Source organism: Myxococcus sp. CA039A, assembly GCF_013336645.1.
Lineage (GTDB): Bacteria > Myxococcota > Myxococcia > Myxococcales > Myxococcaceae > Myxococcus > Myxococcus llanfairpwllgwyngyllgogerychwyrndrobwllllantysiliogogogochensis.
This window is the reverse complement of the sequence record NZ_JABUMQ010000036.1, coordinates 1-48,012: the sequence shown is the minus strand read 5'-3', so window position 1 is coordinate 48,012 and position 48,012 is coordinate 1. Positions and strand designations below refer to the sequence as shown.

27 protein-coding genes are annotated in these 48,012 nt (G+C 68.8%); 17 read left to right on the top strand and 10 right to left on the bottom strand.

From position 1 onward, the window contains the following. Nucleotides 1-11: 11 nt before the first annotated feature. From HR086_RS08680 to cysI, 9 genes are all read left to right on the top strand, one after another. Complete coding sequence (locus HR086_RS08680; protein WP_217441728.1) at nucleotides 12-15,635, top strand: non-ribosomal peptide synthetase; 15,624 nt, start codon at nucleotides 12-14, stop codon at nucleotides 15,633-15,635. Nucleotides 15,636-15,738: 103 nt separating this feature from the next. After that, nucleotides 15,739-16,962 carry an alpha-hydroxy acid oxidase gene (locus HR086_RS08675; protein WP_174465340.1) on the top strand — a complete coding sequence of 408 codons (1,224 nt, stop codon included), beginning with the start codon at nucleotides 15,739-15,741 and terminating at the stop codon, nucleotides 16,960-16,962. A 482-nt stretch (nucleotides 16,963-17,444) separates the two neighbouring features. Further along, a complete protein-coding gene (locus tag HR086_RS08670) occupies nucleotides 17,445-18,194 on the top strand; it encodes a phosphoadenylyl-sulfate reductase (RefSeq protein WP_174458397.1) in 750 nt (249 codons plus the stop codon). A 14-nt stretch (nucleotides 18,195-18,208) separates the two neighbouring features. Next, nucleotides 18,209-18,865, top strand: a complete 657-nt coding sequence (locus HR086_RS08665) for a bifunctional precorrin-2 dehydrogenase/sirohydrochlorin ferrochelatase (protein WP_174465339.1) — start codon at nucleotides 18,209-18,211, stop codon at nucleotides 18,863-18,865. Further along, a complete protein-coding gene (gene cobA / locus HR086_RS08660; RefSeq protein WP_141644627.1) occupies nucleotides 18,862-19,662 on the top strand; it encodes a uroporphyrinogen-III C-methyltransferase in 801 nt (266 codons plus the stop codon). The genes HR086_RS08665 and cobA overlap by 4 nt, the downstream gene beginning before the upstream one ends. After that, nucleotides 19,655-20,572: a sulfate adenylyltransferase subunit CysD gene (gene cysD / locus HR086_RS08655; protein ID WP_174458398.1), complete on the top strand. Its 918-nt coding sequence runs from the start codon at nucleotides 19,655-19,657 to the stop codon at nucleotides 20,570-20,572. Before cobA ends, cysD begins: the two co-directional genes overlap by 8 nt. Beyond that, complete coding sequence (locus HR086_RS08650) at nucleotides 20,572-22,305, top strand: GTP-binding protein (RefSeq protein ID WP_141644625.1); 1,734 nt, start codon at nucleotides 20,572-20,574, stop codon at nucleotides 22,303-22,305. The genes cysD and HR086_RS08650 overlap by 1 nt, the downstream gene beginning before the upstream one ends. Continuing rightward, entirely contained in the window at nucleotides 22,302-24,143 is a 1,842-nt protein-coding gene (locus tag HR086_RS08645; protein WP_174465338.1) for an assimilatory sulfite reductase (NADPH) flavoprotein subunit, read from the top strand. Before HR086_RS08650 ends, HR086_RS08645 begins: the two co-directional genes overlap by 4 nt. A gap of 24 nt (nucleotides 24,144-24,167) precedes the next feature. After that, on the top strand, nucleotides 24,168-25,859 hold the full coding sequence (gene cysI, locus HR086_RS08640; RefSeq protein ID WP_174458401.1) for an assimilatory sulfite reductase (NADPH) hemoprotein subunit: 1,692 nt from the start codon (nucleotides 24,168-24,170) through the stop codon (nucleotides 25,857-25,859). 13 nt (nucleotides 25,860-25,872) lie between these two features. On the opposite strand, the gene HR086_RS08635 is transcribed toward cysI, so the two are convergent. The 3 genes from HR086_RS08635 to HR086_RS08625 are packed head-to-tail and all read right to left on the bottom strand — an operon-like array spanning nucleotide 25,873 to nucleotide 28,783. Then, complete coding sequence (locus tag HR086_RS08635) at nucleotides 25,873-26,469, bottom strand: HD family hydrolase (protein WP_217441726.1); 597 nt, start codon at nucleotides 26,467-26,469, stop codon at nucleotides 25,873-25,875. A 59-nt stretch (nucleotides 26,470-26,528) separates the two neighbouring features. Beyond that, nucleotides 26,529-27,587, bottom strand: a complete 1,059-nt coding sequence (locus HR086_RS08630) for an SDR family oxidoreductase (RefSeq protein WP_174465337.1) — start codon at nucleotides 27,585-27,587, stop codon at nucleotides 26,529-26,531. Next, complete coding sequence (locus HR086_RS08625) at nucleotides 27,584-28,783, bottom strand: MFS transporter (RefSeq protein ID WP_174458402.1); 1,200 nt, start codon at nucleotides 28,781-28,783, stop codon at nucleotides 27,584-27,586. The genes HR086_RS08630 and HR086_RS08625 overlap by 4 nt, the downstream gene beginning before the upstream one ends. A 106-nt stretch (nucleotides 28,784-28,889) precedes the next feature. On the opposite strand from HR086_RS08625, the gene HR086_RS08620 reads away from it, so the two are divergent. Continuing rightward, a complete protein-coding gene (locus HR086_RS08620; protein ID WP_141644619.1) occupies nucleotides 28,890-29,795 on the top strand; it encodes a LysR family transcriptional regulator in 906 nt (301 codons plus the stop codon). Between the two features lie 15 nt (nucleotides 29,796-29,810). Here HR086_RS08620 and HR086_RS08615 read toward each other — a convergent pair whose 3' ends face one another. Beyond that, complete coding sequence (locus HR086_RS08615) at nucleotides 29,811-30,674, bottom strand: NAD-dependent protein deacetylase (protein WP_174465336.1); 864 nt, start codon at nucleotides 30,672-30,674, stop codon at nucleotides 29,811-29,813. A gap of 153 nt (nucleotides 30,675-30,827) precedes the next feature. Between HR086_RS08615 and HR086_RS08610 the strand changes: the two genes are divergently transcribed. Together HR086_RS08610 and HR086_RS08605 are read left to right on the top strand one after the other, a co-directional pair. Next, complete coding sequence (locus HR086_RS08610) at nucleotides 30,828-33,089, top strand: tetratricopeptide repeat protein (RefSeq protein WP_174465335.1); 2,262 nt, start codon at nucleotides 30,828-30,830, stop codon at nucleotides 33,087-33,089. A gap of 41 nt (nucleotides 33,090-33,130) precedes the next feature. Further along, entirely contained in the window at nucleotides 33,131-33,598 is a 468-nt protein-coding gene (locus HR086_RS08605) for a GNAT family N-acetyltransferase (protein ID WP_174458492.1), read from the top strand. Between the two features lie 376 nt (nucleotides 33,599-33,974). Here the strand turns inward: HR086_RS08605 and coaA are convergent, their stop codons facing one another. Together coaA and HR086_RS08595 are read right to left on the bottom strand one after the other, a co-directional pair. After that, nucleotides 33,975-34,925 carry a type I pantothenate kinase gene (gene coaA / locus HR086_RS08600; RefSeq protein WP_141644616.1) on the bottom strand — a complete coding sequence of 317 codons (951 nt, stop codon included), beginning with the start codon at nucleotides 34,923-34,925 and terminating at the stop codon, nucleotides 33,975-33,977. A 64-nt stretch (nucleotides 34,926-34,989) separates the two neighbouring features. Next, a complete protein-coding gene (locus tag HR086_RS08595; protein WP_141644615.1) occupies nucleotides 34,990-35,721 on the bottom strand; it encodes a M90 family metallopeptidase in 732 nt (243 codons plus the stop codon). Nucleotides 35,722-35,892: 171 nt separating this feature from the next. Between HR086_RS08595 and HR086_RS08590 the strand changes: the two genes are divergently transcribed. The 4 genes from HR086_RS08590 to HR086_RS08575 all read left to right on the top strand — a co-directional run bounded on the left by HR086_RS08590 (nucleotide 35,893) and on the right by HR086_RS08575 (nucleotide 42,079). Next, a complete protein-coding gene (locus HR086_RS08590; protein WP_141644614.1) occupies nucleotides 35,893-37,257 on the top strand; it encodes a BamA/TamA family outer membrane protein in 1,365 nt (454 codons plus the stop codon). 116 nt (nucleotides 37,258-37,373) lie between these two features. Next, entirely contained in the window at nucleotides 37,374-40,493 is a 3,120-nt protein-coding gene (locus HR086_RS08585) for a poly(A) polymerase (protein ID WP_174461720.1), read from the top strand. Between the two features lie 100 nt (nucleotides 40,494-40,593). After that, nucleotides 40,594-41,049: a hypothetical protein gene (locus tag HR086_RS08580; protein WP_174458407.1), complete on the top strand. Its 456-nt coding sequence runs from the start codon at nucleotides 40,594-40,596 to the stop codon at nucleotides 41,047-41,049. A 109-nt stretch (nucleotides 41,050-41,158) separates the two neighbouring features. Beyond that, nucleotides 41,159-42,079: a hypothetical protein gene (locus tag HR086_RS08575; protein ID WP_174461719.1), complete on the top strand. Its 921-nt coding sequence runs from the start codon at nucleotides 41,159-41,161 to the stop codon at nucleotides 42,077-42,079. A 29-nt stretch (nucleotides 42,080-42,108) separates the two neighbouring features. Here the strand turns inward: HR086_RS08575 and HR086_RS08570 are convergent, their stop codons facing one another. The 4 genes from HR086_RS08570 to HR086_RS48410 form a co-directional block, all read right to left on the bottom strand. Further along, nucleotides 42,109-42,903, bottom strand: coding sequence for a DNA polymerase beta superfamily protein (locus HR086_RS08570; protein ID WP_174461718.1), 795 nt, complete (start codon nucleotides 42,901-42,903; stop codon nucleotides 42,109-42,111). Further along, nucleotides 42,900-44,195, bottom strand: a complete 1,296-nt coding sequence (locus tag HR086_RS08565; protein WP_174461717.1) for a DNA polymerase beta superfamily protein — start codon at nucleotides 44,193-44,195, stop codon at nucleotides 42,900-42,902. Before HR086_RS08565 ends, HR086_RS08570 begins: the two co-directional genes overlap by 4 nt. A gap of 73 nt (nucleotides 44,196-44,268) precedes the next feature. Beyond that, on the bottom strand, nucleotides 44,269-47,046 hold the full coding sequence (locus tag HR086_RS08560; protein ID WP_174465334.1) for a response regulator: 2,778 nt from the start codon (nucleotides 47,044-47,046) through the stop codon (nucleotides 44,269-44,271). Between the two features lie 225 nt (nucleotides 47,047-47,271). After that, nucleotides 47,272-47,547: an EF-hand domain-containing protein gene (locus tag HR086_RS48410; protein WP_246137354.1), complete on the bottom strand. Its 276-nt coding sequence runs from the start codon at nucleotides 47,545-47,547 to the stop codon at nucleotides 47,272-47,274. Between HR086_RS48410 and HR086_RS48405 the strand changes: the two genes are divergently transcribed. Continuing rightward, on the top strand, nucleotides 47,525-48,012 hold a 488-nt coding region (locus tag HR086_RS48405), incomplete at its 3' end, for a hypothetical protein (protein ID WP_254626251.1). The genes HR086_RS48410 and HR086_RS48405 overlap by 23 nt on opposite strands.

The window sequence follows — 48,012 nt, the reverse complement described above, 5'->3', positions numbered from 1 at the left end:
AGCCGATGCAGGTGGACAGCGGCACGGCCAAGTTCGACCTGTCCCTGCTCTGCGGTGACTTCGGCGACGACATCGGCGGCCTGCTCGAGTTCAACACCGACCTGTTCGACCGAAGCACCGCGGAGCGGATGGGCGCGCACCTGGTGCGCCTGCTGAAGTCCGCGGTGAACAACCCAGGCCAGTCGCTGTGGCGATTGCCCCTGCTCGATGAGCAGGAGCGTCACCAGTCCCTCGTCTCCTGGAATGACACGTCACGCGAGTCTCACGCCGTCACGACGATACACAGCCCCTTCGAGGCCCAGGCACTCCGCACTCCCGACGCCATCGCCATCTCCGATGGCTCGCGCTCGCTCACCTACGCCGCTCTAGATGCACGCGCCAATCAGCTTGCCCACCACCTCGCCTCTCGCGGCGTGACTCCTGGCGGCGCCGTCGGCATCTGCCTCGACAAGTCCCTCGACATGGCCATCGCCGTCCTCGCCACCCTCAAGGCCGGCGCCTTCTACGTCGCTCTCGACCCGAACTACCCCGCAGAGCGCCTCGCCTTCATGCTCGCGGACACTCGCGCCCCCGTCGTCCTCACCCACTCCCTGCTCGCCTCCGTCCTCCCCGCGAGCACCAGTGCGCGCTTCGTCCTCGTCGACTCCGAAGCCGACGTCATCTCCCGCCAGTCCTCCCTTTCCACGGGCGTCCTCGTCTCCACAGAGGACATCGCCTACGTCATCTACACCTCCGGCTCCACGGGCATCCCCAAGGGCATTGTCATGCCCCACCGTGCCCTCAGCTTCCTCCTCGACTGGCAGATTCGTCAGTCCCCCAATCCGCGCGCTGTCACCCTCCAGTTCGCCTCCCTCAACTTCGACGTCTCGGTTCAAGAGCTCTTCGCTTCCTGGTGGGTCGGCGCCCACGTCGTCCTGCCCACCGGAGGACTCCGCCAGGACATCCCCGCACTGCTCGACTTCATGCACCGCCAGCAGGTGGAGCGTCTCTTCCTCCCCTTCGTCGCCCTCCAGGCCATGGCGGACTCCGTCTCTCACGGCGCCACGCTTCCTTCCGCCCTTCGCGAAGTCGTCACCGCTGGCGAGCAACTCCAGGTCAACTCGACCCTCGCTTCCTTCTTCGAGAAGCTTCCGGGCAGCGTCCTCGAAAACCAGTACGGCCCCTCCGAGTCCCACGTCGTCTCCGCCTTCCGTCTCCAGGGGGCGCCTTCCTCCTGGCCTCGCCTGCCCTCCATCGGCTCGCCCGTCGCCCACACGCAGCTCTACGTCCTCGACACCCTCGGCCAGCCCGTCCCCATTGGCGTCTCGGGTGAGGTGTACGTCGGCGGCACCCACCTCGCTCACGGCTACCTCGCCCGCCCCGACATCACCGCTCAGGCCTTCGTCCCTAATCCCTTCTCCGGTGTGGAGGGCTCGCGCCTCTACCGCACAGGCGACGCGGCTCGCTGGAAGGCCGACGGCACCTTGGAGTTCCTCGGCCGCCTCGACTTCCAGGTGAAGGTCCGTGGCTTCCGCGTCGAGTTGGGCGAAGTCGAGTCCGTCCTCCGCACCGCGCCAGGAATGAGTGACGCCGCCGCAGTCGTCCGCGAGGATGTCCCCGGCGACAAGCGCCTCATCGGCTACGTCGTCCTCGCTCCCGACACCACCCTCGACTCCGAGGCCCTGCGCACCTTCCTCCTCAAGCGGCTGCCTGAGTACATGGTGCCCTCCGCCTTCCTCTCCCTGGCGGCTCTGCCCCTGACTCCCAGCGGAAAGCTTGCTCGCAAGCTGCTTCCCGCTCCTGACGCCGACACCCTGCGGGGCGACTCCTCCTTCGTCGCTCCTCGCAACCCCGACGAAGAGAAGCTCGCTTCCCTCTTCGCCACCGTCCTCCGCCTGGAGCGCGTCGGCGTCACCGACAACTTCTTCGCGCTCGGTGGCCACTCCCTCCTCGCCACCCAGGTCATCTCTCGCGTCCGCTCCTCCTTCGGCGTCGAGTTGCCCCTCCGTGCCCTCTTCGAGGCACCCACTGTCGCCTCCCTCACCGCTCGCATCCTCGCGGCCTCACAGGAGAGCAGCAGCGCGCAACCTCCCCCCATCCTCCCGGTGCCGCGCTCCGGCCCGCTGCCTCTCTCCTTCGCTCAGCAGCGTCTCTGGTTCATCGACCAGCTCCAGCCGGGCAGCTCCATCTACAACATGCCCTCCTTCGTCCGCTTGGACGGGCATCTCGACATCCACGCGCTCCAGCTCAGCCTCAATGAACTCGTTCGCCGCCACGAAGCGCTCCGCACGACCTTCATCCAGCGCGACGACCAGCCCTTGCAGGTCATCGCGCCGCATGCCGAGCTGCCCGTCACTCGCGTGGACCTCCGAGGCCGTGACGAGGAGAGCACCCGTGCGGAGGTAGAGCGCAGGCTCAAGGAGGAGTACCAGCAGCCCTTCAACCTCTCCACGGGCCCGCTCATCCGCGCTCAGGTCCTCGAGTTGAGCGACACCGAGCACGTACTCGCGCTCAACATGCACCACATCGTCTCCGACGGTTGGTCCATGGGCGTGCTCACCCAAGAAGTCGCCGCGCTCTACGACGCCTTCGCCCACGGCAAGCCGTCGCCCCTCGCACCGCTCTCCATCCAGTACGCGGACTTCTCCGTCTGGCAGCGTGGCTGGCTCCAGGGTGCCGTGCTGGACGCGCAGATTGCGTACTGGCGCCGTCAGCTCGCGGACCTCACGGCCCTCGAACTGCCACTCGACAAGCCTCGACCCACGGTGCAGACCACGGCCGGCGGGCAGGTGTACGTCAGCGTCCCGCTCGCAACCGCGGAGAAGCTCAAGGCTCTCTGCCAGCGTGAAGGCGCAACGCCCTTCATGGCGCTGCTCGCGGCGTGGCAACTCCTGCTGTCCCGCTACTCCGGCCAGGACGACATCACCGTCGGCTCACCCATCGCGGGGCGTCACCGCTCGGAGCTCGAAGGGCTCATCGGCTTCTTCGTCAACACGCTCGTCATGCGCGCCCGCATCGACTCACAGGCGTCCTTCCCGCGATTGCTGCGGCAGGTGAAGGAGGCCTCGCTGGGCGCCTACGCTCATCAGGACATCCCCTTCGAGAGGCTCGTCGAGGAGCTCCAGCCCAGCCGCGACATGAGTCGCAGCCCGCTGTTCCAGGTGCTCTTCGTCCTCCAGAACACTCCGGCCTCCGCCATCCAGAAGACGGAGCTGACGCTCAGCCCGGTGGAGATCAGCGGAAGCACGTCGAAATTCGAGCTTCAGCTCAGCCTCGTCGAAACACCGGACGGCATCTTCGGAGGAATTGGCTACAACTCCGACCTCTTCGAGCGCTCCACCGTCGAGCGCATGGCGCGTCACTTCGAGTTGCTCGTCGAAGCCGTCGTCACCCGTCCCGACGTCCCCGTCGCCGCGCACTCCATCCTCACGGAGGCCGAGCGCCGCAACGTCCTCGTCGACTGGGCTTCATCACCGCTCGTCACCGATACCGACTCCACCCTCCCAGAGGTCTTCGCACGCGTTGTCGCGCGCTCTCCCGATAAGACCGCGCTCCTCTTCGGAGAGGACGTCCTCACCTACGGCCAGCTCGACGCCCGGTCCAACCAGCTCGCCTGGCACCTGCGCGCCCTGGGCGTCTCCACCGACTCTCGCGTCGCACTCTCGCTGGAGCGCTCCTTCGACCTCGTCGTCGCCCTGCTCGCCATCCTCAAGGCCGGCGGCGCCTACGTCCCTCTCGACGCCAGCTATCCCCGAGAGCGCCTCGCCTCCATGATGGAGGACGCACAGCCGCTGCTCCTCCTCACCTCGCGAGCCCTCGCGTCAAAGCTCCCGTCTGAGGGCCTCACCACCCTCGTCCTCGACGACGTCGACCTCTCGTCTCAGCCCACGGGGGCGCTGCCGCTCGCTGCGCTGCCCCTGTCGCTCGCCTACGTCGACTTCACGTCCGGCTCCACTGGCAGGCCCAAGGGCGTCGGCACGCCGCACTCCGCGGTCCTTCGCACCCTGGTGGGTCCCGACTACACGAGGTTCGGCCCCCAGCAGACGCACCTGCTGCTCGCGCCCATCTCCTTCGACGCCTCCACCTTCGAAATCTGGGGCGCTCTGCTTCACGGCGCGCGGCTCGTCGTCCCGCCGCCGCATGCGCTGTCCCTCGAGGAGATCGAACTCGCCGTCTCCCGTCACGGTGTCACCACCCTCTGGGCCACCAGTGGTCTGTTCTCCCAGCTCGCGGACTCCGAGCTTCCGGGCTGGAGTTCGTTGCAGCACGTCCTCACCGGCGGCGACATCGTCTCGCCAGTCCACGTCCGCAAGGCCCTCGGCGCGTGGCGCGTGCCTGTGTCCAACGCCTACGGCCCGACGGAGTCCACCGTCTTCGCGTCCGTGTTCACGGTCTCCCGGCCCGAAGACGTCGGGACGTCGCTGCCCATTGGCCGCCCCATCCACGGCACGCAGCTCTTCGTCCTCGACGCCACACTCCAGCCTGTTCCCCCTGGCGTCACGGGTGAGCTGTTCATCGGTGGTGAGGGTCTCTCACGCGGCTACCTCCTCCGCCCCGACTTCACCGCCGAGCGCTTCATCCCCAACCCCTTCAGCACCACGCCCGGAGCACGCCTCTACCGCTCCGGCGACCTGGTCCGCTGGCGCGACGACGGCGCGCTCGACTTCATCGGCCGCTCCGATGCCCAGGTGAAGCTGCGTGGCTTCCGCATCGAGCTTCCCGAAATCGAAGCCGCGCTGCTGTCTCATCCGTCCGTCACGGGGGCCCTCGCCCTGCTGCGCGAGGACACGCCGGGCGACAAACGCCTCGCCACCTATTTCACGTCCTCGGCTCCCATCGACTCGGCCGCCTTGCGCTCGTTCCTCAAGCTCAAGCTGCCCGAGTTCATGCTGCCCTCCTTCCTCCTCCATCTGGACGCGTTCCCGCTCACCACGAACGCCAAGATCGACAGGAAGGCCCTCCCGTCTCCCGACGCATTCGCGTCCTCCGCGTCGTTCCTCGCGCCTCGCAATCCCACCGAAGAGGTGCTCGCCTCCATCTGGGCGGACGTCCTCCGTCTCGACAAGGTCAGCGTCTCCGACGACTTCTTCGAGCTTGGCGGCCACTCCCTCCTCGCCACGCAGGTGGTGTCTCGCATCCGCAGGGCCTTCGAGGTCGAGCTGCCCTTGCGTGCGCTCTTCGAGGCGCCGTCCGTGGCGGCGCTGGCCTCGCGCATCGCCGCTGCTCGGCAGGAGCACTCACGGCAAGCGCCTCCGCTGGTTCCCACGCCGCGCACCGGAGAGCTGCCGCTGTCGTTCGCGCAGCAGCGGCTCTGGCTCGTGGATCAGCTGGAGCCCGGCAGCTCCGCGTACAACATTCCCTCCGCGCTGAGGCTGCGTGGAACGCTCCACACCGCCGCGCTGGAGCGGTCCTTCACCGCGCTGCTCGAACGCCACGAATCGCTCCGCACCACGTTCCTCGCGCGTGATGGCGAGCCGATTCAGCACATCCATCCGGCCGCGCCGTTCTCACTGCCCATCGTGGAGCTGGGCATCCTGCCCGCCGAGGAACGCGAGGAGCACGCACGGCGACTCGCCGCAGAGGAGGCTCAGCGCCCGTTCGACCTCGCCCGGGGCCCCGTCCTCAGGGCGATGCTGGTGCGGCTCGCACCCGAGGAGCATGTGTTGCTGGTCACCATGCACCACGCCGTCTCGGACGGTTGGTCCATGGGGGTGCTCATCCAGGAGCTCGCGGCGCTCTATGAAGCCTTCGCCACGGGCGGAGACGCTCGACTGCCCGCGCTCCCCATCCAGTACGCGGACTTCGCGGCCTGGCAGCGCTCCTGGCTGAAGGGTGACGTGCTGGAGCAGCAGCTCGGGTACTGGCGTCGTCAGCTCGGAGCGCTTCCTCCGCTGCTGGAGCTGCCGACGGACAAGCCCCGTCCTCCCGTGCGCAATCCTCGTGGGGCTTCGCGCCCCGTGCGGCTGTCGAAGGAGCTCACGGAGCGCCTGATGACGCTCTGCCGCCAGGAAGGGGCCACGCCGTTCATGGCGCTGCTCGCCGCCTGGCAGGTGTTGCTCGCTCGCTACTTCGGACAGGACGACATCGCCGTCGGGTCGCCCATCGCGGGGCGCACCCGGACGGAGACCGAGGGCCTCATCGGCTTCTTCGTGAACACCCTCGTGCTTCGCACGCAGGTCCGCCCCGGGCTGCGCTTCCGGGAGTTGCTGGCCCAGGTCCGCGCCACCACGCTGGCCGCCTATGAGCACCAGGATGTTCCCTTCGAGAAGCTCGTCGAAGAGCTGAAGCCTCAGCGCAGCTTGAGCCACACGCCGCTCTTCCAGGTGATGCTGTCGCTCCAGAACCTCCCGGTGGCGAACCGCACCGTGGAGAGCACCTCCACGGACAGCTCTCCGCTGCACCTGGAGTCATTCGCGCAGGAGCTTCAGGTCACGAAGTTCGACCTGACGCTGACCCTGTCACAGACGCCGGAAGGCCTGGCCGGTGGGCTCAGCTACCGGGTGGACCTCTTCGAGGAGGCCACCATCACGCGCTGGGTGGAACACCTGAACACCCTGCTGGAAGCCGCCATCACCACTCCCGATACCCTTGTGGGTGAGCTGCCGATGTTGCCGGCCGAGGAGCGCCGTCAGGTGCTCGTCGAGTGGAACAACACCCGCCGCGAGCTGCCCTGGACTGGCGCCTTCCACGAGCGCTTCGAGGCCCAGGCCGCTCTCACGCCCGACGCCCTCGCCGTCCTCGACGACTCCTCCTCTCTCTCCTTCTCTCAGCTCAACCAGCGCTCGAACCAGCTCGCTCACCTGCTGCGCGCCCGTGGTGTCGGGCCCGAAGTCCGCGTCGCCCTCTGCCTGGAGCGCTCCGTCGACTCCCTCGTCGCCCTCCTCGCCATCCTCAAGGCCGGCGCCGCCTACGTCCCTCTCGACTCCGCCTACCCTCGCGAGCGCCTGGCTTTCATGCTCCAGGACTCCGGCGCTCCCTTCGTCCTCACCCAGTCCCACCTCCTGCCTCGTCTCGACTCGGCCTCCTGCTCGGCCCTCTGCCTCGATGACGCCGCACTGCGCGCCTCTCTCGCCGCGCTCCCCACCTCCAATCCTCCTCGCGTCTCCCTTCCCTCCCACCTCGCCTACGTCATCTACACCTCAGGCTCCACCGGCAGGCCCAAGGGCGTGATGGTCCACCACTCCTCCGTGGTGAATCTCCTCTCCGCCCTCTCCTCTGCCGTCTACTCCGACGTCCAGCGCCCCCTCCGCATCTCCCTCAACGCTCCTCTCTCCTTCGACGCCTCCGTCAAGCAGCTCGTCTTCCTCGCCGAGGGCCACTGCCTCTGCTTCGTCCCTCAGGCTGCTCGTGAAGACGTCCCCCTGCTCCTCTCCTGGATTCAGAAGCACCAGCTCGACGTCCTCGACTGCGCCCCTTCTCACCTCCGCCTCCTCCTCGACGAGGGCCTCGCGGAGTCCGGGCGTCACCTCCGTGTCCTCATCGGCGGTGAGGCCATCGACGACTCCCTCTGGGCCGCGCTCTCGTCCTCGCCCTCGCTGAGCGCCTTCAACGTCTACGGGCCCACTGAGGCCACCGTCGACACCACCGCGCTCTCCATCCGCTCCTCTGCGCGTCCCGCACTCGGTGGGCCGCTCTCCAACGTCTCCACCTTCATCCTCGACGCCTCGCTCCAGCCCGCCCCCATCGGCGTCCCTGGTGAGCTCTTCATCGGCGGCGACGGCCTCGCTCGCGGCTACCACCTCCGCCCGGACCTCACCGCCGAGCGCTTCGTCCCCAATCCCTTCTCCTCGGTGCCGGGTGCTCGCCTCTACCGCACCGGTGACAAGGCTCGCTGGCTTGCCCACGGCCACCTCGAGTATCTCGGCCGCATCGACTTCCAGGTGAAGCTGCGCGGCTTCCGCATCGAGTTGGGCGAAGTCGAGGCCGCTCTCGAAGCGCTGGCTTCCGTCCACCACGCCGCCGCCCTCGTCCGCGAGGACGTCCCCGGCCTCAAGCGCCTCGTCGCCTACGTCACCCCAGCCTCCGTCGACACCTCCTCACTGCGCGCGGAGCTGCTCCTCAGCCTCCCCGAGTACATGGTGCCCTCGGCCTTCGTCGCCCTGGACGCCCTGCCCATCAACACCCACGGCAAGCTCGACAGGAAGGCGCTCCCGGCTCCCGACTCCAGCCCCACCGACTCCTTCCTCGCGCCTCGCAACCCCACCGAGACTCGCCTCGCCGCCATCTGGGCAGAGGTCCTCCACCTCGACTCCGTCAGCGTCTCCGACGACTTCTTCTCCCTTGGCGGCCACTCCCTCCTCGCCACCCAGGTCGTCTCTCGCGTCCGCAAGGCCTTCGACGTCGAGCTGCCCCTTCGCGCGCTCATCGAGGCGCCGACCGTGGGTGAGCTTGCGCTGCGGGTCGAAGCGGCCCGTGGAGAGACTCCGGTCAACACGCGGCCTCCGCTCGTGGCGGTGCCTCGCACCGGGCCTCTGCCGCTGTCCTTCGCGCAGCAGCGCCTGTGGTTCCTCGACAGGCTGGAGCCCAACAACGCCTCCTACAACATCCACTCGAGCAAGCAGCTCGATGGCGACCTGGATACCTCCGCGTTGGAGCGCGCGATTCAGGAACTCGTGCAGCGCCATGAAGCGTTGCGTACCTCCTTCCACGTGCAGGAGGACGGCACCGCGGTTCAGGTCATCCATCCACGCGCCGAGCTGTCGGTTCCCGTCACCGACCTCCGACACCTGACAGGCACGGCCCTGGACACGGAGTTCGTGCGACTGACCTCCGCCGAGGCCAAGAAGCCCTTCGATCTGACGCACTCACCCCTGCTGCGAGCATCCCTGCTGCGAGTGACCGAGCAAAGCCATGTGCTCCTCGTCACGGTGCACCACATCGTCTCGGATGGTTGGTCCAACGGCATCTTGTTGCGCGAAGTGAGCGCGCTCTACGAGGCGTTCTCCCAGGGGCGTCCGTCCCCGCTCGCGCCGTTGGAGTTCCAGTACGCGGACTACGCGCTGTGGCAGCGCGGCTGGCTGCGCGACGAGGCACTGGAGCAACAGCTCTCCTGGTGGCGGCAGCAGCTCGCAGGCGCACCTCATGCGCTCGAACTGCCGACCGACCGGCCGCGCCCGCCCGTGCAGACCCACGTCGGCGCGTCGCTCCCGGTGCACCTGAGCACCGAGGTGACCGAGGCGCTGCGTGCACTGTGCAAGCGCGAAGGCGTCACACCCTTCATGGTTCTGCTCGCCGCGTTCCACACGTTGCTGGCGCGGTACTCGGGGCAGGACGACCTCGTCGTCGGCTCACCCATCGCGAACCGGCAGCAAACGGAGCTGGAAGGCATCGTCGGCTTCTTCGCCAACACGCTCGCGCTGCGCGCACGGCTGACGGGGGCGATGACGTTCCGTGAGCTGCTGGCTCAGCTCAAGGAGACGACGCTCGGTGCCTATGCGCACCAGGACGTGCCCTTCGAGAAGCTCGTCGACGAGCTGAAGCCCGAGCGGGACCTGAGCCGGTCTCCGCTCTTCCAGGTGATGCTCGCCCTGCAGAACACGCCGCGGCAGCGTCGCACCGAGGCGCGCAATGAGGAGCCGGCACACGCTCCGGGTCCCGTGGAAGTCACCTACGGCAGCGCCAAGTTCGACCTGTCCCTGTTGCTCGCGGACCATGGCGATGACATCAGCGGCCTGCTCGAGTTCAACACCGACCTGTTCGATCCGGACACGGCTCGGCGAATGGGCGCGCACCTGTCGCGGCTGCTGCAATCCGCCATCAGCGACCCGAGCCAGACGTTGTGGCGCCTTCCCCTGCTCGATGAGCAGGAGCGTCACCAGTTCCTCGTCTCCTGGAATGACACGTCACGCGAGTCTCACGCCGTCACGACGATGCACGGCCCCTTCGAGGCCCAGGCACTCCGCACGCCCGACGCCATCGCCATCTCCGATGGCTCGCGCTCGCTCACCTACGCCGCCCTCGATGCACGCGCCAATCAGCTCGCCCACCACCTCGCCTCTCGCGGCGTGACTCCTGGCGGCGCCGTCGGCATCTGCCTCGACAAGTCCCTCGACATGGCCGTCGCCGTCCTCGCCACCCTCAAGGCCGGCGCCTTCTACGTCGCTCTCGACCCCAACTACCCCCCCGAGCGCCTCGCCTTCATGCTCGCGGACACTCGCGCCCCCGTCGTTCTCACCCACTCCCTGCTCGCCTCCGTCCTCCCCGCGAGCACCAGTGCGCGCTTCGTCCTCGTCGACTCCGAAGCCGACGCCATCTCCCGCCAGTCCTCACAGGCCACGGGCGTCCTCGTCTCCACCGAGGACATCGCCTACGTCATCTACACCTCCGGCTCCACGGGCATCCCCAAGGGCATCGTCATGCCCCACCGGGCCCTCAGCTTCCTCCTCGCCTGGCAGATTCGTCAGTCCCCCAACCCTCGCGCTGTCACCCTCCAGTTCGCCTCCCTCAACTTCGACGTCTCGATTCAAGAGCTCTTCGCTTCCTGGTGGGTCGGCGCCCACGTCGTCCTGCCCACCGGGGGACTCCGCCAGGACATCCCCGCACTGCTCGACTTCATGCACCGCCAGCAGGTGGAGCGTCTCTTCCTTCCCTTCGTCGCCCTCCAGGCCATGGCGGACTCCGTCTTTCACGGCGCCACGCTTCCTTCCGCCCTCCGCGAAGTCGTCACCGCCGGCGAGCAACTCCAGGTCAACGCCACCCTCGCTTCCTTCTTCGAGAAGCTCCCGGGCAGTGTCCTCGAAAACCAGTACGGCCCCTCCGAGGCGCACGTCGTCTCCGCCTTCCGGCTCCAGGGCGCACCTTCCTCCTGGCCTCGCCTGCCCTCCATCGGCTCGCCCGTCGCCCACACGCAGCTCTACGTCCTCGACTCCCTCGGCCAGCCCGTCCCCATTGGCGTCTCGGGTGAGGTGTACGTCGGCGGCACGCACCTCGCTCACGGCTACCTCGCCCGTCCCGACATCACCGCTCAGGCCTTCGTCCCGAATCCCTTCTCGGGCGAAGAGGGCTCGCGCCTCTACCGCACCGGAGACGCGGCTCGCTGGAAGGCCGACGGCACCTTGGAGTTCCTCGGCCGCCTCGACTTCCAGGTGAAGGTCCGTGGCTTCCGTGTCGAGTTGGGCGAAGTCGAGTCCGTCCTTCGCACCGCGCCAGGAATGCGTGACGCCGCCGCCGTCGTCCGTGAGGACGTCCCCGGAGACAAGCGACTCATCGGCTACGTCGTCCTCGCTCCCGACACCGCCCTCGACTCCGAGGCCCTGCGCACCTTCCTCCTCAAGCGGCTGCCTGAGTACATGGTGCCCTCCGCCTTCCTCTCCCTGGCGGCTCTGCCCCTGACTCCCAGCGGAAAGCTTGCGCGCAAGCTGCTTCCCGCTCCTGACGCGGACTCCCTGCGGGGCGACTCCTCCTTCGTCGCTCCTCGCAACCCCGACGAAGAGAAGCTCGCTTCCCTCTTCGCCACCGTCCTCCGCCTGGAGCGCGTCGGCGTCACCGACAACTTCTTCGCACTCGGTGGCCACTCCCTCCTCGCCACCCAGGTCATCTCTCGCGTCCGCTCCTCCTTCGGCGTCGAGCTTCCCCTCCGCGCCCTCTTCGAGGCCCCCACCGTCGCCTCCCTTGCCGCGCGCATCCTCGCGGCCTCGCAGGAGAGCCTCACCTCTCAGCCTCCCCCCATCCTCCCGGTGCCGCGCTCCGGCCCGCTGCCTCTCTCCTTCGCTCAGCAGCGCCTCTGGTTCATCGACCAGCTCCAGCCCGGCAGCTCCATCTACAACATGCCCTCCTTCGTCCGGTTGGACGGGCATCTCGACATCCACGCGCTCCAGCTCAGCTTCGATGAACTCGTCCGCCGTCATGAAGCGCTCCGCACCACGTTCTTCGAGCTGGATGGGCAACCCTTCCAGCGCATCTCTCCCGTGGGCGAACTCCCGATGGTGCGCGTGGACCTCCGAGGCCTCGACGCGGAGACGTCTCACAGCGAGGTCCAGCGCAGATTGAAAGAGGAGTACCAGCGGCCCTTCGACCTCTCGACGGGTCCGCTCATCCGCGCTCAGGTCCTCGAGTTGAGCGACACCGAGCACGTGCTCGCGCTCAACATGCACCACGTCGTCTCCGACGGTTGGTCCATGGGCGTGCTCACCCAGGAGGTCGCCGCGCTCTACGACGCCTTCGCCCATGGCAGGCCGTCGCCCCTCGCGCCGCTTTCCATCCAGTACGCCGACTACGCCGTCTGGCAGCGGGACTGGCTCCAGGGTGCGGTGCTGGACCAGCAGCTCTCCTATTGGCGCAACCAGCTCACCGGGACTCCCTCGTTGGAGCTGCCCATCGACAAGGCGCGACCTCCGCTCCAGACGTTCCGAGGGTCCACGCTTCCGGTCTTCCTCTCGAAGGCCGTCTCGGAGCAGCTCAAGGCCCTTGGCCAGAGTGAAGGCGCTACACCGTTCATGCTGCTGCTCGCGGCGTGGCAGCTCCTGCTCTCCCGCTACTCGGGACAGGATGACATCGCCGTCGGCTCGCCCATCGCCGGCCGCCACCGCTCGGAAGTCGAAGGGCTCATCGGCTTCTTCATCAACACGCTGGTGCTGCGCGCGCGCGTCGACTCACGGGCGTCCTTCCTCCAGTTGTTGAGGCAGGTGAAGGAGTCCGCGCTGGGTGCCTATGCCCATCAGGACATTCCGTTCGAGCGACTCGTCGAGGAGCTTCAGCCCGCGCGTGACATGAGCCGCAGCCCGCTGTTCCAGGCGCTCTTCGTCCTCCAGAACACGCCCGAGTCCGCCGTCCAGAAGTCGGAGCTGACGCTCAGTCCGGTGGACCTGGGCAGCGTGGCGGTCACCGCCAAGTTCGAGCTTCAGTTGAACCTGACGGAGACGTCTGAAGGCGTCTTCGGTGGTCTGGGCTACAACTCCGACCTCTTCGAGCGCTCCACCATCGAGCGGATGGCTCGACACTTCGAGTTGCTCGTCGAAGCTCTCGTGGCGCGCCCCGACGTCCCGGTCCGCGCTCACGGAATGCTGACCATCGAGGAGCGGCACAACCTCCTCGTGGATTGGGCCACCGCTCCCGCGCACGTCTCGCCCGAGTCCACCCTGCCCGCCGTCTTCGCCGACGTCGTCGCACGTGCGCCCGACTCCGTCGCGCTCCTCTTCGGTGACACCTCCCTCACCTACCGTCAGCTCGACGAGCGCTCCAACCAGCTCGCCTGGCACCTGCGCTCGCTCGGCGTCCGCACCGACTCCCGCGTCGCAATCGCCATCGAGCGCTCCGCGGAGCTCATCATCGCCCTCGTCGCCATCCTCAAGGCTGGCGCCGCCTACGTCCCCCTCGACACGAAGTATCCGCGCGAGCGCATTGCATTCATGCTCGAGGACGCTCAGCCCCAGGTCCTCATCTCCACGCGGGCCGTCCTCGACAAGGTGCCCGCCGATGGCCTGACGTGCGTCCTCCTGGATGAGGTGTCGCTGACCAACAGCCCCACCGAAGCCCTGCCGTCGTCCGCGCTTCCCGAGTCGCTCGCCTATATCGACTTCACCTCCGGCTCCACCGGCAAGCCCAAAGGCGTTGGCTGCACCCACAGCGGCGTCATCCACACCCTCATCGGCGTCGACTTCACCCACCTCGGGCCCGAGCAGACCCACCTCCTCCTCGCTCCCATCTCCTTCGACGCCACCACCTTCGAAATCTGGGGCGCACTGCTCCACGGCGCGCGCCTCGTCGTCCTCCCGCCTCAGGCGCCCTCGCTCGAAGAGCTCTTCCAGACCGTCGCCCGCCATGGCGTCACCACGCTCTGGGCCACCAGTGGTCTGTTCTCCCAGCTCGTCGAGAGTCGCCTCCCCGCGCCTCCTTCACTCCAGCGCGTCCTCACGGGTGGCGACATCGTCTCGCCTCTCCATGTCCGACGCGCGTTGCAGGACTGGGGCATCTCCGTCACCAACTGCTACGGCCCGACCGAATCCACCGTCTTCGCCACGACCTTCCTGGTCGCTCGGCCCGAGGACGTTGGGGCAACGGTGCCCATCGGCAAGCCCACCAACGGCACCCGCCTGCTCGTCCTCGACTCCTCGCTTCAGCCCGTCCCCATCGGCATCATCGGTGAGCTCTTCATCGGTGGTGACGGCCTGGCTCGCGGCTACGTCGGCCAGCCTTCACTCACCGCGGAGCGCTTCATCCCGGACCCGTTCTCCTCCGTCCCTGGGGCGCGCCTCTATCGCTCCGGCGACCTCGTCCGCTGGAGCCACGACGGGACGCTCGCCTTCATCGGTCGCGCCGACGCGCAGGTGAAGGTGCGCGGCTTCCGCATCGAGTTGCCCGAAGTCGAAGCCGCGATGCTCACGCATCCCTCCATCCGCGAGGCCATCGCCATCGCTCGCGAGGACGTCCCCGGCGACAAGCGGCTCGTCGGCTACTTCGTCGGCGACGACCTGGACGCCGTCTCCCTCCGAGCCTTCCTCAAGTCTCGGCTTCCTGAGTACATGGTGCCGTCGTCCCTGCTCCGCCTCGACGCGCTCCCTCTCACCTCCAACGCGAAGATTGACCGCAAGGCACTGCCTCCTCCCGAGGCCGTGCTCTCTGCTCCCTCCTCCACCTACGTCGCGCCGCGCACGCTCACCGAGGAGCTGCTCGCCTCCATCTGGGCGCAGGTCCTTCGCGTCCCACAGGTCGGTATCGAGGACGACTTCTTCGAACTCGGCGGCCACTCACTCCTCGCCATCAAGCTGATGGCGCGGATTCGCGAGCGCACAGGAGTCTCGCTCCCCGTCACCGCGCTCTTCCAGGGCTCCAGCATCGAGCGTCTGGCGCCATTCCTGGAGCAGCAGCAGGACGGCACGCGCGCCACGCCGAACCTCGTGCGCCTCGACTCGGGCACCTCCACCGAGCGCCCGTTGTTCCTGGTCCACGGAGGCGGCGGCAGCGCGCTGGGCTACACGGAGCTCGTTCGTCAGCTCGCTCCGAGCCGGCCCATTCACGGCCTCTCCGCGAGCGGCATCGATGGAGGCGAGCTTCCTCCAGCATCCGTCGCGATTCTCGCGCGGGACTACCTCTCGCAGCTTCGCGCCGTACAACCCCATGGCCCCTACCTGCTCGCGGGCTGGTCCTTCGGCGGGCTCGTCGCCTATGAGATGGCGCGTCGGCTCCAGGCGTCAGGCGAGCAGGTAGAGCTGCTGGCGATGATCGACAGCCATGCTCCCAAGCCGGAGCCGCGTCCGACACCGGATGCACTGTCGCAGCTCGCGGCCTTCGGACAGGTGCTCGGTCTGCCGTGGCGAGACCTCCCGGTGGACCCGGAGCGACTGGCCCGCCTCGAAGGCCGGGAGCGGCTCGCCTATCTGCTGGAGCTGACCCGCCGCGCCTCCACGCACACCATCGACCTGGACGTCGACGCGGCGGAGCGTCTCTTCGCGCTCTACCAGCGACTGAGCGAAGCCCAGCGCGGCTATGTGCCCACGGGCGCGCCGTATGAGGGGACCACCGTGCTCATCAAGGCCGCGACGCCGCTCCCCGGGCTCACCGTGACGGCGGACCTGGGCTGGGGCCCGTGGCTGGCCACCGCGCCGACGGTGCATGAGTCACCGGGAGACCACTACACGATGCTGCGCGCGCCCCACGTCACCACGCTGGCCGAGCTGTTCGCTCGACTGCTCGCCGCGCTGAAGCGAGACGCAGCTTGATGTACGCGCGATGCGCGGTCCCCCACGTCGGGGCTGCTATCGTCAGCAGGCCCGCTCCCGGAGTGGATGCTCCGGGGCGGCGGGCCCCGAGGGAGCACGCATCGTGATTGTCAGCATCGATGACCTGCGCCAGCGAGCACGACGCCGGTTGCCCCGAACCGTCTTCGACTACGTGGAGGGCGCCGCCGACGACGGTTTCACCTCCGGCGCCAACCGACGCGGCTTCGACCGCTATCTCTTCCGAGCGCGGGCCCTGGTGGACGTGAGCGCCGTGGACCACTCCACCACGCTGCTCGGAGAGAAGCTGGCCACCCCCATCATCCTGGGACCCACGGGGCTCGCGGGGCTGCTCGCGCCTCGGGGCGAAGAGCTGGCCGCGAAGGCCGCGGCGAGCCGAGGCACCGTCTTCACCCTCAGCACCATGTCCATCGGAACCCTGGAGGAAGTGGCCGTCGCGGCGCCCTCCCCACTCTGGTTCCAGCTCTACGTCTGGAAGGACCGGAGCGTCACGCGTGCGTTGGTGGAGCGTGCGAAGGCGGCGGGTTATCGCGCGCTGTGCCTCACGGTGGACGTGCCCGTCATGGGCAACCGGGAGCAGGACCGACGCAATGGCTTCACCCTGCCTCCTCGCGTCCAGTTCTCCAATGTGATGGACGTGCTGCGCCACCTGGGCTGGGTGCTGCGCATGTCAAAGAGCCCCCGAGCCACCTTCGGCAACTTCGTGGACCATCCCTCGCTGACCCGCACCGACGCGGTGGGTGTCGCGCGCTTCACCAACAGCCAGTTCGACCCTTCGGTGACGTGGAAGGACGTGGAGTGGCTTCGCTCCATCTGGACCGGCCCGCTCGTGCTCAAGGGCATCACCTGCGCGGAGGATGCGCGACAGGCCGTCTCGCTGGGTGTCGAGGCCCTCATCGTCTCGAACCACGGAGGCCGGCAGCTCGACTTCCTCCCGGGCGCCATCGACGTACTTCCGGAGGTGGTGGACGCGGTCGAGGGCCGAGCGGAGGTCATCCTCGACGGGGGCATCCGCCGAGGCTCCGACGTGGTGAAGGCTGTCGCCATGGGCGCACGCGCCTGCATGGTGGGTCGACCGTTCCTCTACGGGCTGGCGGCGGACGGGCAGGCGGGCGTGGAGCTGTCGCTGGACATCCTCACCTCGGAGATTGACCGGACGCTCGCGCTGCTGGGTCGTCCGCGGCTCCGTGAGCTGGAGCGCTCCGCGCTGCGTGTCGATACCCCCGCGACCCTGGAACCCACCGCGTCCTCGCACCGACTGGAGACTTCCACCGTCACGAGGCGGGCGAGTGGGACAAGCGACACCTGAGTACCCCTCGGGACAGGGAGGTCAGGTTGACGGCGCGAGGTGACAGCCGTTAGCTTGCCGTTCCGTGTTGACGCCTTCCACTCCGATGGCCGCGCTGTTCCGCCGCTGCTGTCGGTCGTGTGCCTGTTGTGCCCTCTCGGGCCTGGGCTGTTGAAGCGCGCGCCGGAAGCCTCCTGATTCCCTCCGCGCCTCGCCTGGCCCCACCTCCGTCCCGAGGTCTGGGTCTGCTCCGCTGTTTCCCGCTCACCGCTTCCCGACGCTCCCTCATGCACCTCATCTCCACCCAGCCAGTCGCGACGCAGCAGGCGCCCCACGGGGCCCGCTGTGCGTGCTGTCTGGCGTGTGCGTGTGAGGTGTGTCCGCCGACAGGCGGGCCCCGAGCCTCGAGGAGCGGATAGCGGTTCCATCCCTTCTCCCTTGCTCGCGCGGCCCGCCCTCGAAAGAGGCGCGGGCCGTCTGCTTTTCAGCCCCTGGAGTCCACCGTGTCCGTCGTGCCGTCGTCCCCCGCACTTGGAATCGCTCGCGAGCCCTCGGCCCTGCTCGCGGAAGCCGCGTCGCTCGAAGCCGCCACCACCGAGGAGATTCTCGCCTGGGTCGAGCAGCGGCTCGGCGCGCGCGCGGCCATCGCCTCGAGCTTCGGAGTGGAGGACATGGTCCTCATCGACCTGGCGCGCAAGCACGCGCCCAGCCTGCGCGTCTTCACCCTCGACACCGGTCGCCTGCCGTCGGAGACCTACGAGCTCATCGAGGTCGTCCGCAATCGCTACGGCATTCCCGTGGAGACCTACTTCCCGGAGCGAGCCCGCGTCGAGGCGCTGGAGTCGACCCAGGGCTACTTCTCGTTTCGCCGGAGCCTCGACGCGCGCAAGGAGTGCTGCGCCATCCGCAAGGTGGAGCCCTTGCGTCGCGCGCTGCAGGGACTGGACGGTTGGGTGACGGGGCTGCGCCGCGAGCAGTCCGCCAACCGCACCGAGGTCGCCATCGTCGAGCACGACCGCGACCATGGCGGGCTGCTCAAGCTCAACCCCCTGGCGGCCTGGAGCCGGCAACAGGTGTGGAGCTACATCCAGGCGAACGCCGTCCCGTACAACGCCCTGCATGACCGGGGCTACCCGTCCATCGGCTGCGCGCCCTGCACGCGCGCGGTGAAGCCGTACGAGGACGAGCGCGCGGGCCGGTGGTGGTGGGAGTCACGAGAGCACAGCGAGTGCGGACTGCACCGCGTTCGGTGACGCGGACTCCCGCCATGGCGACCTCTACTCCTGTCGACTATCCCGTCTGCCTCCGGCTGGAAGGCCGCCGCGTCCTGCTGGTGGGCGGAGGCGCCGTGGCCGAAGGCCGGGCCCTGGCCCTGCTCGAAGCGGGCGCGCGGCTCCACCTGATAGCCCCTGACGTCACCGACACCCTCCAACGCCTGGCCGCCGAGGGACGTCTGGACTGGGAGCGCAGGGCCTACGCCTCCGGCGATGTACGCGGCCACGCGCTGGTGCTGGCCGCGACGGATGAGCCCGCCGTGAATCAACACCTGACGGCCGAGGCGCGTGAGCTGGGCTTGTGGGTGAACACGGCGGACGAGCCGGAGCTGTGCGACTTCACCCTGCCCTCGGTGGAGCGACGAGGCCCCATCACCGTCGCGGTCTCCACCGCCGGTCAGGCCCCCGCGCTGGCGCGCCACCTGCGCAGGGAGCTGGGGGCCCAGGTCGCGCCCCACCACGTCTGGCTGGCGAGGCTGAGTGGATGGCTGCGCCGACGGCTGCCTCGTGGTCCCCGGCGTCAGCGCCTGCTGAAGCAATTGGTGGAGGGAGAGTCTGGCGCGCTGCTCGCGCGCGGTGAGCGAGGGGCCGCGGTGGCTCGGCTTCGCTCGGAACTGAAGACCTTCAAGTCGTCTGGAGAGTTCACATGAAGGAGTCGTCGAGAGGGCGCGTGTACCTGGTGGGTGCGGGCCCTGGAGATCCAGAGCTGCTCACGCTGCGCGCGGCGCGCTTGCTGCGAGAGGCGGACACGGTGGTGCATGACCGGCTCATCCACCCCGGAGTGCTGGAGCACGCGCGTCCGCACGCCCGGCTCATCTACGTGGGCAAGGAAGGTGGGGGCGAGTCGGTACAACAGGAGGCCATCCACGCGGTGCTCATCGCCCAGGCGCGGCTCGGCCGCACCGTGGTGCGCCTCAAGGGCGGAGACCCGTTCGTCTTCGGTCGCGGCGGGGAGGAGGCCCTGGCGCTGGAGGCCGCGCGCATTCCCTACGAGGTGGTGCCCGGCATCTCCTCGGGCATCGCGGTGCCCGCCTCGGCGGGTATTCCCGTCACCCATCGGGACATGTCCGGCGAGGTGACCTTCGCCACGGCGTTCCGCGCGGGGGGAGCGCCCGACTGGGGCTTCCTCGCACGCGCCCAGACGCTGGTGCTGTTCATGGCGGGAAACCGCCTGGAGGAGACGACGGCGGCCCTGGTCACCGCGGGTCGTGCGGCCTCCACGCCCGCCGCCCTGGTGGAAGCAGGCACCTGGGAACACCAGCGCGTGGTGGAGGCCACCCTGGGCACCGTCGCCCAGGAGGCGCGCAAGGCCGGACTGGGCTCTCCCTCGCTGCTGGTGGTGGGCGAAGTCGTCGCGCTGCGCGCTCGGCTCCCTTCGCTCGCGGCGAGGAATCACACGGCGACGGGAGACTCCGTCCCCCGGTTCGCGGAGGCGGGACATGACTGACACGACCCATGCACGCTCCACGCACCTGGAGGAGCTGGAAGCAGAGAGCATCCACATCCTCCGCGAGACGGTGGCGGAGTTCGCCAACCCGGTGATGCTCTACAGCATCGGCAAGGACTCGCAGGTGCTGCTGCACCTGGCGCGCAAGGCCTTCCACCCCGCGCCCCTGCCCTTCCCGCTGCTCCATGTCGACACGACGTGGAAGTTCCGGGACATGTACGCGTTTCGCGACGCCTTCATCGCGCGACATGGCCTGCGGCTGCTCGTCCATCAGAACCACAAGGCGCTCGCCGAGGGCATCAACCCCTTCGACCACGGCAGCCAGAAGTACACGCACGCGATGAAGACGCAGGCGCTGCTCGAAGCGCTCGCGCTGCACGGCTTCGACGCGGCCTTCGGTGGAGCCCGCCGCGATGAGGAGAAGTCCCGCGCCAAGGAGCGCGTGTTCTCCTTCCGGGACAAGCATGGCCAGTGGGACCCGCGCCGGCAGCGGCCAGAGCTGTGGAACCTCTTCAACGGCCGCGTGGACGCGGGCGAGAGCATGCGCGTCTTCCCCCTGTCCAACTGGACGGAGCTGGACGTGTGGCACTACGTCCTGCGCGAGAAAATCCCGGTGGTGCCGCTCTACTTCGCCGCCGAGCGCCCCGTCATCGACCGGGGTGGCACGCTGCTGATGGTGGATGACGAACGCATGCGCCTGCGCGCCGGGGAGCGGCCCACGCTCCGGCGGGTGCGCTTCCGGACGCTCGGCTGCTACCCGCTCAGCGGCGCCATCGAGTCATCCGCCACCACGGTGGAGGCCGTCATCCACGAGATGGTCCACGCACGTCAGTCCGAGCGCCAGGGCCGACTCATCGACCACGACGAAGAAGGCTCCATGGAGCTGAAGAAGCGCGAGGGGTACTTCTGATGGACACCGCACTCCAGGCCGTTGCGCAACCCGACATCCAACGACTCCTCGACGAGCACTCCAACCGGGCGCTGCTGCGGCTCGCGGTGGTGGGCTCGGTGGACGATGGCAAGTCCACGCTCATCGGCCGACTCCTCTTCGAGTGTGACGGACTCTTCGAAGACCAGATCTCCGCGGTGCGACGTGCCAGCGCGAAGCGGGCCGCCGCCCGGACGGAGCTTCCTCCTGAGCTGCTGGCCCAGGGGCTCAAGGCCGCGGCGGGCGCGGGTGACGAGGAGGAGCTGGACTTCTCCCTCTTCACCGACGGCCTGCGCGCCGAGCGAGAGCAGGGCATCACCATCGACGTGGCGTACCGGTACCTGTCCACGACGCTGCGGAAGATCATCATCGCCGACACGCCAGGACACCTTCAGTACACGCGCAACATGGCCACGGGTGCCTCCACGGCGGACGCGGGCGTCATCCTGGTGGACGCGCGACTCGGCGTCCTGCCGCAGACGCGGCGCCACGCGTACATCGCCTCGCTGCTGGGCATCCCCTACCTCGCGGTGGTGGTGAACAAGATGGACCTGGTGGGCTACGAGCGCGCGACGTTCGAGCGCATCGGCTCCGAGCTGGTGGACTTCGCGCGCACGCTGGGCTTCGAGGGCGTGCGCCTGTTCCCTGTCAGCGCCAGCCGGGGCGACAACATCACCCGCCTCAGTCCCCGCACACCCTGGCACGAGGGCGGCACGCTGCTGGGCTGGCTGGAGTCGCTTCCTCACCAGCGAAGGCTCGACGGCGCGCCCTTCCGCTTCCCCGTCCAGTACGTGCTGCGGCCCCATCAGGACTACCGGGGACTCGCGGGCCAGGTGGCCTCCGGCACGGTGCGCGTGGGAGACGAGGTGCAGGTGCTCCCCTCGGGTCGCAGGACGCGCGTGGAGGCCATCGACACCTTCGACGGCGCCAAGGAGGAAGCCTCCGCGACGGACTCCGTCACACTGCTGCTCACGGACGACGTGGACGCCAGCCGAGGCGACCTGCTCGCCCACGTGGACCAGCCGCCCCTGGCGCTACAACACCTGGACGCGATGCTGGTGTGGTTCGGTGAGCAGCCGCTGGACGTGACTCGCCGCTACCTGGTGAAGCAGACCACGCGCACTGCACCCGCGCAGTTCGAGCGTGTGCTCTGGCGCAAGGAGCTGGAGACCCTCTCGGAGGTGCCCTCGGAGTCGCTGGCGCTCAACGACATCGGCCGCGTCCGGCTGGTGTGCCGCCGGCCCCTGTTGTGCGACCCGTACCAGGAGAACCGGCGCACGGGGGCCTTCATCGTCATCGACGCGCTCACCCACGACACCGTGGGCGCGGGCATGGTGCTCGGCCCCGCGGAGTCCACTTCGCGCGCCGGTGCGTCGCTCGTCACGAGCGCCGAGCGACACGGACGGCTGGGCCAGGTCGGCGCCGTCGTCCTGCTTCCCGCCACGCCCGAGGCGGCCAGTCGCGCGTTCGCGCTGGAGCGTGAGCTGTTCAACCTGGGCCGCCATGTCGCCACCGTGCCCGGGGATGTGGAAGTGGCCCTGGCCCTGGCGCGCGCGGGCTTGTTCGCCCTCGTCTACGCGGAGGCGCCCCAGGTCCGGCGTGCGCTGCGAGAGGAAGCCCATGACGCGGGCACGGGCTGGTGGGAGCTGGACGACGCGGAGGCCCCGGAGCAGTGGGCGCGACGCCTCACCGCCCCACGGGAGGACGCGACATGAGCGCCTCCTCCCCAGGCAATCTCACCTTGTCCCCGCCTCCTTTCATCGGCGCATTGCTGGGCGCGGAGAAGGGCACGTTGCTGCTGGAGCTGGTGGCGGGGCTGGACCCGACGGCGCTTCATTGGCTGAGTGGTTACGCCGCGGGCCTCGCGGCACGCCCCGGTGCGGTCTCCACGGCGGCGTCCGTCGCCATGGCTCCCACGGCGACACCCGCCGCGCCCCTCACCATCGTCTACGGCACGCAGACGGGAAACAGCCGGCTGATCGCCGAGCGACTCAAGCACCAGACGGAGAGCGCGGGCCTTCCCGTGCGCATCATCCGGGCCAGTGAGTACCCGGTGCGAGAGCTGGCACGCGAGAAGCTGCTGGCCGTGGTCATCAGCACGCAAGGAGACGGAGACCCTCCCGACGACGCGCGTGGGTTCTGCGAGCACCTGCTGGGCAAGCGCGCTCCCCGACTGGAGGGCCTGAGCTACGCGGTGCTCGGACTCGGGGACACCAGCTATCCGAAGTTCTGCGAAGTGGGGCGGGCACTCGACGCGCGACTGGCGGAGCTGGGTGCCACGCGACTGGTGGAGCGCGCCGACTGCGACCTGGACTTCGAGCCCATCGCCACCGGCTGGTTGGACCAGACGCTTGGTCGCGCTCGCGAGGCGCTCGAACCGCGCACGCCCGCCGTCGCCACCGTCGTCCCGCTGCGAGGCGCCACGGCGACACCCACCGTGGGAAAGGAAGCCCCCTTCGCCGCGACCGTGCTGGTCAACCAGCGCATCACCGGACGAGGCGCGCTCAAGGACGTCCGCCACGTTGAAATCTCCCTCGAAGGCTCCGACCTGGAGTACGCGCCGGGCGACGCGTTGGGGGTGTGGGCGCCCAATCCACCGGAGCTGGTGGACGCCGTCTTGAGGCAGCAGCGACTGGATGGCGCGGAGCCGGTGACGCGCGACGGGAAGACACTCCCGCTGGCGGTCTGGCTCTCGGAGGGACTGGAGCTGACGCGTCTGAGCCGGCCCTTCCTGGAGCGACACGCCACGCTCGGCGCGAGCACCGCGCTCCAGTCCGTGCTGACGCCCACGGGCGCGGAGGCCTTCCGCGCGCTGCTGAAGAGTCATCAGGTCATCGACGTGCTTCGCCAGCACCCTGCGCCCTGGAGCGCGAAGGAACTGGTCCTCGCGCTGCGCAAGCAGACGCCCCGCCTGTACTCGATTGCCTCCAGTCCCAAGCGCGTGGGCGAGGAGGCGCACCTCACGGTGGCGGTGGTCGACTACACGGCCTTTGGCGAGCGCCACCTCGGCGCCGCGTCGTCCCATCTGTCCACGCGAGGGGCGGACGCGGACTCGGTGCGGGTCTTCGTGGAGCGCAACGAGCGCTTCCGGCTGCCGGAGGACACGGACCGGGACGTGGTGATGATTGGCCCCGGCACGGGCGTGGCGCCCTTCCGGGCCTTCGTGCAGGAGCGCGCGGAGGTCGGCGCGCGCGGACGCAACTGGCTGTTCTTCGGAGAGCAGCACTTCCGCAGCCAGTTCCTCTACCAGTCGGAGTGGCAGGAGGCGTTGAAGAAGAAGACGCTCCACAAGCTCTCGCTCGCCTTCTCCCGCGACACGGCGGCGAAGGTCTACGTCCAGCACCGGCTGCGTGAGGCGGGCAAGGAACTCTACACCTGGCTGGAAGGCGGCGCCCACCTCTACGTGTGCGGCGATGCCCAGCGCATGGCACCGGATGTCCACGCGGCCCTGGTGGACGTCATCGCCGAGCACGGTGGCCGCGGCCGAGAGGACGCCGAGGACTGGCTCAAGACGCTGCGTGACGAGCGGCGCTACCTGCGTGACGTCTACTGAATCCTTCTGACTGTGAGCAATGACATGAGCACCCAGCCCAAGCCCCTCTCCGAAGTGGAGCACATCAAGGCGAACAGCCGCCTTCTGCGCGGAACGCTGGCGGAGAGCCTGGCGGACCCGGTGACGGGCGCCATCTCCACGCCGGACACCAGCCTCATCAAGTTCCACGGCAGCTACCAGCAGGATGACCGGGACCTCCGCGAGGAGCGTCGCCAGCAGAAGCTGGAGCCGGACTACAGCTTCATGCTGCGCACCCGGCTGCCCGGGGGCGTCTGCACCGCCGCGCAGTGGCTCGTCATGGACGGGCTGGCGCGCGAGCACGCCAACGGCACCCTGCGCATCACCACGCGGCAGGCCTTCCAACTGCACGGCATCCTCAAGGGCGACCTCAAGCCGACGATTGCGCGCATCAACGCCGCCCTCATCGACACGCTGGCCGCATGCGGCGACGTCAACCGCAACGTGCTGTGCAATCCCAACCCGGTGGACACCCGCGTGCATGAAGTGGTGTACGGCTGGGCGGTGCGCCTGTCCGAGCACCTGCTGCCCAAGACTCGCGCGTACTACGAGCTCTGGTTGGACGAGGAGAAGGTGGCCGGCGGCGAGGAGGAGCCCCTGTACGGCGCAACCTACCTGCCCCGGAAGTTCAAGGCCGCGGTCGCGGTGCCGCCCGAGAACGACGTGGACCTGTTCGCGCAGGACCTGGGCTACATCGCCATCATCGAGGACGGCGTCCTCCAGGGTTTCAACGTCGCGGTGGGCGGCGGCCTGGGCGCGACCCACGGTGACGCCAACACCTTTCCCCGGCTGGCGGATGTGCTGGGCTTCGTGCCTCCCGAACAGATGCTCGCGGTGGCCGAGGAGGTGCTGAAGATTCATCGTGACTACGGAGACCGGGGCAACCGCAAGCGCGCGCGCCTGAAGTACGTCCTGGAGGACCGGGGCGTCGCCTGGTTCACCGAGGAACTGGAGCGCCGCCTCGGCTTCAAGCTGGAGCCCACGCGGCCCTTCACCTTCGAGCACAACGGAGACCGCTTCGGCTGGAGGGAGGGCCACGACGGGCGCTGGCACCTGACGTTGCATCTGGACAGTGGCCGCGTGGCGGACCGGCCCGGCGCGCTCCACCTCACGGGGCTGCGCGAGATTGCCCAGGTGCATGCCGGCGACTTCCGGCTGACCCCCAATCAGAACCTCGTCATCGCTGGAGTACCCCCGGAGTCCAAGGAGCACATCGACGCGCTCGTCCGGGCCCATGGACTGGAGAGCTTCCGGACCGCCAGTCCGCTGCGGCGCAACGCGCTCGCCTGCGTGGCCCTGCCCACGTGCGCCCTCGCCATGGCCGAGGCGGAGCGCTACCTGCCGACCTTCGTGGAGCGCGTGGAGGGCCGCCTTCAGGCACATGGCCTCCAGGACGCCAACATCCTGCTGCGCATCACCGGCTGCCCCAACGGCTGCGCGCGCCCCTACCTCGCGGAGATTGGCCTCGTGGGCAAGGCCCCCGGTCGCTACAACCTCCACCTGGGCGGGGATGCCCGGGGCCAGCGCCTCAACCGACTGGTCCGGGAGAACATCGACGAGGCGACCATCCTCTCGGTGCTGGAGCCACTGTTCGCGGCGTATGCGAGCGAGCGACAGCAGGGTGAGGGCTTCGGCGACTATCTGGTGCGGGCGGGGCACGTCCCCGCGCCTCCGTCCCGCACACCTCAGGCCGCCTGAGCGACGCGCTCACTCACGCGCCGAACCAGCCACGCTGGCGGGCCTCTTCCAGACGGCCCTCCAGGTACTCCCACAGGGCGGGGCACCCCGCCTGGATGGGGGGCGCGATGCGTGCCACCACCCGCGCGTGACTGACACCGTTCTCCCGCCAGCTCTGTCCCTCGTTGGAGAGGTTCAGCAACACCGGCATCGCACGGTCCACCGCGTTCGCGTACCGGGCCTCGGGAGTCTCCGCCTGCTCGAACTCCTTCCAGAGCGCGAGGAACGCAGGGCCCTGGGGCGCGGGCAACAAACCGAAGATGCGCTCCACCGCGGCCAGCTCCGCCGCCTTGCGCTCCTTCCACCCGCCCTCCACGAACGCCAGCGTGTCGCCGGTGTCGATTTCGCCCACGTCATGCACCAGCAGCATCCGGACCACGCGGTCCTGGTCAATCCCAGGCGGAGCATGGTGGGACAGGGAGAGGGCCAGCATGGCCAATTGCCAGCTGTGCTCCGCGGAGTTCTCGTAGCGAGCAAGGCCCAACGGTTTGACCTTGCGCGTGACACCCTTGAGCTTGTCCAGCTCCAGGATGAAGCCGATGACCTGTTGCATTCCGTCGCCGTGAGCCATCCCCGGATTGTTCCCCACCCCCCAGGCCCGCTCAACCCCTGAAGCGCCACCCCGAGGAATCAGGGAATGACCTTCGCGCGGCGGAAGTCATCGAAGAGGCGCAGGAACATCGCCTCGGTGTCGACGAACTCGTGGAAGCCGAAGCGCCGCGCCTTGGTGCCGTCGGCGAACATGTCGTAGTCCCACGAGAAGACGAAGTCACCGAAGCGCCAGGAGGACACGTCCTGGTAGGAGTGGCCCGCCAGCCCGTGCTTCTCCGTCATCGCCTTCCAGAGCGGCGCCTTGTCCGCCATGACGACGTCGAGCGACATCTGCAGCGGAGGCGCCACCTCCAACCCGAAGTAGCGGGCAATCTTCGGCCACAGCTCGCTCCAGCGGAACAGGTCGCCATTGTTGATGTTGAACGCCTGGTTCGCGCAGCGCGCATCCGTCGCCGCCCACACCGTCGCCTTCGCGAGCAGCCCCGCGTCGGTCATCTCCAGCAGCGAGTGATACGCACCGGGCTTGCCAGGGAAGCGCAGCGGCAGCCCCAGCTCCTTGGAGATGGACGCATAGACTGCAATCACCAGGGCCAGGTTCATCGGGTTGCCGAGCGCGACGCCGCCCACCACCGACGGACGCAGCGCGGTCCACGTCCACGCCTTGCCCTTCTGCCGTTGCTCCAGGAAGCGCTGCTGGTCCACGTTGAACTCGGGCGGCATGTGGTCCGGGTCCGTCTCCCGAGCCGGCGTCTTGAAGGGCCCCAGGTGCGCGCCGTAGACCTTGTAGCCCTGCATGAGACTGACGTGGCGCAGGCCCGTGGCCACCGGCTCGATGGCGTCCACGACGTTGACGAGCATCGCCAGGTTGGGCGCGACAAGCTCCGCCCACGTCGGCCGCTCCTGGTACGCGGCGTAGAAGATGTGCGTCACATGGCCCAGGTTCGCCAGCTTCACGCGGCAGTCTTCCGCGTCGAGCAGGTCCACCTGCACGTGCCGCACGCGCTCGGAGGAAGGGCCGCCTCGCCGGGACAGGCCGATGACCTCCCAGTCACCCAGCGACTCGAGGTGCTCGATGAGGTTGCGACCGATGACACCCTGCGCGCCCACCACGAGGGCGACCTTGTTGACCGTGCTCATGACACTCCTCCTTGCAGCATTCGTTCGTTGGGAGCGCCGAGGCGGCGCTCGCGGGACTCCAGGCGCAGCGCCAGGAGGACGATGAAGATGGCGGACACCGGCACCAGCGCCGACACCCATGTGACGGCGCCCAGGCCCGGGCCGCGGTCGATGATGACGCCACCGAACCAGGCGCCCAGCGCGTTGCCCAGGTTGAAGGCTCCGATGTTGAGGCTCGACGCGAGGCTCTGACCGGCCCCTTCGGCCTTCTCCAGCACCCACATCTGAAGGGGCGGCACCGTGGCGAACGCGGCGGCGCCGAAGAGGCCGATGGCGATGACCGTGAGGACGCGGTCATGCAGGACGAACGTCATCCCGAACAGCACCAGCGCCAGCACCGCGAGGCTGCCGAGGATGGACGGCACCAGCCGCCGGTCCGCGAGCTTTCCGCCCACGAGGTTTCCCACCACCAGCCCACCGCCGAAGACGAGCAGGATGGGAGACACCGCCGTCGGTGAGAAGCCGCTGAGCCGCGTCAGGATGGGCGCGATGAAGGTGAACACGGTGAACACCCCGGCGAAGCCGAGCACCGTCGTCAACAGTCCCAGCAACACCGGCCGCCGTCCCAGAGCCCTCAAATCAGCGCGCCAGTCGTTCGCCTCTTGCGACGCCTCGTCACGCGGTACGAACAGCGCAATCACCGCCACGGCGAGCAGGCCAATCAGCGCCACGGCCCAGAACGTCGAGCGCCATCCGAGCGACTGCCCCAGCCACGTGCCCAGCGGCACACCGAGGATGTTCGCCACCGTCAGGCCGGTGAACATGATGGCGATGGCCGACGCGCGCTTGTCCACCGGCACCAGGCCCGTGGCCACCACGGAGCCCACGCCGAAGAACGTGCCGTGGGAGAGCGCGGTCAACACCCGCGCGGCCATCAGCGTGCCGTACGTGGGCGCCAGCGCGCAGCCGATGTTGCCCAGCGTGAAGATGACCATCAACCCCAGCAGCACGTGCTTGCGGGACCAGCGCCCCGTCAACACGGTCAGCACCGGGGCGCCGGCCACGACGCCCAGTGCGTAGCCGGAGATGAGCAGGCCCGCCGTGGAGATGGAGACCCCCAGGTCCGTGCCCACCTCCAGCAACAAGCCCATGATGACGAACTCCGTGACGCCGATTCCAAAGGCGCCCGCGGTCAATGCGAACAAGGCCAGCGGCATGATTCGCGGCCCTCCCGTGAAGAAGTTGGATGGGGCCTTGTATGGACGGGGCGAATTCGCTGCGGTAGAGCGACGTGCGGAATAGGACTTGTGAGTTCGGCTCACCATGGCTCGCCTGGACGTCAATCGCTTCGGAGAGATGGAAGTCTTCGTGAAGGTGGTGGAGCTGGGAGGCTTCTCCGCCGCGGCGCGAGCCTTCCGGATGACCCCCTCCGCGGTGAGCAAGCTGGTGGCCCGGCTGGAGCAGCGGTTGGGGGCTCGGCTGGTCAATCGCTCCACGCGCGCGCTCCAGCTCACGCCGGAAGGCTGCGGCTTCTATGAACGCAGCGTGCGAATCCTGGGTGAACTCGACGAGGCGGAGCGCGGTGCCGCCGCGAGCGACGAGCCCAGTGGGCGACTGCGCATCAACACCAACCCGGCCTTCGGGCGCTGCATCCTCATCCCCCTGCTCCCCGGCTTCTTCGCCCGATATCCGTCGGTGACGGTGGACCTCACGCTGACGGACAAGCTCATCGACCTGCTCGATGACCGCACGGATGTGGCCATTCGCCACGGGCAGCTCAAGGACTCCCAGCTCACCGCGCGCAGGCTCGGTGAGACGCGGATGGTCATCGTCGGCTCGCCGGACTACCTGAAGCGCCAGGGCGTGCCGAAGACTCCGGGCGAGTTGGCGTCACACAACCGGCTGGGCTTCAGCTACGCGCGCGCCATCGAGGGCTGGCCCCTGACGGAGTCCTCCTCGCAGCTCTCGCTGTCCCCGGTCGGCAACATCCAGGCGAGCGACGGTGAAGCGCTGCGACAACTGGTGCTGGCCGGAGTGGGCCTGGCACGGCTCGCGCGCTTCCAGGTGAAGGACGACCTGGACGAGGGCCGCCTCGTGGCCGTGCTGGAGGAGCACAACCCCGGCGACACGGAGGTCATCCATGCCCTCTTCCTCAGCCAGGGCGGACACCTGCCCGCGCGCGTGCGCGCCTTCGTGGACCACCTCACCACGCACGTGCGCCTGCCCTGACGGGTGACGACGCGCTCAGCTTTGCGCCAGCGCCTCGGCGATCCTGGGCAGCACGTCTCCAGCGCTCGCTTCCACGCGGAGGTCCGCCAGCTCCACGCCACGACACTCGCCCAGGTTGAGGATGGCGATGGGCACGTGGCGCTCCGCGGCGCGGACGAGGAAGCGATAGCCGGAGTAGATGGCGAGCGACGAGCCCACCACCAGCAGCGCGTCCCCTTCTTCCAGCAAGGCGAACGCCTCCGTCACCGTGGGCGCGGGCACATTGTCGCCGAAGAACACCACGTCCGGCTTCAGCGTCCCGCCACAGCGCACGCAAGCGGGCACCTGGAAGGACTGGAGCGCCTCCGACGACAGCTCCGCGTCACCGTCCGGCCGAAGCTCCAGCACCTGGTGGGAGAAGTCCGGGTTGAGCGCCAGCAGTCGCGCCTGCAGGTCGACACGCGCCTCCTGCGCTCCACAGTCCAGACAGCGCACGCGAGCCAGCGCGCCGTGCAGCTCGATGACGCGCGAGCTGCCCGCGGCGTGGTGCAACCGGTCCACGTTCTGGGTGATGAGGCCGGGGACATGTCCACCCTGCTCCAGCGCGGCCAGCGCCCGGTGAGCGGGGTTCGGGTGGGCGGAAGCGAAGCGGGGCCAGCCGAGCAGACTCCGGGCCCAGTAGCGGGCCCGCACCTCGGGGCGCTGGAGGAACTCCCGGTGCTGGATGGGATTGCGCGCCCGGGCCCGCGTGCCCGGCCCGCGATAGTCCGGGATGCCTGACTCGGTGCTGCAACCCGCGCCGGTGAGGACCACGGTGCGCCGTCCGCGCAGCAACGAAACCAGGGCGTCCACATCCTGGGCGGCCCCGGGAACGGGCGACGTCTGCGACAGAGGGGTCATGGCGGCCTAGGTATAATGGCCTCCCCGGCGGCTTGCCCAGACTCCCTGTCGGGCCCCCACCGCGACGCCCACCTCGCGGGCCAGGCCGGCGGTCGGGCCTCTGCTCGGCGCCCGTGTTAGAGTGGGCATCAGGGGCCAGTTCCGAGGAAGTACATGTACGCGTTGGTTCTTGTCCTGTTCTTCGCCTCCCAGGCTCCGGCCTCGGCGACCGAGCAGCCCCCTTTCCACGGCGCCCCCGGGCTTCAGGCCGCGTATGAGCAGGCTGACGCGGCCTTGCGGAACGACCAGCCGGAAGAGGCGTTGCGCAACTTCCACCGCTTGCTCGCGGATGCCCCCGAGCATCCCGCGACGCACTGGCTCCACGGGCGGCTTCGCCTCAAGCGAGGCCATTTCGCCGAGGCCGAGACGGCGCTGAGTCAGGCCCTCGCGCGCGGCATCGACCCGAGGCATCGCGAGGAGGTCGAAGGTCAGCTCGACGCCGTCCGACGGCACCTGTCGGCCATGGAGGAAGCGCGCCTGGGGATGTCGTCGGAGCACGGCGTGAACGCTCACGACCCGGAGTCGCTCTTCGACGCGGGGATTCGCTCCCTCGAGGCGGGCGAGGTCGAGGGTGCGCTGGCCCATGCACGGCGACTGACGGCGCTCGCGCCCTGGAATGGCGAGGGACATGCGCTGCTCGCCGTGATTCTGGAGACCCGGGGAGACAACGAGGCCGCGCGGGAAGCGGCCCGGCGAGCCCGTGAACTGGGCGCCACCCAGGGACTGCTGCGGGTCGTCGAGGAGCGGTTCGAGGACCGGCGCAGGGGGTGGCTGCTGGTGGGGATTCCCCTCGGGATGGCGCTGTTCCTGGGGTTGGGGCTGCTGCTCTCCTGGCTCGCGGGCCGAGCGTTGTCCTCGGCGCAGTTGGGCCGGCTCCAGGCGAGCGACCTGCACCTGCTGCGCGAGGAACAGACCGCGAGCGAGCGACTGGTGGACCGGCTCTACATCGCGGTGCTCTGGTTCTCGTCCCTGCTGTTCTACGTCGCCGTGCCGATGATGGTGGTGCTGACCCTGGCCGTGTTCGGAGGACTGCTCCTCGCCATGGCCATGATGCCCGTCATCCCGGTGAAGCTCCTGTTCATCGTGGTGATTGCCTGCCTCGGTGGAATCATCGGCATCTTCCGGGGCCTGTTCTTCCGTGACACCCAGCCAGACGAAGGCCGCGCGCTGAAACGCGAGGAGGCCCCGCGTCTCTTCGCCGCGCTGGAGGAAGTGGCGGACGTCGCGAAGTCGCGCAAGGTGGACCGCGTCCTCATCGACGCGGGCACGGGAATCGGCGTGAGTGAGCGAGGAGGACGGCTGAGGGTGCTGCTGGGACGTGGTGAGCGAGTCCTCCAACTGGGGCTGGGCGTCGTGCGACTGCTCACGGTCTCCGAGCTCAAGTCCATCCTCGCGCACGAGTATGGCCACTTCTCCCATGGTGAGACGCGGCTGACTCCCATCATCGGTCGCATCCAGATCCAGATGGTCCGCATGCTCCACGCCATCCAGGCGGCGGGCTGGGCCTCCATCAATCCGGTGTGGTGGTTCCTGCGCACGTACTTCTTCGTCCACCTGCGCATCACCGCCGGGCACGGACGCCGCAGGGAGCTGCTCGCGGACCGGGTGTCCGCGCTCGCCTATGGCGGCGACACCTTCGCTCGCGCGCTGACGAAGGCGGTGGAGGGCAGTGACGCGTTCAAGCGCGGAATGAGCGTGACGGTGGGTCTGCGCGCCACGGGAAGGCCCACGAAGGACCTGTTCCACACCATCGACGTGGTGGCCCGGGACACGCCGCTCGAGTTCCAGGCGTTCATGCATGCGCAGCTCTTCGCGTGCCCCGTGGACGCGTACGACACCCACCCGCCTCCGTCCGAGCGCATCGAACGCGTGGCGGGCCTCCCTGGCCACCGCCCTGTCGAAGACACGTCCGCGCTGACGCTGTTCGCCGATGGCGAAGCGCTCACGGACGAGCTGGGCGGCGAGCTGCTTTCGAACCTGGAGAACACGCTGGAGGGTCAGGGCCATGAGGCAGCCCCGCCCGTGGACGTGACGGACGAGGAGCGGGACCGCCTGGCCGCCGCCCTCGCCCTGCACCATGCGGCAGTCGTCCTGGGAGAACACCAGCACCCGGTCGCCTATCCCCTGCTTCAGGAGTCGGTGGGTCGACTCGAGCAGACCGCCGGTGAAAAACACCCGTATCTGGTGCCCCTGCTCACGGACCTGTCGAGGCTCCACGTCGAGCACCAGGCGCTCGACGCCGCGAGGCACGCGCTCCAGCGCGCCATCGACATCGTCCAGTCCCGGCCGGACCACGTGCGGCAAGAGGTGGATGCACTCAACGTGTTGCTGTCGGAGATTCCCCACGACACCAGAGCTGAGTCCCGCACCGCCTGAACCTCCGCAAGGAGCGAGCATCCGTGGTAGACGCCTTCCGCATGCCGAACTGGCAATGGAAGGCGTTCTCGGAGCTGACGTTGGACGAGCTGTATGACGTGCTCGCCCTGCGCCAGGAGGTGTTCATCGTGGAGCAGAAGTCGCTCTACCTGGACGTGGACGGGCTGGACCGGAGCGCCCTCCACCTCCTCGCCTTCGAGGACGCAGGCCCTCAGTCCTTCCTCGCAGCCTATCTGCGCATCCTCCCACCCGACGTGAAGTTCCCCGGCGCCTCCAGCCTGGGCCGCGTGGTGACGTCACCCAGGGCGCGAGGGCGTGGACTGGGACGAGAGCTGACGGCGCGAGGCATCACCCGGCTCGAAGCCCTCTACCCCGACGCGGACATCCGCATCTCCGCGCAGGACTACCTGCGGGCCTTCTACACAAGCCTCGGCTTCGTCGCCGAGGGTGACATCTACGACGAGGACGGCATCCCTCACGTCGAGATGGTCCGCCGCCCCCGACGCTGAGCAACGCCGCGTACACGCGCGACTGGAGCGCCTCACGCTACGTGTGACAGGCGCCGTGGTTTTCGCGCCCCCTGAAGCTCAAGGGGATGCCGTTGCTGGAGGCTCCGCGTCAGCGACCCGGAGGAGGTGTTCGGTGCCGTCCACTCGCACCGGACACTCGAAGCCCACCGGACGCCCGTCGGAGCCCGCGTCCGCCGCGAGACTCGGACCGGACAGAAGGGACAGCGCAAGCACCATCACTGAGCGGACCGTACGGCGAATCGAAGGGAGGGGCATGCGGTGACTCCCAATGTGTCGCTGAAATGTCCCAGACATACACTCCGGGCACAACCGCTCGCCAACCGCGGCCCCTCCACCGCGCGCTGACACGGGCGGACTACAGCTTGCGCAACCGCACGCGCTTCACCTTGTGGTCCGGTCCCTTGAGCAGGATGAGCCGGGCGCGCGAGCGAGTGGGCGCGATGTTCTGCGCCAGGTTGGGGCCATTGATGTCGCCCCACACGGACTCGGCCATCGTCACCGCCTCGTCCTTCGTCAGGTCGGAGAAGCGGCGGAAGTAGCTGCGCTCGTCGCGAAACGCCGTCTGCTGGAGCCGCAGGAAGCGGTCGACATACCAGCGGCGGATGTCCTGCTCGCTCGCATCCACGTAGATGGAGAAGTCGAAGAAGTCCGACAGGAAGGTGTGCGGCACCCGCTGTCCGGTGGCGCCGGACTGGAGCACGTTGAGCCCTTCCAGGATGAGGATGTCGGGCTGGCGGATGACCTTCGCCTCGTCGGGAACCACGTCGTAGACGAGGTGCGAGTAGACCGGCGCCGACACCTCTGGACGTCCCGCCTTCAGCTCCGCGAGCAGGCGCACCAGCGCGCGCCGGTCATAGCTCTCCGGAAAGCCCTTGCGCTTCATCAGCCCACGCTCGGTGAGGACGCGGTTGGGAAAGAGGAAGCCGTCCGTGGTGACCAGCTCCACGCGAGGATGGTCCGGCCACCGGCCGAGCAGGGCCTGGAGGATGCGGGCCGTGGTGCTCTTGCCCACCGCCACGCTGCCAGCGATGGCGATGATGAACGGCACCTTGCTCGTGGAGCCCCCCAGGAACGCCTGCTGCTCCATCCACAGCCGCTGGGCCGCGGCCACCTGGAGATTGAGCAGCCGGGACAGGGGCAGGTAGACGTCGGAGACCTCCTCCAGGTCCAGGTGCTCGCCCAGCCCCCGCAGACCGTCCAGGTCCTCCGTCGTGAGCGTCAGCGGCGTGGACGCGCGCAGCGCCCGCCAGGCTTCGCGCTCCAGCTCGACGAACATGGACACCGAGGGCGCAGCGGGTGCGGACATTGCGAGTCTCTCCTGCGGGTGCTGGATATCGCGCCTACCACAGCGGGGCGGGCCGCGCGCGGACTCAGGTGCCCGAGGCCGGGTCCCAGCCGTAGAAACGCTTCAGCTCTTCATACAAATCCGGCGTCTTCTCGCGCATCCGCGTGGGGCGCTCGAAGAAGTTCTCGGTCGCCACCGCGAAGAACTCCGCCTCGTTGACGGCGCCGTAGTCATCCAACACCTGGCGCTCCCGGGGGCGTCCCTCCTGGAGCCCATGGTAGTGCTCGCTCATCACCGAGGCCCAGGTCCGGTAGTGCGAATAGCTGCGCAGCTTCGGCGTCCCGTCGAAGGCCCCGTCCGCCCGGTCCAGGACGTGGGCGAACTCATGCGTGGCGGTGTCATGGCCGTCGTCCGGATTGCGCAGGCCCCCGAGCACCGCGGCCCAGGAGAGGATGACGGAGCCCCAGTTCTTGGCCTCGCCCAGCACCACACCGGTGCGGTCTGGCAGCAGGAAGGCATCGGGGTAGACGATGACTTCGCGCAGCCGGTCGTAATAGGCCAGGTCCAGGTGCACCACGAGCTGCACGGCGGTGGCGGACACGACGACGCGAATCTCGTCGGTGATTTCCAGTCCCCCGGCCCCGATGAACTCCTTCTCCCAGGCGAAGACCTTCAGCTTGGCGAGGAAGTCGTCGCGCAGCGCGGGAGACAGCGTGGCGAAGAAGGGCACTCGCGCGTCGAGGTAGCCGAGCCAGTCGGGAGGAAAGGGCCGACGCATGAGACGTCGGCGCCGCAGCTGACGAAAAATACCGGTCATCGGGTCGGCGCCCCGGGGGTCCCAGGGCTTCCTGGGGTCAGGCATAGCAAATGTTTCGCGGAAGTTCCTTGCCCACAGTCCGTGGCCCCACGAGGCACGGGGGGCGGTAGGGTGGGCCCCTATGGGTCCAGGCCGGCGGCCCCGATGCAGTCACGGGACGTGCGACGAGTCATGAGCAGACGTGTGGTGAAGTGGTGCGCGGCGCTGGGAATCGCCCTGTTGTCGGGGCAGGCGGACGCGCAGGGTCCGGGGCAGGTGGTGGACGAGGTCGTGGTGCGCGGCCCCGAGAAGACGCTGCCGGAGACGGTGCGCTCCTTTTCGCGCATCGACACCGGCGACGAAATCACCTTCGAGGAGCTGGACAAGGTGGAGCGGCGGCTGGTCGCCACCGGCCTGTTCCAGGAGGTGAAGGTGAGCCTGGAGCCCACGGCCCCCAACCGTGTGCGCCTCATCCTGGAGGTGGAGGACAAGGCGTCCTGGGTGGTGGCACCCACGTTCGCGCTGTCCTCGGACAACATCGGCGGCGGCCTGCTGTACGCGGAGAACAACCTCTGGGGCCGGGCCAAGAAGTTCGCGACGGCCGCGCAGGTGAGCACGGCGGAGAGCGGCATCTTCGCCGGCTACCTGGACCCGAACCTCTTTGGGTTGCCGCAGCTGCGGTTCAGCCTGGAGGGCCAGCTTCGCAGCGACCGCATGGACGAGTACCAGCCAGGAGCGGGCCAGGAGGACCCGGTCGTCGTTCGGCGCACGCGGCTCAACTCGGCGTCCATCTCGAGCGAGCTGGGGGTGATGCTCTTCGAGCGCGTGCGCGCCGCCGTGAAGTACCGGCTGATGAGCATCGACGCGAAGTCCCCGGACCCGGAGAAGGAGGTCACCACGCCCGCGTTCTCCATCGGACCCTCGCAGCGAGATACCTCCCTGCGCCTGATGGTGGGGATCGACACCCGGCAGAACCTCCACGCGGTGATGGAGGGCCTCAACCTGGAGGCCTCCTACGAGGTGTCCAACCCCGGCGTGTGGAGCGACTTCCGCTACCGGCGCTTCGGGTTGTTGTACCGCCATGGCCTGCGCCTGTTCGAAGAGCACAACCTGGTGCTGCGCGGTGAAGCCGCCGCGGGCGTGGACCTGCCCTTCCACCAGGAACTGGTGATGGGAGGCAACGGCCTGCGGGGCTTCGTCCACCGTCAGTTCCGAGGCGACACCCGGCTGTCCTTCACCGCCGAGTATCACTTCCCCCTCTTCACCATCCGCTCCCTGTCCTTCCGGGGCGTGGGCTTCTCCGACACGGGGCTGATGGCGTGGAGGGAGCTGCCCTCGGACGGCGAGCTGCGGGACGTGAATGGGCGAGTGGTGCGCGGCTACCTGCCCGACAGCCAGAGCGGACTGAAGGGCGCCACCCTGGCGCAGGGCCTGGGCGCGGGGTTGCGGCTCTATCTGCGCAACCTCGTGCTGCCCCTGGTGGGAGTGGACGCCGCCTACGGAGTCAACTCCGGGGAGTTCCGCTTCTATCTGGTGGCGGGGGTGAGTCCGACCTGAAGCAGACTGTCAGCCGGGCCGGCGGCGTGGCGTCAGGTGCGACGCGTCCGCTGGCCTCTCTCCGAAGCCTCAGATGTAGTCGGCGGAAGTCTCCCCTTCTCTTGTGAGTGCTCGCCATGTCCCAGGAACGCTTCACGACGAGCCGCGAGGTGTATCACCGCATCCGGTGGGACCCTCGCCTGGAGGCTCGCGAGTTCGTCATCGGCTACGACGCGCACGGCGAGGCCCTGGAGGAGATGCCCTTCGAGGCCTTCGTCCCAGACGGTGAGATTCCGTGGCACCGCGTCTGGTACTTCAAGCGTGGCCGCGAGGTGATGTGGGACCGCAAGGAACGCATCGACCGGCTGAGTCACACCGCGTCCCCTACCGAGGAGCCCGCGCCCGCACCGCGTCGCGCGAGCGCGGCTCCTGGCTTCACACCCCTCCCCTCCTATCGCTACGACACGCGCGCGGAGGAATGGAGGAAGGTGTCGCCCTCCCCGAACGAGGTGGCAGCGACACCGGACGTGCTCACCGTCGTCACGTTCAACGTCCTCTTCGACTTGTATGACGCGGAGAAGCTGGAGACCGAACGCAGGACTCCGGCGACGATGAACCTGTTGCGCGAGACGGATGCGGACGTCATCGCCCTCCAGGAAGTCACCACCTCCTTCCTGCAGGCCCTGCTCGATGAGCCGTGGGTACGTGAGCACTACTGGGTGTCGGACGGCCCGGAGGCGAACACGGTGGAGACCTATGGCCAGGTGCTCCTGTCGCGCGTGCCTTTCGCCTCGGTGTGGCAGCGCGTCTTCTCCCGGGACAAGCGCATCATCGCCGGCGAGCTGCGGGTGGCGGGCACTTCGCTGTGGGTCGCCACGCCTCACCTCACGAGCAACCGGGATGCGTCAGGCGCCGCCGCGCGAGGCGTGCAAGTCCAGGCGCTCGTCGACTGGGCTCGTGAGCTGACGGCATCGGCTGAAGGCGGTGCACCGGACATCGTGCTGGCCGGTGACTTCAACTTCGGAGAAGGAGAGCAGGAGGCGGACACCTTCACACGGGCGGGCTTCGTGGATGCGTGGCCCACCTTGCGGCCCTCGGAGACCGGGGAGACCTACAACCCCCTGCTCAATCCGCTGGCCGCGCTCACCACCGTCTCCGGTCGACTCCAACGACCGGACCGCGTGCTGGTGAAGTCTCCATCGGGTCGACTCGTTCCGGAGGCCGTTGGCCTCTTCGGCGAGGCCCCGCTGGCCGGGCCTCCGACTCCTTTGGGAGACGCGCTCTTCGCCTCCGACCACTTCGGAGTCCGCTGTGTCCTGGCGCGTGAGGTTTCCTCGCGGCCCAGCACCCTCCCGGGAGCGGAGCGACGGGTCCATCACACGGCCGTGGTGCTCATTCCACCCGAGGCCGCGTGGCCGCCCATCCAGGCCTTGCGCAAGAAGCACGACGCGAAGTTCGAGCGGTGGATGCCACACGTCACGCTGCTCTACCCCTTCCTCCCGGAAGAGGACTTCGACACCGCCGAGGCGGTGCTCGCGGAGACGCTCCGAGACATCGAGCCCTTCGACGTGACGCTCTCCTCTTTCGCCCACTTCGAGCACCGGGCCAATGCGACGGCCTGGCTCCGGCCAGACACCCAGCCCGAAGACGCGCTGGCGGCTCTGCACGCGAAGCTCGTGGCGGCCGTGCCCGAGTGCGCGCCCCCAACCCACGGATTCACACCGCACCTCTCCGTGGGACAGCTTCCACGCACGGGGGACGTGGAACTCGAACGGACGATCTCCTCGTGGGCCCGAGGCTGGCGTCCGGTGAGCTTCCGCGTGAACGAGGTCTGCATCATCCGTCGCAAGGGCGACACCCCGTTCGAAGTCGTGCGGCGAATTCCCCTGGGAGCATCCGCCCCGTCCCGGAAACCAGGGCCGGCGGAGTCGCAGGCGGCGGCCGGGCAGGAAGACACCCCGCTGCGCGCGGTGCTCGCGACCCTGTGCGCCCAAGCGACCGATGCGTCACGTGCGTCCAGACTCCAGGCGGTGAAAGGCCTCAAGGAGCTCTGCGAACGCGTGGGCACCACGCTGCATCCCTATGGCTCATCGCTGCTCGGCACGGATGGACCGGACAGCGACGTGGACGCGGTGGCCATTGGCCCCGCCACCCTCTCCCGTGAGGATTTCGCGCATGCACTGCTTCGAGAGCTGGAGAAGCAGCCGCCCTCCGCATCGGGCTCCGCGCGATTCGTGGCCGATGCCGCCATTCCCCTGGTGAAGCTGTCACTGGGAGGCGTGAGCTTCGAGGTGTCCTACGCCAGCCGTCCCGAAGGCGTGGCTCCTTGCGAGCCCTCGACGCTGCTGTCGCTCCATGGAGAGGAGCTGGATGTTGCGGGACTCCGCTCCGTCCTGGGACTCGCGGACATGCAAGGCGTGCTGGAAACACTGGGCGAGGACGAAGGACAGCGCGAGCGCTTCCGGACCCTGCTTCGCGCGGTGAAGACGTGGGCCAAGGCCCGGGGCGTCTACTCGCATGCGCTCGGCTATCTCGGCGGGCTGTCGTGGACGGTGCTCGCGACGTGGGCCTTCACGAGGGCGGCGCCGGGCACGGTGAAGACCGACGCGGAGCTGCTCGCCCACTTCTTCGGGACCTTCGCCACCTGGCCCTGGCCACAGCCCGTGGCCCTCACGCCGGAGCTGGCGCGCTATCGTCCGGATGGCAAGCGAGACCTGCTGCCCGTCATCGCCCCGGCCGCACCCGCGCGGAATACGGCGCGCAATGTGTCGCGCTCCACGTTCCGCGTCCTCCGCGATGAGTGGATGCGCGCTCGAGCGCTCGTGGCGGAAGCCCGCGCGGCGGGTACGACTCTCGCGTGGGAGGCGTTGTTCCAACCTGTCGACACCGCCCAGGACCTGCCCACGCGGCTGCGCCTGTCCGTCGAAGCACGCTCCGTGGAGGACCACGAAGTCGCCGTGGGCTGGGTCCTCGGCCATCTCACGGCCCTGGTGTACCGGCTGGAGGGAGACCGGCGGCTCTCCGTACGCCCGCTTCAGGCCACACCCGCGAAGGGCTCTTTCGTCATCGGCCTGAGCACCCGGGATGCGCAAGATGCGGGCGCGCTGGCCTGGAAGGCGGGCAGCCCGCTGGTCGAGGCCGTGGAGTCCTTCCGCGCATCCTTCCTGGAGTGGGCGCACCGTCCCGAAGGCACCGTGCTCCAGGTGGAGTTTCTACGGGGAAACAACAGGGGCGGATTGGACTCACAGGCCTCGTAACGCGTTGCACCAGCCGCGACCTCATGTCACGAATTGGAAAGGCCAGACCTTTCCATGAGAGCAACGACCAGGCTCCGCGCCTCCTTTTCCAGGAGGCTGTATGAGCAAGCGTTGGAGTGGTGTGACGGCCACCGTGGTGGCCTCACTGGTCCTGCTGGCGTGCGGCGGCATCGCGACGGAAGCCGACGACTCGGCGGTCGCAAAGCTCGAGCAGCAGTCCGCCGAGGCGGGCCTTGGCCACCAGTGCGGCGATCGCGAATGCGATGGGAACGAGCGCGTCACCTGTCCTTCGGACTGCCCGGCCTCTTGCGGCAATGGCATCTGTGAAGTGGGCGAGAATCAATCGACGTGTCCCACCGACTGTGGATATTCGCCGTACTGTGGCGATGGTGTCTGCGGCGCGGGCGAGAACTGCCCGGTGGACTGCGGCCCCGTGTGTCTCACGCCCAAGGCAATCACCCCTCCGCCCCAGGATGAAAACTTCATCCACGTGTGCGGCGACGGCTATTGCGAAGTGTCTGAGTACAGCAACTGCCCCAGGGACTGCTGCTCCTAGCGCGGACCAGTCGGGGCACCCGCCCGGCACCTCCCCCGCCACGTCCTGCGAACAACTCCCGGAGTGAGTTAGACTTCACATCAGGTCATCTTCTCCGGGGGGTCCTGTCTTGGCGGAAACCTATCGTGTCGCGAAGCTTCCCATCCGACTTCGCGGCTTCGTGGAGCCAGACACAAACGCGCAGTTCGAGGGCTACGTCGAGCCAGGCACCTACTTCGTCCTGGACGAGCGCCTCGGTTTTCCGACGCCCGACACGGACTACGTGCGCCTGGAAGTCCCGACGTTGGGCGCGCTGGACACCTGGATTTGCGTGCGTTGGCGGACCCAGCGCTACGCGACCGTCGTCCAGCAGGAGAAGCCGCCTCCGGCCGTAAGGCTGCCTTTCGACGACGAGCCACTGGCCGTGGCCGAGGACCGGCTCGTCGCGCTCCTCGGCGGGCTGCGCGACTACCGCTACGACCCGGACAAGGCCTACTACCCGTGGACGCTGCCAGGCATTCGCGTCCCCCTGGGGCCTCCCCGGTTCAACAACTGCTGCACCTTCGTGGAGGCCCTCACCGTGAAGGCCTTCGCCGATGCGCACGGCGCGGCCTTCGCCTGGGACTCCCGCCGTCACCGACAGATGATGATTGCCTCCGCGGAGGATAACTTTTCCCCCGTCACCTCCGCCGTCGAGAGCGGCATGGCCATCCCGCCTCCGTCAGCGGACGTGCCACCCCACCCGTGGACACTCATCCAGGGCTGGCGAAACCAGTGGCGCTCCGGCCACACGCTCCTCGTCGTGGACCACCACCCCGCGACGGACAAGGTCCTGGTCCTCGAGTCCAACTGCGCCTTCGGGCTCGACGGCGTCGGCTACCGGGGCATCGGCAACCTGCGGGACAAGGGCATCCAGCCGCCCGCGGCGTGGTGGAAGCTGCCGGACGTGTGGACGTGGCGCCAGCTCTGCTCGACCTACCTGTTCAAGCAACAGGCCTGGCTCAAGGTCAAGAACCGCTCCCTGTCGCGGCTGTCACCCACCGACCCCTGAGGCCCACGGCGCGGCGCGTGGCCCGTGCCTCACGACACGGCCACGAACCGCCTGCGTCGCAGGTCCAGCATCCACGCCTCCAGCGCGTCCACCGCCGCCTGGGAGGGCTCCTCCGGCAACACGGAAGCCTCCAGGGCGGCATCGAGCACTTCGAAGGAGCGGGCCACGTCGGCGCGCCACTTCGCGCTGAGCGATTCGGGCAGTTCGGACTTCTCCCCGCGTCGCTTCTGCTCCACCAGTTCGTGCGCCTCCGCGAAGCCGTGGGAATCCAGCAGCTCGGTGACATCCGTCTCCACCTCGCCGGTGCGCAGCGCGTGCGTCCCGGTGAGCGTGGTGCGCAACACGTAGAGGAGCTTCTTCGCGGAGCGAAAGCCGCTCTTCTCCCACTCCCGGAGCTGACCGTAGGCGAAGCCCCGGTAGTGCCGGTGCACCCGACGCGACAACACGCCGCGCACCAGCGGCTGAAGGGCCTCCAGCTCCGGGGAGACCCGCACGGGAATGGCCCCCAGCAGGCGCTCCAGGTAGTTGCCATTGCCCTGCAAGAGTCCCTGGAGCACGGGCTGGAGTTCGTTGGACGAGTAGTCCACCTCCACTCCGTCCACCACCTGGAGCCGCTCGGCGTTGAGCTGCCGGGGTTGCAGGCCCAGCAAAAGCGCCGTGGGCGCGATGTGGATGGACTTCAGGTCCAAATCACTGTCCGGCGAGGGAAAGCCATACGCATGCGCACCCGACAAGGACACCACCAGGTGCTCTCGCTTCGCGGACTCCTCGTCGAGCACGCCGTCCGCCACCTTCCGCTCGTGCTCCGTCATGGCGCCCTTCATTCCGAATCCCTCCACTCCGTCTCCGGGGCCTCGGGCGCCTCGCGCCCCAGCGGTCCCGGTGTCTTCAACACCCAGCGTCGCGCCACCTCGGCCCCCACGCGTCGCAACAGTCGGTCCGCGCGCGCGTAGTCGGGATGCTCCGGCAGTCGACTCTCCCGTCGCGCCGCCTCCAGCTCCGGCGCCATCGCCTCCGCGTCCCGCAGCACGTCATCGAGCGGCACGCTCCCCGCCTTGATGTCCAGCAGCCGTGCCTTCAGTGCGCCCGTCGCTTCGAAGACGGGCTCGCCATGGCGCAGCCAGCCCGTGGCCGTGGAGATCAACCGCAGCAGGTTGTACGCGTTCTTCGGCCGCAGCTCCCGCGCGGAGGGAGGACGCTGCCCCCCACCCCGGGCATAGGCCGTGAGCGCCGCGAAGTCGTTCGCCGTCAACAACCCCTGGTCCCACAGCGAGCGGTAGAGCTGCTTCACGTACGTCTTCGCCGCCAGCAGCGCGTCCTGCTGCGTGGGCGCTTCACGCGGAGACACCTCGGACAGGCGCCGCGCCACCTCGTCCAGGTTCGGCGCGGGCTCCTCGCACAGCCACTCCAGCAACAGGTCCCGGTGCTCGGCCAGCCGCTGGCTGCGCGTGAGCTTGTCCAGCTGACTCATGGCGTAGCGCCCGAAGCTGCCGAAGATGGCCTGCGAGGCGAACGCCTCACGCTCCGCGAGGAACCACTCGCCCAGTTCGTCCAGCGCCCGGGCTCCCGGCACGAACAGCGTCTCCAGCGTGTTCGGGTCCGCCCGCAGCGCCTGCTCCACCGTCTTGCGCGTCTCCCAGTAGGTGCTGCTGCCATCGGCGCTCACCAGGTCCATGGGCGCTTCGACCAGGCCGAAGGTCCACGAGAGCGGCAGCGCGAAGACGCCACGCACGTCCACGTCGGACTGGGCGTTCGCCAGTCCCCACGCATGGCTGCCCACGCGCGTCTCCAGCACCACGCAGGGCACCAGGGACTGCCACGCCGCCTCGCGACGCCGCGCGAACTGGACCTGCCCCGGACGACGAGGCACCAGCTCCTCACGCGTGAACCAGACCTCGCCCACGCCGACAATCTGGATGTCGAGCCCGCCATCCCGGGCGCGCACCACGCGCCCCACCACACCCTGCGGAATGCGGCGCCCGCCCGAGGCCAGGCGCTCCACGCGCGTCGTCACCTCGGTGCCGTGCGGCAAGGGCACCGACAGCCGGTCCACCTGCTCCAGCCCCCGGATGCGAGAAGTCCCCGAGTGGGGAGGGTCCGTTGGAGAGTCGCTCATCGTTCACCTCGAAGTGGAAGTCGCGGTCGGCCAGGGACGGCGCGAAGCCCGAGGGGCTGACCACCCCGTCGGCTCAGCTCCGGGGCACCGTCGTCCCGATGCTCTCACGCAGCCGGGACAGCAGCCTGCGAGCCGTCTCCAGCTCCGCCCGGCAGCGGTCCAGGCGCTCCGCCATGTCGGCGACCTCGCCCGCGTCCGCGCGCAATTCGATGTCCCGGCACTGCGCCTCCAGCCCCGAGGCGCCGAACCACGCCGCGTTGGACTTGAGGGTGTGCGCCGCGCGGCTGACATCATCCAGCAGCCCATGCCGCAACGCCGTGTACGCGTCTTCGAGCAGGGCCGGCATGCTGAGCAGCGCGGTGTCGATGAGCTCCGGGAGGATGTTCCCCGCCTGGGTGCCCAGCTCCCGCCACAACCGCGCCAGCGCGGCGGGCTGCAGGCCGGGAATGCGCGCCGCCACCGGCACGATGTCCTCGTCGAGCGGCGCGTCCACGAGCGCGCCACGCTCGGGTCTGGAGCGCGTGCCGCCCTGCGGCCGCGGCGTCTGACAGCGCACCAGCGCGGCGGTCAGCGCCTCCACGCGGATGGGCTTGGCAAGGAAGTCATCCATCCCCGCCTCGAAACACTGCTCGCGGTCGGAGTCCATCGCGTTGGCCGTCATCGCGATGACCCATGGCTGCACGTTGGGCGGCAGCTCCTGACGCAGCCGACGCGTGGCCTCCAGCCCATCCATCTCCGGCATCTGCAGGTCCATGAGCACCACGTCGAAGCGCTGACGCATGGCCCACTGGAGCGCCTCGCGACCATTGGACGCGGCCTGCACCGGATAGCCCAGTCGATCCAACATCAGGCTGGCCAGCCGCTGATTGGTGGGGTTGTCCTCCGCCAACAGGATGCGCAGGGGCACGCGGTCTCCCGGACGGTCCCTGGGGATGGGCGCCCCCGTGGCGGCGGACTCCGCGCGAGCCCGGGCCACGTCCTGGGAGAAGCAGGACATCAACGTGTCATGGAGCTGGGAGGCTTTCATCGGGCGGGACAGCACCCCTGTGAAGAGGCCCGGCGGCGGCACCGCGCGACGACCGGGCGAAGTGAGCAGCAACAAAGGCAGCGCCCGCAGGTCCTCGCGCTCACGGATGCGCGCGGCGAGCGAAGGCCCGTCCAACCCCGGCATCTGATGGTCGATGAGCACGACGTCGAAGCCCGCGCCTGGCTGGAGCTTCGCGAGCGCCTCCATCCCCGAGCCCGCCTCCACCGGCACCGCGCCCCAGGTCTGGAGCTGCCGGCCGAGGAGCCGCCGGTTGATGGCGTTGTCGTCGACGATGAGCACGCGCCGGCCTTGCAACAGCGGCTGGTCCGCGCGCAGGTACCCGGCGGTCGTCTGCGGCGCGGCCTGCACGGTGAGGGAGAAATGGAACGTGGCGCCCTTGCCCGGCACGCCCTCGCTCTCCACCCAGATGCGTCCACCCATCGCCTCCACCAGGCGCTTGGAGATGGCGAGCCCCAGGCCCGTGCCACCGAACTTGCGCGTCACCGAGACGTCCAGCTGATTGAAGGGCTGGAAGAGTCCCTTCTGCTTCTCCTCGGTGATGCCGGGCCCCGTGTCCTGCACGGAGAAGGTGAGTTCCCAGGGAGCGTCCGGAGCCTCCTTGCGGCGCGCGCCATCCACGGAGACGACGGCGCCGCCGGACTCGGTGAACTTGAGCGCGTTGCCCACGAGGTTGAGCAGCACCTGACGCAGCCGCGAGGCATCGCCCATCACCACCTGCGGCACCTGCGGCGAGATATCCGCGCCCAGGTCCAACCCCTTCTCGCTGGCGCGCACCGCGAGCAGGTCCAGCACCGACTCCACGCACTGCCGCAGGTCGAACGGGTGCGGGTCCGTCTCGAAGCGGCCCGCTTCAATCTTGGAGAAGTCCAGCACGTCGTTGAGCAGCGTGAGCAACGCCTCGCTGCTCTGACGGATGGTGGAGATGAACTCCCGCTGCTCCACCGTCAGGTGAGTGTCCAGCATCAGCCCCGTCATGCCGATGATGGCGTTCATCGGCGTGCGAATCTCGTGGCTCATCGTCGCCAGGAACAGGCTCTTGGCCTGGTTGGCGGACTCGGCCGCCTGGCGCGCGCGCTGGAGGTCGGTGATGTCGTGGTAGATGGCGATGAAGCCCAGTTGCCGTCCGCCCACCGACACCGGCAGCGCGAGCAGCTCCACGTCGACGATGGTGTGGTCCTTGCGCAGCCGCCGGGTGACGGAGTGCACGCGGCCTCGCTGCGTGACATCTCGCTGCGCCTTCTTCGCGTCGGGGAGGACGGTCTCCTCCGTGGCGACGAGGTCGAAGATGTGTTTGCCCAGCGCCTCCTGCGGCGTGTACCCGAAGAGGCGCTCGGCGGCGGGGTTCCACGAGAGCACGATGAACTGGCGGGTGATGGTAACGATGGCCACCGGGCTGTTGCGCACCACCGCCTCGAAGAACTCCTTCTGCTGGCGGATGGACGCTTCCACCTCCAGGCTTCCGCGCATGTCCTGGAGCTGGAGCACCCAGCCGAGCGGGGCGCCTTGCGCGTCCACCTGGGTCAGCGTCTGCACGCGCAGGTAGTACGCGGGCCCCGTGCCACCCGGACGCTGCCCGGCGAGCTCCGTCTCATGGGGCGTGTCCGGCGAGCCTCGCGTGTCCGGGGGGCGCCAGCCCGACAACAGCCGCGTCACCGCCATGCCCACCAGCTCCGCGCGGGGGCCGAAGATGCGCTCCGCCGCGCGGTTGACCTCCTGGATGAGGTGCGTGGCGTCGAGCACGAGCACCGCGTCGCGCGCGTGCTCGAAGACGGTGGAATGTGCTCTGGACGCCAGGTCGGTCACCGTTCCCCCTCCCGTCGCGAGTGTAGGTCAGCTCGGCCCCCCGTCACTATTTAGGGGCGCTCGAACAGATGATGGACCCCACCATTCCCAAAAAGAGGGCTCGTTGGGAGCCGCTCCCCGTGGGCCTGGGTCCTCTCCAGGTTGAACCCGGCCGGTGACCGCGCACTCGCCAGTCACCTTCCGCCCCGGAGAGGGCCCTGCGCGGCGGACGTGCTTCGTTGCCTGCTAGCGGCTGGTCCACCACACCTTGAACTGGCTCCAGGAGATCTTCCCCGTGCGGTCCGTGTCGACGATGTCGACGGCGATCTCCAGCTCCTCGTCCGTGACGTTCTGCCCGAGCGCTTCCAGCAGCCGCGCGAACTCGGTGCGCTCAATCGAGCCGGTGCGGTTGCGGTCGTAGCGCTGGAAGATGTCGAGCAGCTCGTTGCCGGAGCTGGTCAGCTCGTCCACCGCCGCGTGGACGGGCGCCAGGGGCTGGATGCCGGCGGATGAGGTCTCCACCTCCTCGACGAAGGGCGAGCCCGTGGCGGGGCGCTCGTCCCAGGCAACCGAGGTGACCTCGACGGACGGCGACGCGGGCGCCTTCCGGGAGACCGCGCGCCGGGGCGATGGGGACGTCGAGGTCCTGCCTCCGCTCGAAGGCACGGACGTCGTCGTCTTCGCGGCACTCGTGCGCGCCGTGCCCTTCTTCGCGGCGCTCTTTCGTGTCGCGCCTGTCTTCGCCGTGCTCTTGCGCGCCGCACCCTTCTTCGCGGCGCTCTTTCGAGTCGCGCTCTTCTTCGCGGGGGCCTTCCGTGTCGCGCTCTTGCGAGTCGCGGCCTTCTTCGGGGTGGAGGCGCGCCGGGATGACTTCTTCGCAGCACTGGTCTTGCGTTTCTTCGTCGCCATGGGTGACTCCTCCTGGGCGGCGCGCATCGTAGCGCTCTCCCGGTGCGGGTCGGCAGCCCCCTGCGTGCAGGTAAGCCC

Coding starts and splice junctions, on each gene's coding strand:
- HR086_RS08665 (WP_174465339.1), top strand. CDS start 18,209: ATGGCGACCTCTACTCCTGTCGACTATCCCGTCTGCCTCCGGCTGGAA.
- cobA (WP_141644627.1), top strand. CDS start 18,862: ATGAAGGAGTCGTCGAGAGGGCGCGTGTACCTGGTGGGTGCGGGCCCT.
- cysD (WP_174458398.1), top strand. CDS start 19,655: ATGACTGACACGACCCATGCACGCTCCACGCACCTGGAGGAGCTGGAA.
- HR086_RS08650 (WP_141644625.1), top strand. CDS start 20,572: ATGGACACCGCACTCCAGGCCGTTGCGCAACCCGACATCCAACGACTC.
- HR086_RS08645 (WP_174465338.1), top strand. CDS start 22,302: ATGAGCGCCTCCTCCCCAGGCAATCTCACCTTGTCCCCGCCTCCTTTC.
- cysI (WP_174458401.1), top strand. CDS start 24,168: ATGAGCACCCAGCCCAAGCCCCTCTCCGAAGTGGAGCACATCAAGGCG.
- HR086_RS08635 (WP_217441726.1), bottom strand. CDS start 26,469: ATGGCTCACGGCGACGGAATGCAACAGGTCATCGGCTTCATCCTGGAG.
- HR086_RS08630 (WP_174465337.1), bottom strand. CDS start 27,587: ATGAGCACGGTCAACAAGGTCGCCCTCGTGGTGGGCGCGCAGGGTGTC.
- HR086_RS08625 (WP_174458402.1), bottom strand. CDS start 28,783: ATGCCGCTGGCCTTGTTCGCATTGACCGCGGGCGCCTTTGGAATCGGC.
- HR086_RS08620 (WP_141644619.1), top strand. CDS start 28,890: ATGGCTCGCCTGGACGTCAATCGCTTCGGAGAGATGGAAGTCTTCGTG.
- HR086_RS08615 (WP_174465336.1), bottom strand. CDS start 30,674: ATGACCCCTCTGTCGCAGACGTCGCCCGTTCCCGGGGCCGCCCAGGAT.
- HR086_RS08610 (WP_174465335.1), top strand. CDS start 30,828: ATGTACGCGTTGGTTCTTGTCCTGTTCTTCGCCTCCCAGGCTCCGGCC.
- HR086_RS08605 (WP_174458492.1), top strand. CDS start 33,131: ATGCCGAACTGGCAATGGAAGGCGTTCTCGGAGCTGACGTTGGACGAG.
- coaA (WP_141644616.1), bottom strand. CDS start 34,925: ATGTCCGCACCCGCTGCGCCCTCGGTGTCCATGTTCGTCGAGCTGGAG.
- HR086_RS08595 (WP_141644615.1), bottom strand. CDS start 35,721: ATGACCGGTATTTTTCGTCAGCTGCGGCGCCGACGTCTCATGCGTCGG.
- HR086_RS08590 (WP_141644614.1), top strand. CDS start 35,893: ATGAGCAGACGTGTGGTGAAGTGGTGCGCGGCGCTGGGAATCGCCCTG.
- HR086_RS08585 (WP_174461720.1), top strand. CDS start 37,374: ATGTCCCAGGAACGCTTCACGACGAGCCGCGAGGTGTATCACCGCATC.
- HR086_RS08580 (WP_174458407.1), top strand. CDS start 40,594: ATGAGCAAGCGTTGGAGTGGTGTGACGGCCACCGTGGTGGCCTCACTG.
- HR086_RS08570 (WP_174461718.1), bottom strand. CDS start 42,903: ATGAAGGGCGCCATGACGGAGCACGAGCGGAAGGTGGCGGACGGCGTG.
- HR086_RS08565 (WP_174461717.1), bottom strand. CDS start 44,195: ATGAGCGACTCTCCAACGGACCCTCCCCACTCGGGGACTTCTCGCATC.